We start from the raw sequence: 57,671 nt of genomic DNA, 5'->3' as shown, positions 1-57,671 counted from the left end.
TGGCGCTTGAATGCCTCGTAGGCCCGGAAGACGGGGTCGATCTCGTAATGCTGAATATCCTCATGCAAGACATAGAATTGCCAAGCCTCCATATAGGAAGCGCTGGACATCGATAGATACCCAAGCGACAATCGGTAGTTGTGCGGAGACGGGTGCCTGTGCAGCGTCTCATAAGCATCTGCCGCGTCCTGGCAGGCCTGATCCATTAATCCCCAAAAAATACTTTTGTCCCGTTGCCATTTCCTATCTCCCAATACGGACACCCCCTCCCCTTATTCTACCATATAACACCGCTCATGCGAACGTGCATTCTTACTGAATCCTAACAAAAAGCTCCCCCCTGCCGGAGGAAGCTGCTGTGCGGACCACGCCACACCTTACACGACTAACACGCCTTGCCGTTCCGCCAGTCCAATGGTGGCCTCGACCCCGGCTTGAAAAACGAGGAAGTCACTCTCTACGCCATCACTGAAGATGACGCCGTCCTCTGGCATCTGGGAGATGACCCGGAGGGGGCGGGCAGCATTGACTTGGCCGAAAACCAGTTCGGCCGCCGTTGTCCTGCTCGGGAAAGGCTCCCGTACGGCAAAATACAGCTGCTGTGCATCCCAGGCTGCGCGCGGGTCTGCGTCCTGCTCCTCGGTGCCGGCATAGAGCGTTGCCGGTTCTAATCGTGCCGGCTGTCCCGTGGCGCCGCGCATGACTCCGGCTGCGCCCGCCAGCACGCTCTTGAACCAGCCGGTGGAGCCGAGTCCTGTGGATACGATAATCCCGCTGGAAGACTGCCGCTCGGCACGTTCGCCCAGAGCCAATTCGTACCGGGCAGAGACGTGGCTCCGGCGACCGATGAACAGATCATTGACTGCGTATAGCGTCTGCCCGTCATTCAGCTCGGCCTTGGCCAGGGTCACGCTCTTGCAGGGCCGCTGGCCGCGCAGCACGTCTCCCAGAATCAGCCGCAGGTCGCCTGCCTGGAACGGCAGCAGTACACCGTCCCAGCGCAGCGGGTCCGGATTGACGCCGATGAGCGGCTGGCCGTCCAGATACTTCAACGTATTAGCCACCAATCCATCCTGCCCCAGCACGACCACCGTATCTTGCGGACCAAAGATGAAGCTGGGCAAAAAGGCGCGATCGATCACCTGCAGCCGACCGGCGGCCTGCAGCTCGACACTCACCCGCTCCAGCACCTCGCGGTACTGGCGGTCCTCCGCTTCATAATCGCCGAAGTCTGCTCCCAGCCGCTCGATGTAGAACCGGGCCTGCTGCACGGTATTGTAGCGGACAATGAGCTCCTGCAGCCGGGTCGGCCGGGTGACGAGGACGAGCTTACGCTCGGTGGCCGGACCGCTCATCGGCCGCTAGCGCCGCGTCCAGGCGCCCCTCCGCCAGGCGTCTGCCCCGAGAGCAGGCCTTGCAGCAGATCCGGCGAGATGTTGAGCTGGCCGATCCGCTCTGCCTTATCGGCCAGGTCCTGGAAGGCGATGGCGATCAGCTTGTCAGGGTTCATGCCCAGGTTGGACAAAGCCTGCAGGACGCCCGGCTCCACCCCATGGAGCGATCGCATGACAGCGCTGAGCTCATAGGCTTTGACGTCTGCCTGCGCCCGTTTGTTGGCCGCAGCCAGATCGATCAGTTGATGGCGGCTCTCCTCCATCGCCGTTTCGAATTGCAGCTGCTCCTCCTGCATCGTTTGCTCCTTGTGCCGGACCGCACGTTCGCTGTCGAGTTGCGCTTCGCGGATCTGACGCTTTTTGGCCTCGACTGCCATATCGGTGTTCAGCTCGTTCTCCTTCAGGCGCCGTTCTTGCTCGATTGAGGCATTCCGGCGGCGGTACAGCGCTTCATCCGCATGCTCCAGAATCTCCTCCCGGGCCTGGGCCTCCAGCGCACGCATCGTTTCCTTGTTCGGCAAAATCGCCAGCACCGCCACGCCCATCAGCTCAATCCCCAGCGCATCCAGCTCTTCGCTCGCCCGGACGTCCGTCTTGATTTGCTGCGCCAGCCGGTCGCTGGAGCGTACCGCTTCGCGCAGCGGCTTGCGCGATAGATCATGCTTGGCATGGACCTTGGCGAGATTGATGATGCGCTGGTTGAGCTTGATTGGATCATCAGAGAGATAGACCTGTCTTTTGAGATCATACGTATAGTTTAGAACCTCAGCAATCCGCCGATAATCCGCGATCCGGTACGTTAACTGGCCTTGCACCGTCACCGCCTGATAGTCCTCTGTCATCTCCTCGAACATGAAAGGCACATCAATGGAGGAGACCGGGACGACCACCACCGATGTTGTCGGCGCATAATAGTAGAAGGATAGACCGATGCCTTCCTTGACCACCTTGCCATTCTTCACCTTCATCACGTATTGCGTCGGCTGAAATTTGGCATAACGGATACCAAACATATGCGTTCCCTCGCTTTCGGTTTGATATTGTATAATTGATATTATCAAAAGAATACACCATCATTTTGTATATGTCAATACGACAATATTAAAATGGGCAATGGCGTGCGACCAGAGAAGAACGTTGGGTCGTCCTAGATTCACTTGCGCATGATAAGGGCAAGAGGTACATTGGAATGAGAAAGCATCCAAGCTGGAATTGGACAAGGGAGGAATCACCCGCATGACAAAAAGCAAAGAAAAGACAGCAGCCGAGTACTCACCTGAGCATCAGGAGACACTGATTGGCATATTGCAGGCACGTTTCGAGAAGCATATGGAGCGCCACAGGGGCCTGAATTGGGCGGATGTCCGCGCCAGATTGGAGGCTAACTCCGCCAAGCTGCGTACGCTCCATGAGATGGAAGCAACCGGCGGCGAACCGGATGTTGTCGGCGAGGACCCGGAGACGGGGGAGTACATCTTCTATGACTGCGTAGCCGAGAGCCCCAAAGGCCGCCGGAGCATTTGCTTCGACCAGGAAGCACTGGATTCGCGCAAGGAGCACAAGCCCAAGCACAGCGCAGTCGCCATGGCTGCTGAGATGGGGGTCGAACTGCTCACGGAGGAGCAGTACCGTCAGCTGCAAACCCTCGGCGAATTCGACAAGAAAACCTCCAGTTGGGTCCAAACACCGGATAATATCCGTAAGCTCGGCGGCGCCCTCTTCTGCGACCGTCGCTATGACACCGTCTTCGTCTATCACAACGGCGCAGAATCCTACTATGGCGCTCGCGGCTTCCGGGGTTCGTTGAGAGTTTAGTGTGGAGGGGCTATATGGTCTATAGCACGCCTCGGGTCTTCGGGGGTCGTCTATGGAGCTGCAAGATAAGCCACAAGATGAGCGGCACGGCAGGATTAGTGTCCAAATGAGTGGCACCACAAGGTGCTACTATGAAACTGGTAAACTGCCTGCCTTCCGCGAGCGGGGTCCGGTAGCATGACAGCGGTCGGACGACCGCGTAGACGCCCTGTGCTTTCGTAATAGCTCAAGCATACGTTAAGAAGCCAAGGTGAGTTTGCGTCGCAGCAAAGCACCTTGGCTTCTTTATGCAGCTGGTTTAGATTTGGAGTTTGTTTTGGCTTGGAGCTGGTTTTGGATTTGTGGTGCTCCTGCCCTTCGTTTCTTTCCACGCGCCACGCGCCACGCGCCGCGCGCAGCTCCCTGCCCGTTGCAGGGTCCGGAAGCATGACGGCAATCAAATGACCCCATGCGCATAGTGAATTCCGCGCTCTAACGAAACTACATCACGCTATTCCACCCAAATCGCCCACGTTGAAATTCTAACGAAACTGGGTAACGCTATCCCAACCAATTAGCGGATTTGAGGGCAAAAAATGAGCTCAATAAGAATTTGTAGATTCGTTAGAATCCGAAATAGCGGGTAAGCGGCCAAATAGCGTTATGTGGTTTCCTTAGATGCATTCTCTGCGGTTGCGAAACCTCAGGGCATCGATATCATGCCGCGTCAGAGGTCAAAGTCCATTTGGATAGGGTGGGCCGAGCAGCAACTTGGGGCCTCAGCTCACCTCTTCATGAAATTGCCCCGCATGCAGGCGGGCATAGAAGCCCTCTTGCGCCAGCAACTCCTCATGCGTACCACGCTCGATCACCTCGCCGCCGCGGATGACGAGGATTTGCGTGGCTTCACGGATGGTGCTGAGACGGTGGGCGATGACAAAGCTGGTGCGTCCCTTCATCAAGGTCGCCATCGCCTCCTGGATATGCATCTCGGTCCGGGTGTCGACGCTGCTCGTCGCCTCATCGAGGATGAGGATCGCCGGGTCCGCCAGAATGGCCCGAGCAATAGTCACGAGCTGTCGCTGGCCATGGCTCAGGTTGCCGCCCTCGGCGGACAGCACGGTGTCATAGCCATTCGGCAGCTTGCGGATGAAGGCATTCGCGCCGCCCAGCTCGGCTGCCCGCTGCACCTCTTCATCTGTGGCATCCAGTCGGCCATAGCGGATATTTTCGCGAATTGTATCCGAGAACAAATACCCGTCCTGCAGCACAATGCCGAGCTGACGACGCAGCCCCAGCTTGTCGAGCTGACGAATGTCCCGCCCATCCACCCGAATCTCGCCCTCCCGGATGTCGTAGAACCGCGTCAGCAGGTTGATAATCGTCGTCTTCCCCGCTCCCGTTGGCCCGACCAGAGCGATCATGTCGCCTGGCTTCGCTGAGAACGAGACGTTCCGCAGAATCGGATGGTCACCGTAACCGAACGAGACATTACGGAATTCCACTTGCCCTTGTACCGGGACAACCGCTGTTTCCGCCTCTTGCTCGCTTCCTTCGTACTCCCGCTCAGTATCCAGGATTTCGAATACGCGCTCCGCCCCCGCTACGCCGGCTTGAATCATATTGTACTGATTGGCCAGCTCATTGACGGGGCCGCTGAACTGCCGCGAGTACGTCAAGAAGCTGACGATAACCCCGATTGTTGTCCACTCATTCAGCGCCATCCAACCGCCAACCACCGCAATCAGGATGAAGTTGAAGTGGTTCATCATGTTCATCACCGGACCAATCGTCCCCGAGAGGATCTGCGCACGTGTACCCGAATCCCGCAGCTTGATGCTAATGTCCCGAAAATCCCTGGAGGCGCGGCGTTCGCGCCCCATTAGCTTGACGGCTTTTTGCCCGGATACCGTTTCCTCAATGAAGCCATTTAGTTGTCCGAGATGCTCCTGCTGCTCGCGAAAATAACGCTTAGTCCGCTTGGCGATCTGCTTGGTCAGCAGCATCACCACCGGAATGGTCACGACCGCCACCAGCGTCAGCCAGACGTTGAGAATGAGCATGAGCGTCAGCGAGCCGACCAGCATGACTACGCTGTTCATCAGCTGCACCAGACTCTGATTCAGCGTCGTTGACACATTGTCCATATCATTGGTCGTCCGGCTCATCAATTCCCCATGTGTGGTGCGGTCAAAAAAACGAAGCGGCAGCTGCTGCAGATGACCAAACAAATCGCCTCGCATTTCCCACACCGTCCGGCTCGCAACTCCGGCCATCACATAGGTCTGCAGCCAAGAGATCAGACTGCCCGCCCCATATACGCCAAGCAGCAACAGACAGAGCTGGGCCAGTCCATCCAGCCGTCTCTCCAGAATAAATACATCGATTGCCCGTCCCAGCAAATAGGGCCCCGTCAACGCGAGCGCTCCGCCGCACAGGACAAGGAGGCTAACCAGTAGCAAAGAGCGCCGCTGCCTGGCCAGATAACGCCAGATGCGCAGCAGTGTCGCGCCGGTCTGCTTGGCCCGGACCTTCTCCACCTGCTGGCGGGGGCCCCGGCCGAAGCCTAGCGCCGCCGGAGGGACGTCCGTTTTTTGGGTGCCGCTCGCCGGTTTATCGTGTGCCATGCGTGACCTCCTCCTCTCTGCCCTGCTGTGATCGATAGATTTCCTGATACACCGGGCTGCTTCGCAGCAGTTCCTCGTGTGTGCCGATGGCGTGAACTCCGCCCTGTTCCAATATAATAATCTGGTCGGCTTCGATGACCGAGGAAATCCGCTGAGCGATAACCAGCGTCGTACTGTGGCGCATTAATTCCCTCAGCGCTTGCTGTATGCGTGACTCGGTCTCCAGATCGACTGCACTCGTGCTGTCGTCCAAGATCAGGATAGCCGGGCGCAGCAGTAAGGCCCGCGCGATCGATAACCGCTGTTTTTGGCCTCCCGAGAGGTTGACGCCGCGTTGACCCAGCTGCGTGTCATAGCCTTCAGGCAGCCCGAGGATGAAGTCATGCGCTTGTGCCGCGCGCGCTGCGGCCTCGACCTGCTCTTGCGTTGCATCCGGCTGTCCATAGCGAATATTATCCCGGATGGTCCCCGTAAATAAGATCGCCTGCTGCAGCACCATGCCCACCTGCGAACGCAGCTCTGCCGCCGGAATCTGCCGCACATCCGTACCATCCAGCAGGACGCGGCCTTCCGTCGGATCATACAGCCTTGGAATCAGGCTGACCAGCGAGGACTTGCCAGCGCCGGTCGCTCCCATGATCCCGACCGTCTGACCCGGCCGAATCGCGAAGCTGAGGTCACGCAGTGCCGCCTCGCCGCCCGTTGCACCATAAGCCAGCGAGACCCCCTCGAAGACGATACCGCCGTCCTGTATGAAGCGTCGTCCGGTGGCAGCCGGGCTGACAATTGTCGGCTCTGCACCCAGCACCTCCTGAATGCGCACCGCTGAAGCGGCAGCCCGGGAGACAGCCACCAGCATCATCCCAACTGACAGCAGCGAGAAGAGCAGCTGGGTCAGGTAGTTAACGAAGGCGATCAGATCACCCACAGGCAGCGAGCCTTCCCGTGTCTGCGCACCGCCGAACCAGAGCACAGCCACAATACTGAAGTTCAGCACCAGCATCATGAGCGGCATGTTGATGGCAATCGTGCGGGCCGCCTTCAAGGCCACCTCCAGATGATCCTGATTGGCCCGGCCGAAGCGCAGCTTCTCGAATGCCGCGCGAACGAATGCCTTGACCACCCGGATGCCTGACAGATTCTCCTGCAGGACCGTATTCATCGCATCCAGCCGCTGCTGGACGATGCTGAAGATCGGAATCACCCGCCGACTGATCACGTAGAGAATAATCGCAATGATTGGAATAATAATGGCAAAAATCAACGCCAGCCGCGGACTAATAAGCAGCGCCATCACGATCGAGCCAATCGCTAGTCCGGGATCGCGGACCAGCATGCGCAGCGTCATTTGCACGAGGTTCTGCATCTGAACGACATCACCTGTTAGTCTCGTCACCAGCGAGCCCGAGGTAAAACGGTCCAGATTATCAAAGGAAAATGTCTGCACCTTATCAAACAAATTCACCCGCAGATCTGCCCCAAATCCCTGTGCCGCCCGGCTGGAATAGACCGTACAACCAATACCGCCAATCAAGCCTACAAAAGCTACCAGCGACATCCACAGGCCGGTTCGCCAAATATGATCGAGGTCGCCCATCATGACGCCTTCATTCACAATACTTGCCATGAGACGGGGCTGCAGCAAATCCATGCACACCTCCATCACCATCAGAAGTGGTGCCAGAATGACTGCGAGACGGTAAGGTTTGAGGAAGGAGCGTAATCGCCAAATCGACTTCATGATTCTTTTTCCTCCGACTCTTCTTGTTGGGCGCGGAAAGCCTCCAGGTCCGTACGCATCCGCTCCAACAGTTCGCGGAATAAGGCCTTCTCACTATCGCTGAACCGAGCGAAGCTATACTCCTCCAGCGATCCTAAAGCATCCTGCACAGCCGCCGCTGCCGTGCGGCCCTTCTCTGTCAGGAACACGCGCTGGACCCGCTGATCCCGGTCATCCGGCCGGCGCTCCAACAGCCCATTTTTCGCCATGCGATTGATCATCACCGTCAGCGTCGCCGGCTGCACATGCATATGGCCCGCCAGTTCCTTCTGACTCAGTCCATCCATACGCACCAAACGCAGCAGCAGCGGCGGTTGCCCGGGATAGACGTCAAAGGCACGAATCTGCAGATCGACATTATGCCGAAACAGCTTATGGGTTCGCACCATCAGGCGCGTCAACGATTCTTCTTCGTGTCGTGTCATGTAGGTCTCCTTTTATTTAGTCGACTAACTAAATTTACATTAATCGATCGTTGCAGTGCTGTCAATCAGGAATGTACCAAGGTGGTTGCCGTGTCGATTGCCTAGCTAACAGGAACAATTGGATGGATCAAGAGGCACAAAAATGTAAACACAAGTTTGGTGTGCTGGAATGGGTGAGGCACTAGTAGGGTGCATCTGGCAACCAGGGGGAGGATATCGGGGCTGCTAATGAGTGCAAGTAGTGTTGTGCTGGCGGGATGCAGGAGGAGGTGAGTCGGTGGCGGCAAGGAGGGTCGTTGGAGAGGTACATAAAAACGCAATTAGATAGAAAGTGTTTGTTAGCGGATACGCCGCCAGCGAGCCCCATTATGTTCGAAATTTCATATACATTGGGCAGATATGCGGCTGGCGAGCCCATTATTTTCGAAATTTCATATACATTGGGCAGATATGCGGCTGGCGCGCTCATTATATTCGAAATTTCATATACATTGGGCAGATATGCGGCTGGCGAGCCCATTATGTTCGAAATTTCATATACATTGAGCGATATCGCCGCCAGCGAGCCCCATTATGTTCGAAATTTCGTGTTCGCATAACCTGTCTGCCAACGACCTGAAGCCCGGTCTCGAAAGACCGGGCTTCAGCACAACATGGCTAGGAACGGGAGTACCGGAGGTAGTCGAAATCAGCGATGCCGCCGGGCTGCTGCGTGGCGTAGGTGAATAGTCCGAAGCGGTAGCCCATGAAATGGTCCAGCGTGTACTTCATCTGAAGCGGCTGGCCGATGGCCTGCCAGGTGTCGCCGTCACTTGAATAAAAGAAGCGGGCCTGGTCGATACTCTCCTCGAAATTGAAATGGATCCGCAGATGGATGCGCTCTCCCTCATAGGCCACCTGCTCCACCACGTCCTCGCCGCCGTCTCCCCGGTTCACGCCCATCTGGACCCAGCGCGCGCCGTCCTCACCGACCTTGACGCCGACGGTGCCGAACAGATTCTGCATCGCAACCAGTCCGGCATGATCTCCAGGCTGCAAGCCGGATAGCTCCAGCACTGTCTCGGCCGTACAGGCCGGACCTTCCGTGCGTTGCGTCAGCGTATTGCGGGCCTGCAGCACACTCTCCGCCAGCGCCCCCGTCTTGAGCCGCAGGTACCCCGGCCGCTCCGTCACCGACCACCGCTCCGGATCCGGATTATGATTCCACTGCCAGTTCAAGGCCAGCTGGTTCTGGCCATAGTCGAAGTCGTCGCTGATGACCAGCGGCTTCACAGCAGCGGTCCGCAGCGGCACCTCAAATTGCGTAGGCACCTTGCCTTCCTCGCCGAACACCGGCCAGCCCTCACGCCAGGTTACCGGGACGAGGCAAGGAATGCGGCCCACCGCATCGTGATCCTGGAACAGCATCGCGTACCATTCGCCTTCCGGCGTATCGAAGATGCCGCCCTGGGCGACACCTTTGTTATGGTAGCCCATATCATCATCCAGCACGACCTGATGCTCATACGGACCCAGGAGCTCCTTCGCACGATAGCACATCTGACGACGACGCCCATGACCGACACGCGGCCAATCGATGAAGAACAGATAATAATAGCCGTCGATCTTGTAGGCATGACAGCCTTCACATCGCAGACCAATGCCCTCGCGCTCTGTCTCGAACAACAGTTGGTCCACCCCATCCGGCTGGAGCGCCGTGGCGTCCGCCGTCAGCTCAGTAATTCGAATCCCGCCATTGCCATAGATGACATATACGCGGCCGTCGTCGAACAACAAACCCGGGTCGTGGCGCAACCCATCGATGACATGCCGCTCCCAATTGCTGCGCTCGATATCATCCGTCTTGAAGACATAGAATTTGCGCGTATCATTGGAGGAGAAGCAGACATAGAACATGCCTTCATGCTCGCGCAAACTGGCTGCCCAGGAGCCTTGGGCGTAGATGTGACGACCGCCAGTCAAGTTATGCCCGTCATTGTCCTCCAGTTGCTCGAACACATAACTGACGATTTCCCAATGGGCCAGATCCACCGATTTCATAATCGGACAGCCAGGCATGGAATGCATGCTCGTACTGACCATATAGTAGGCGTTGCCTGAACGGATTACATCGACATCCGGTACGTCCGACCACAGCACCGGGTTGTTCACGAACGTTGTACTCATCCTATGCGTACCTCCCGTATCATCTGGGTTATCCCTTCACAGTCACTTCAATCGCCACGTCAGCCAGCGCCGGATCCAGGTCCTTCTCTTCGGTCAGATCCAGCACGGGGTAGCCATCGATATCAAAATGCACCCGCCGAATACCGGAGCTCCGAGGGGCCTCGATCCCAGGTCTGGCGTGATAGACATTCCAGATCAGTCCCTGATCATCCTGCACATATGAGTTATGCCCCGGACCGTACTCGCCCGGAACGCTGCGGGAGGTCAGAATCGGATAATTGCCTTTGGTCCAGTTGTTCGGATCCAGCAGATCGGCACCCGGGTCCACGCTCAGCAGCCCTACACAATAAGTCGCATCGACCAGGGCACTGGAGAAGGTGACAAAAATCCGCTTGTCCGTCAGAATCACATAAGGTCCTTCATCGACAAAGGTCCGGTTATTCGCCCAGCCGTAGTCTGGTCTGGTCAGCAGAACCGGGTCGCTGGTCAGCCGCCAAGGCTGTCCGAGATCGGCCTCGGCGATGTAAATCCACGATCCCAGATCATGAGGGGACAACACCCGCTCCGCCCAGAGCACATATAATCGTCCCTCTCGCAGGATGATCGTCATGTCCAGCGTAATCCCGTTTTTGCACAGCGGCGTTCCGTCGCGCTTGACCACCAGCACTGGCCGCTCCCAGTCCGCCGCCACCATCGGATCTCCACCCGATCGCAGCTTCATGACGTGAGATTGAATATCCGCGAATTCCCCCGTGCTTCCCGCATGGAAGATGTACAGTTCCTCTCCAATGGCATGGAGCTCAGGCGCCCAGAGGAAAGCCTTCAGGTGATCATGCATCTCCGTATCCAGAATGACAGTCTCTTCTGCCTGTTCCAGCCCGGACATGTGGTCCGCCACCCGGATGCCCAGTGACTTGTTGCCGTTCTTGTCGTTGGTCGCGATAAAATAGTACCGCCCCTGCCACTTGAAAATGTTCGGATCGGCCCGGTGGGAGGCCATCGGAAACGCGTAGTGATCCTGACGGATGCGGCCCGTAACACGGTAGGTTCCTGCCCGCGACCAGTCGACCGCCTCGGTGTGCCAATCCACTGGCTTGGTGGCTGTTGTCCCATCACTGTAGACAGCCGTTGCCATGACAGCATCCAGCTCTTCCTTGGCTCCAGCCGCAACACTAGACGGCACCTCGTTGCGAACATTGACAGGCACCGATAGCTTGAGCGTCAATCGCTCGGCTACTTGCTGAGGCAGCGCCAGCGTATTGCGCGGGACGACACCTTCAATATCGGTCTTCGGGGACTCAATACTAAATGCCTCTGTTGCGTCCGGCCCCTCAGCGCCTTCCAGATTGCTGAGGTCTGCAACCAAGCTCGCATAGTAGTCTCCCGCTCCATCACGCCAGCGAACCACATAGCCCTCGCGCGCCTCGTCGTATTGGCAGATAACATCTTCAATATTTGCCGCATCCTGCAGCTTCAGCAGGCCAACCTCCTCATATTGAAGCAAATCCGACGTTACAAACAGCAGAACGGACCCGCTGCTTGTCGCATCCGGTCCGCCGTCGTGCTCGGTGCGCACAGCGACGACACCGTAGGTGCCGTCAGGCCGTGCGAACAAATAAGGATTTTTCAAACTCTTGGCTTGCAGTTGTCCATGTTCGTTCTCCGTCGCTTTGGCGAATAGGACACCGGAATTATGGTTCAGCGGACGATAATCCGTCCCATTTTCGCTATAGGCCAGGTGCATGCTGCAAGCCAGCTTCGGCGCATACACCGATTCATCCAACGGTTCGCGGGTATAGCACATTACATGATAGCTTGAAGACACAGCTTGGTTCGCATCCCTTCTTTGTCCGTCGTAATTCGAGTCTATCAACTGTTCTGTCTGCCATCAACCCGTCAATGGATAGCATTTTCGACTACCCTCTAGCCCTTCACGCCACCTACAACCATACCTTTGACAAAGTATTTCTGCAGGAACGGATAGACCATAATAATCGGCACGCTGGCTACAATCGTCATCGTGGCGCGGACCGAGGTCGGCGTTACCATCTGGGCACTCGATTGTGCATCGGCGAAGGCATCGGCTGAGCTGGTGGTCGTATTCGACGTGGACAACACCTTCATCAGCTCGTATTGCAAGGTACTGAGATTTTGCCGAGATGAATTGTACAGGAATACGTCAAACCAGGAATTCCATTGGAAGACCGCTACGAACAACGATACAGTAGCCAGAGCCGGTACCGTCAGCGGCAGTACAATGCGCGTAAAGGTGACGAAGTCGCCGGCACCGTCCATCTTGGCGGACTCCATAATGCCCTCGGGCAGGCCCTCAATGAAAGACCGGATAACGATCATATTAAAGACACCGATAATACCAGGAATAATGTACACCCAGAAGCTGTTCAGCATGCCCAGCTCTTTGATCAGCAGGTAGTTAGGGATCAGACCGCCGCTGAAGTACATGGTGAAAATGAAAGTGATGGAAACGAACTTCTTCAGCGCATATTCGGGACGGCTGATCGTGTAAGCCAGCATGGCTGTACAGAACACAGAGACAGCGGTTCCGATGATGGTACGCGCAGCTGAAATAAAGGTCGCGTGAAAAATGTTGGATTCACTGAATACATATTCGAAGTTTCTAAGCGTCCATTCCCGTGGCCAGATATAGATGTCGCCTCGGATCGTGTCATTTGCGTCATTAAAGGACAGGGCGAACATATTCAAAAACGGATACAACGTGACACATACAAGCAAAATCATGAAAATCACATTGCACACATCAAATATTTTGTCGCCGAGTGAAGACGTTCGAAAGGTGTTGGCTCTCGCCATGTACCTGACCTCCTTTGCTCTTAATAGAGTCTGCTTTCGCCCATGCGTTTGGCGAGATTATTGGCTGCAATGAGGAACATGAAGCTCACGACTGTTTTGAACATGCCAGCGGCAGTCGCCAAGCCGAAATTGTTCATCTGCATCCCGTATTTGAGAACGAATATGTCAAGGTTTTCCGAATATTCAACGTTCATGCCGTTACCGAGCAGGTATTGCGCTTCAAAACCGGACTCCAGAATATGGCCCAGGTTCATGATCAAGAGCAATACGATAACCGGCTTCATGCCCGGCAAGGTGATATGCCACATCCGCTGCAGCCGCGAGGCACCATCCATCTCAGCCGCTTCATACTGAGCGGGGTCGATAGAAGTGATAGCAGCCAAGTAGATAATCGTATTCCAGCCAACGTTTTTCCACACTTCGGTCACGCCAAGGATACCCCAGAAATACTCGCCAATGCCCAGCCACAAGATCGGCTGCTCAATCAGCGACATCCGCATGAGCATCACATTGACGATACCCTCGGGAGCAAGCGCGGTTTGGACAATATTGGCCGCGACTACCCAGGAGATAAAGTGCGGCAAGTAACTGATCGTCTGGACCGTGCGTTTGAAGTACATCCGGCGCAGCTCATTGAGCAAGAGCGCCAGTACGATGGCCGTACCAAAGCCAAGCACCAGATTAATTCCGCTCATGACGAGCGTATTGCGCAACACCAGGTAAAACTGCGGCTCCGAGAACAGGAACCGAAAGTTCTCTAGTCCAATCCAGGTCTGGTCAAACAGATCCCGGGCCAATCTGAATTTTTGAAAAGCAATGGTCCATCCCCACAGCGGAATGTATTTGAAAATAATCACCCAAAGGAGGAATGGCAATGACATCAACATGAGCATTTTTTGCTTGGATAACGTTTTGATTAAGGCTCTGAGGCGCGAATCGCCAGAGGTCGATTGTGTAATCTGTACTGTTTGTTTCTCCACCCGCTCCGTCTCCCTTCCGGCTTTCAGTCTTCTCTCTTGTGCATGGGTATAGAAGGGAAAAGCGAAGCGAGCCCACTTTTCCCCTTTTACATGTACCTTTATTTAATCTTGTTAAGAACCGAGTCTTACCATTTGCCGTCGACGCGCTCTTTTACTCGCTTGGTAACGAATGCCTCGAACCCAGCCGAATCCAGCTTGTTGAACTCTGCAATATACTCGTTCCAGACGGTTTCGAACTCAGCCTCTTTAGCAAATACCAAACGCGGGTAGTACTTCTGTTGCAGGTCGCCGGATCTTTGGCCGAACAGCTGCTCCGGTGAACCTTGCTCCTTCTCGATACTCCACGCCGGGTACCAAGGACGCTCGATAGGATCTGCGAAGAAGTCAGAGAAGGTTTCCGCCCCATAGGCTTCAAGCAATACCTTGTCACCTTCGGTATAATTGACCGCAGCAACCTCCGGTTGATTGAAGACACGATGCGCGTTGCCGTCTTCATAGACCGAGTTGTCGCCATAACGCGGCCATTCGTAGTCGAAGTACATCCAGCCGTATTGACGTTTGAACTCATTGTCGTTACGGTTAGCCAGCTGCTCCTCACTCATTACCATTCGGCCTTCTTCATTCACCGAATACGTCTCGCCTTCCTGCCCCCACATCACGAGCTTCTGGTTCTCATCGGTCAGCAGGTTATCCCAATACTTGATGATGCGTACCGGATCTTCAGCGTTTACGGTAATGCCCAAGCCGCGGTTATTGACAAAGGACGGCGGATCGATATAGGCATCTGTAGTGTTCTCGTCAAAGGTGATCGGCAAGGAAACATAGCGCAGATCATCGTTGCCAGCCGCTTTCAGGTTGTTCGTCGCATCACCGATCTGCCAGGCGTAGTTGACATAGCCCAGGACACGCCCGGAAGTCAGCTTGGCCAGATACTGGTCCTTGTTGGCTGTAAAGGTTTCTGGGTCGACCAGACCTTTGCTGTTCATCTTGTTCAGTGCAGCCAGCCATTGCTTCTCGTAGTCCGTACCCATGTACAGATTGGCTTCGTGCGTATCCAGGTCCACCAGCACATTCCCGTCGTTCGGGTAACCGGCCAGATGCATTGGTTGGTTGGTGATGGTGAAGAATTCGCCAGCCGTTCCTGCGAAGGTCAGGAAGCCGATTGTATCTCTGCCGTCTACTGTCGGGTATTTGGCTTCGTATTGCTCAATCAGGTCGAAGTATTGATCAAGCGTTTTCACTTCCGGATAACCGAACTCTTTGAGCACCCGGCGCTGAATCCAGAATGTACTCATGGCATCCGGGTCGCTGAGATAGCCATTTACATTAGCCGTATAAGGAAGAATGTAGATGTTGCCGTCCTCATGCGTAATTTTGTCCATATAGTCACCATACACACGCTTGATGTTCGGACCATGCTCCTCGATCAGATCATTGAGCGGAATGAAGGCGCCGGCATCCAGCAGCTTAGGCAGCTCGCCTACCGGGGAGATGACATCGGGATAGTCACCGCCAGCGATCATAACGCCGGATTTTGTACTGGCATCTCCTACGACGAACTCAATCTGCCAATCGACACCGGTTTGTTCCTGCAAAATCTTGCCGATAGTGGTGTCGCTTGCAAGAACGTCTTTGTTATTCCCGAATCCAAAGTAAGTAAAGGTAACCGGATCTGTGCTGACCTCTCCATTTGTGCCTCCGGTTTGAGGCGTGTTGCCTCCTGAATCATTCGAGCAGCCCGCCAGAAGGACCGTCGCAGCTGTCAGGACCGCCAGACCGGACGTCAGCCATTGTTTCTTGCGCATTGCCGTTTCCCCTTTCTATAGACCAGTTGTTAAGACACCCTCAGTATAAAAGAAAACGCTTCCCGGTGTTATATGTCAAAGTTTAGATCGGTCTTTGAATAATTAAGCTCTTCTAAAGTTTTACCAGTTGCCTGCAACGCGATCCTTCACCTTTGCCGTCACGAACGCTTCATAGCCTGCCGAATCCAGCTTATTGAACTCAGCTAGATACTCGTTCCAGATGGAATCGAAGTCCGATGCCTGGGCAAAGACAAGGCGAGGATAGAATTTAACCTGCAAATCTCCAACCCGCTGATTAAAGATCTGTTCCGGCGATCCTTGCTCTTTCTTGATACTCCATGCAGGATACCAAGGACGCTCTTGCGGCTCTGCAAACAATCCCGAGAACGTCTCAATGCCATACGCTTCCAGCAGCGCCTTATCTCCCTCCGTATAATTGACAGCTGCTACTTCAGGTTGACTGAGAGGTGAATATGCGTTGCCGTCCTCAAAGGTGGAGTTCGCTCCATACTTGGGCCAATCCATATCGAAGTACGCCCATCCATAAGTACGCTTGAATTCGTTGTCGTTCCGGTTCGCGATCTGTTCTTCTGTCATGACAAAACGACCATCTTCATTGACGGAATAGGTTACCCCTTCTTCCCCCCATTGCAGGAGCTTCTGATTCTCATCGGTCAGCAGATTGTCCCAGTATTGGACAATACGAGCGGGATCTTCAGCACTGACCGTAATGCCAACTCCGCGGTTGTTGACAAAGGATGGGGGATCAATATAAGCATCTCTCACACTCTCGTCAAATACGATCGGCAGCGCAACATAACGGAGATCATCATCTCCAGCTGCTTTTAGATTGTTCGTAGCGTCTCCTACCTGCCAGCCGTAATTGAAATATCCCAGGACACGGCCGGAGGTCAGCTTGGCTAGATACTGATCCTTATTGGCGGTGAAGGTCTCGGGATCCAGCAGCTGCTTGCGGCTCATTTCATTCAGAGCTGCAAGCCATTGCTTCTCATAATCGGAGGCGGCATACAGCTTGGCCTCATGGGTCTCCATGTCGACCATGACATTGCCCTCGTTAGGGTAGCCTGCCAGATGCATCGGTACATTAGCAATGGAGAAAAACTCACCTGTAGCGCCTGCTGAGGTAATGAAGCCAATGGTGTCTTTTCCATCGATGCTCGGATATTTTGCTTCATATTGCGCAATCAGATCAAAATATTGATCCAGCGTTTTCACTTCCGGATAGCCAAATTCCTTCAAGACGCGGCGCTGAATCCAGAACGCACCGCCCCCGATATCGGGTTCTGTTACATACTCATTGACATTTGCTGAAAACGGAAGAATATAGATGTTCCCGTCATCCTCCGTAAACTTGTCGAAGTGCTCTCCGTATACCCGCTTAATATTAGGGCCATATTCTTCGATTAAATCATTCAGCGGAATGAGCGATCCCGCATCCAACAGCTTGGGCAACTGCCCGACATCGTTGATCACATCGGGATAATCCCCTCCGGCAATCATAACCCCCGACTTGGTATTGGCATCTCCTACGACGAATTCCATCTGCCAATCCACGCCAGTCTGCTCCTGAAGAATTTTTCCAATCGTGGTTTCGCTGGCCAATACATCCTTGTTCGTACCGAAGCTGAAGTAGGAGAAGGTTACCGGGTCGGTACTGACCTCACCATTCGTTCCACCCGTCTCTGCATTGCTACCACCTGATTCATTGTTCGAGCAGCCTGCCAGCACAATTGTCCCGGCCAGCATAACCGCTACACTGGATCGAAGCCACTTCTTATTACGCATCATCTAATCCCCTTCCTGTAAAACGCTTTTGAAAACACTTTTATTGTAAAAGAAAGCGCTTTACAGTTTTATACGGGAAAGTTTAGATTGGTCTTTGAATATTTAAGAACTTGAGCCGTCCTCTAGTTTCTCCATTGGCAGCCGCAGCAGAATCCGTGTCCCGCCGCCGGGGTCGCTGGAAATTGTAAAGGTGAACGAGTCGCCGTAGCAAATTCTGAGCCGCGTCAGCACATTCTTCATGCCGATGGAATCGCCCATCGCCGTCTCCTCATCAAAGTAATGCTCTAGCTCCCGGATCTGCTCCCGGTTCATGCCTACACCGTTATCCGCAATAATGAATAGGATCTGTCCGCCCTCCTGGGCAATTTGAATGGTAATGTAGCCGATTCCCGGAATGTTCTCAATCCCATGAATACTCGCATTCTCTACGAATGGCAGGAAAGTCATCTTGGGAATTTCAATATCCAGAAGAGACTGATCGACCTCGATGTGGTACTCCAGCTTGCTGTCGAAGCGGTATTTCTGTATTTCCAGGAAGCTCTCCATCAGCTCCAGCTCTTCACGGATGGTAACAAAGCTTCGTTTCCATAGAATCGACTTGCGGAAGATCTTGGCCATATTCTGTATCGTTCGGGCCGTCTGTGATTCTCCCTTCATCAGACTACGCATCCGGATCGTCTCCAGCGCGTTGAATAGGAAGTGCGGGTTAATCTGACTGTGCAGCGCATGCAGCTGCGCTTGCCGCTGCCGGAGTGCAAGCTCCTTCTTTTGCAGCTCTGCCTCGTACACATCGTTGATAAGATGCTCGATCCGGTCACTCATTCGGTTGAATTCCACCGCCAGTTCCCCCACCTCATCTCGCTCCCGGTGGTAAGGAATCCGCTCGAAATTTTTGCCTTTGACCGACTTCATATGCCTCAGGATATTCTGAATTCGAGTGTGAATAGATCCCGAGATGATGGCGATGACGAGCGTTGGCACAAGAAAATTAATACCCGCGAACCACAGGATGAACTGGCCTGACTGCCTCACGTCATAGAGAATCTTCTCTTCGTCCAGCACGCCGTACACGGTCCAGTTACTTAAGTAGCGGTTATTCTGATACTGTTGTCCGATTACAATAGCTTTGTTCGGCAGCGTGATGTCATCTTGCATGATGGTCTGGTCCACCGATATCTGGGGGCTTGGCTGCCCTCCCGCCAGACGGCCATACCGTGCTTCGCCAGCCGGATTTAGCAGATAAATGTCGCCCTCGAAGCTGGACAGCTCCAGCAGCTGACGAATGTAGTTCATATTCAAATCAATCTTGAGCACGTGTTCGTAGGGCTGCACGCGAGAATCGGATAGCTTCTGAATGACACTGATGCTGTCGTGCGTGACATACAGATGCGGATACGTGTTATTGTGATTCTCAATCCGCCCGTACCACTCCTGGCTTCGCGCGCTGTCATCCAGCCTGATGATATGTCCTGAATCGAGAATGGACGGGTTGTCGCTCATGATGAGAACCGAACTGATCGTACGATACTCTTTGTCCGAACGATTAAACAAATGTGTAATCTCGTTAAGCGACTCAACGTAACGGTCGTACGTCAGATGATCTGTATTCAGGTGATTGGTAAGCAAACGGTCAATGGAGAACAGATAAGAAATACCAGCGGCGTCGTCAATGACGGCCCCCAACTCCGACTTCAATTGATGCATGGCCTGCTCGGCGTCTGACGTTTTCTGATTCTTGATGTTGTTCGTCGTGACGTTGTAGAACATCACATTGGTCAGCACAATGGGTATGAAAACGCACAAGATATAGATAACAGTTAGCTTGTGGCGCAGCTTCAAGTGGTGCAAGCGAACATTGAACACGGCCGGCAGCCTCCTTATTTTTTGCCGATCATCTTGTTGCGGTAGTCGGTCGGCGTCATTTGTTCCAGCTTCTCGAATTGGGTTGCGAAATAATCGGCGTTCTGAAATCCGACCAGCTCGGCGATCTCATACATGCGTTTCTTCGTCTGACGAAGCAGTCGCTTGGCTTCCTCAATCCGCAGCGAGAGCAGATATTCGTTGAAATAGACACCGTACTGCTTGCGAAACAGCTGGCCCAGATAGACCGGGTTCATATAAAAGTCGGCCGCAATCCCCTTCAAATAAATGTTCTCGCGGTAGTGAGTATCGATATACTTTTTGACCTTCTCGATGTTCCCTTCGCTCTTCTCCCCGCGCTTGTCCGCAATGTACGCCGAGGCTTCCCCGATAAAGGCCAGGAGCACACGTCGCAGCTGGGAAAGACTCCGATATCTATCCTGCCATTGAAAGACTTCATCGAAGAAGCGCAGCTCTTTCTCATCGCCTTCGAGCTGACGGATAATATTGATGACGGCAATCAGAACACGGCGAACCGTGTTGGTAACCGCGCCTGGAGCGAACTTTCTGTCCTGAATCATCTGGAAGATTGCCTCGGCAGCGGCCTCGTACGCCTCCCGTTCATTGGCCTCGATGCCGTAGATCAGCTTGGTATGCAGCTCTTCGTCCACATCAAAATAATACAGCGGCTTGCCCGACAGCTCCTCCGCCAGATAGACACCTTCTGATTCCGTTGCAAAACGGTAATTCAGGCTTTCTTCGGCACTGGCTGCCGAGAGCGCAATTTTCTTGAGGTGCGGGACCTGCTTGCCGATGAACAATGCGATGGCGATATCCAGTTCCTTTTGCAATCGGTTACGCAGTCTCGTGTAGGTATCCCGTTCATCCCCAGGCCGCTGGGCCAGCCAGGCTTCCGGCAGGATCAGCCCGTACTGATTGTACACGCGTACATGAACCAGAAGAAGCGATCCCTCGTGTTGGAATTCCTGTTGAAGCGCCGCCTGCAGCGCGGGCAAATAATCCACCTGCCGGTGCGGGAGCTCATCCTGCATCTCTGCGATGACGTAGGTGAAAGCCGAGGATAGCGGCAATTCCAACACCTGGGCAATCTGCTCCATCACCTGATCCCCAGGCTCTGTCTGCAGGAGGCTCTCGATGACGGTCTCCACAAGCGGCTTGTCCCGGGTAATGGATAACAACTGCTGCTGATTCAGCGTGTTGGCGACTTTCTTCAGCGTTGCTGTCAGCTCCTGCTCATCGACCGGCTTCAGAATATAGTCGGACACATTGTATCGGAATGCCTGCTGGGCGTAGGAGAAATCCGGGTGCCCACTCAGGATGATAAACATCGGCTGGTGCTCACCCTCCGCCTTCACTTGCCGGATCAGCTCCAGACCGTCCATCACAGGCATGCGTATATCGATGATGACCACATCCGGAGTAAGCTGCTGGATCAGGCCCAAGGCCTGCTCCCCATTCTCCGCCTCACCACAGATCTCATATTGCAGCGATGACCAATCCAATAGATTGATCAGGCCCTTACGTACATACATTTCATCGTCCACAATCAGCACCTTGTACATGGGGTTCCCTCCTGAAAAAGCTTAAGTATTCCGGACCTATTCTTACTATTGATTATATACGCCTAGGTCAAGCATACAAGCTCGATTCTTCTAGACACGATGTGACAAATAATACTTGCCAAATTTTAACCGCCCGCTATACTAGAGAATGTCGCGCAAGACGGAAGTCCGGTGAGAATCCGGCACGGTCCCGCCACTGTGATAAGCCTGTTCGTTGGGCTTCAGTCAGGTCGGTCTTAAGCGATGAATGCAACCTGTACCTTCGTGGTCAAAGGCAGGGTTAGTAGCGCATGTTTATTTTGTGTGCCCTATTATCCTGAGCCTTCTCCGATGCGGAGGAGGTTTTTTTACATTATCCTAGAGAAAAGAGGAACATGCAATGAAGAAGAACTGGGTATCCAGTTGGCTGGCACTCCTCCTGCTGGCCGTCACCACCCTGGGCGGACTGGGACAAGCCAGCGTCGCCTACGCCGAACCGGAGCAAGGGGCAGAAGCTCCTGAGGTTGTTGTGTTTGACAACAGCATTAATAAGACCCCTGCCGATATGATCGCTTGGGCGACGGGGTTTCGGGACTATATTCCAAATGAGTCACTAACGAACGTAAGTCTTGGATTCCGCACGCCTGAACGTGCCGTCGGCCCGCACAACGGGCAGCTTGTTGTGCTTGGTGACCTGGGCGAGATAACGCTGGAGTTTGAAGATGGCGGCATCGGGAATGGTCCGGGCGAAGACTTCGCCGTATTCGAGAATGGTTTTGGCAATCCGCAGCAGCCGGGCTGGGGCTTCCTCGAGCTGGCCTATGTAGAGGTCTCTACGGATGGCGAGAACTGGGCGCGCTTCGATTCGGAATCACTGACCGAAAATCCGGTCGGGGGCTTCTCGTATACTAACCAGAGCAACGTCAAAGGGCTGGCCGGTAAAGCGCTGAGTGGCTACGGCACCGGCTTCGACCTGGAAGCGCTGAAGCACAAGCCTGAGGTGAAAGCCGGGCTAGTTAAACTGAATGACATTCACTTCGTCAGAATTGTCGATATCATGGGCGACGGCGCACAGAAGGATAGCTACGGCAATCCCATCTACGATCCGCACCCGACCACCGGCTCGGCAGGCTTTGATCTGACCGGAATCGGCGTACTTAACAAGGCCTTCACGGTTACTTATAATGCGACAATCGAGGTTGTATCGCCGGACTTGGCGCATGAGGGACTACCGTTTACTGCTGCCCTGGAGGTTGAAGAAGGTGCGACCGCTTTTGAGGTGTTGTTAACAACGGTCGGTGAGGATGAGCTGGAATATCAGGTGTTCGAGGGACTTGGTGCCTTCGTCACCAGCATTTTTGGACTGTCAGCCACTTACCCAGACTGGTGGCAATTGTACGTGAATGACGAATTATCTGAAGTAGGAGCGAGCTCTTACCTCGTACAAGAAGGCGACGAGCTGCGATGGTCGCTGTACATTGAACCCAAAGAAACCGAACCGCCGGTTACACCAGAGCCTCCGGTTACGACGGAACCACCTGTAACTACAGAGCCTCCGGGGACGACAGAACCGCCTGGGACCACAGAGCCTCCGGGGACGACGGAACCGCCAGTGACTAATCCGTCGCCTGTCATTCCGTCGCAGCCTTCGCCGACCGATGAGGAACAGACTGAGGAAGCCGAGCAAGAAGGTTCTGTTGAGACACCAGAAGAAGAAGCACCGGTTACCCCGCAGCCTCCTGCTGTGGAAGCACCGCGCTTCGCGGATCAGACGCAAGCCTCCGCTTGGGCACAAGAAGCTATCTTGCGGGCAGCCGAGCTCGGCATCTTCGCTGGCAAGCCAGCCGGAGACGGCGTCGTGTTCGATCCCAAAGGAACCGCGACCCGCGCCGAGTTCACCAAGATCCTCGTCGCGCTGGCCTATGGTGATTCGGCTGCCGAGCCAGTCGTCGATTTCTCTGACGTATCCGTCACGGCATGGTATGCCGGATACGTAGCCAAGGCTAAGCAAGAGAGCCTGATCAACGGCTTCGCCGACGGCACCTTCCAGCCAGGAGCCGCCATCACACGCCAGGATGCGGCGGTCATCATCGCCCGAGCATTCAAGCTCGGTGCATCCGCTGCAGCACCAAGCTTTGGTGATGTGACTGCCGCTTACGCCGAAGACGCCATTCGCGCTGTCGCCGAAGCTGGTATCATGCAAGGCTACAATGGCAGTTTCCGCCCGCAGGATCAAATCACCCGCGAAGAGCTAGCGGTTGTGGCTGTCCGTGTGTACGATGCGTTTGTTGGGTTGAAGTAGAATAGGAAGAATAAAAGCAAGACGATGCTGGCTCGGTGCCGGCATCGTCTTTTTGTTCTAGCTGGTTCGCGTCAAAGTCACACTGGTGGGGCTATTTACTTCTAACGGCCACCACAGCCGCTATTTGGCCCAAATGTACTCATTCGAAATTCTAACGGCCATATAAACAGCTATTGCACTGTTCGGGGTCCATTTGGTGGGGATTTTGGTGAAATAGCTGCGCTGGTGGCCGTTAGAATCCCAGACCTCGCAAAAAGCCGGAAATAAGCGCACCTGTGGCCGTTAGAGGTGAAAACGCCTATCCCAACACCTCACTACTCTAACTTAGACCCTGCAATACGTTATTTTATGATTGCTTCGATTGGAACGACGATTTTACTTTTCATAAAGGCATGGACACGATATGATGAGTCGGGCTCCACCTCCACGTAACCCGGTGCTAAAGAAAATACTTCCCTCTCATCATCCATCGTCACGTAAATTCGATCGCTGTCGTTATAAACCGGTTCCCGATGGAGAATGACAATGTCCACCTTTTCAAAACCAGTAATAAAGGCATCCGAAAACGTATTATAAAATTGTAATGACGCTATTAAGCCTACAGAAATTCCGAAAAGATAGAGGCCCACAAAAAAAGCCTTCGTTAGGATTTTTGATTTCAGCTTTAGTTGTCTACGCACGGCATATGTAAGTTCAATAAGAAAAATATACCCCACCAGCAAGTGAATAATGAGCTTAAAACTTAATATACTTCGTTCATATTTACCATACGATAGAAAAACTATAGTGACCATGATCATGCTTATGGCGAAAACAATTAGTCTTAGGCCCTTTTTCGTTAGTCTCATTATTTTTCTTCCTTTATTAGCCCTGATGTACAGCCAAACGCACTAAAGACGATGCAGCCAGAATTCGCATCGCCTCCCTTATTCCTAGTTGGTGTTCGTCTCAACCACCATGGTTTTTGAGAAAATATCGCCCAAACGTTGTCTTTTTCGGTGGATCAGCATCGTCGCCGCACTAATCATAACGAAGTGATCCAGATACCGGAATACATTTCTCAAGAGAATGGGAACGACTCGAGAAGAGCTTGAGCTCGTGGAGATTACTTTCAACTTAAAGATCATCTTGCCAATGGTCTTACCCCAGATGAGTTCCATGATAAAACCATAAATCAACATGATTGTTACCAAAATAAATGCCATTACTAAAGCCGCGTAACGAATAGAGGCAATGGCTTGAAAGAACAAAAACGCAAATGAAACCACTACAAAGCCGCATAGGAAAGCATCTATCACAACTGCACCGACTCGCTTGAAATAATATGCCATCTTACCCCTCTTAACCTCTCATTAAAGGGTCTTTTGTACCCTTTCTTTGTAGGGTCAAGTATATCACCGCAACCAGAGATAGAGGAACACCCCAAAACAAATAATGGGTCATCAACATAGAAACAAACGGCAGCTTGAACTGAAGATTCATAAAAAAATTATTGAATTCGGAGAGATGGAGCCAGTAACAGATCAACACCAACCCGATGTACAACCCCCAAGCGCTGGCTCTCATTTTCTTTTTGAAATACAAATCGAGGAAAAGCAAAATGAATTCGAGGAAGAGAAGAATAAAAATGATCGACAGCAGTTGTCCTCCTTCTTCAATCACATAGGAAGGGATTTCCCAACCCGGACCATCTTGAATGACGGCAAGAAACTTGAAGGCTACCATTAAAAGTGCCAACAAATTAAGATAACGAAAATAAACTGCTATTCGTCCCATGGTGAGCCCCTCTTTAAAGACTATCTGTGTACTTGTGCACCCACACATCCACTAGTCTGTATTGATCATCAAAAGCGTAAAAAGCAACCACGTCAGTTCTAAAATAGTATTCTGTTGAATTCCAGTACCAGCCTAGATGCACACGTATTGATTTTTGGCCTATCACTTTAGTGGAAAATCCTGATGTATCTGACTATCCTCTCTCATAATCAACCCAATCAATCTCCCATTTTTCTTTATTTTCTATGTACTTTAGAACATCATTCATCTGCGTTCCTACAGGGTGTTCAGTCAAAAGGTCCTGCCTGATTATAGTATCTGATTTGGTTAGAGGACTGGTCCAATACCTCACTACCTCAAACAACACGATACTTAAAACGAGAACCATTATGACCAACATGACCTTTTTTAAGATGCTCATCAGAGCCCCTCCAAAGTTTCAAATCTCAACAGAAAATGGTATCAGCTTTCTCGCTATTTGTATAGAAATACTTGTTAAGAGAGACTCCCCAATCCAATGTGAAAATAAATCTTGTCAAACCAAAATCTAGCATTATACTAGATATTGTCGTTTGAGAGAGTTGAAACTCATAATAGAGGGGAAACGTGTACATGAAAAAATGGTTATCCGGATCGCTGGCTACGCTCTTGCTGGCCACCACACTCGGGGGAACAAGCATCGCATTTGCAGAAACAACTGAGTTGCAGGAATCAACAGAAACAGAAATGCTTACGGCCGAGATTCAGATCATTTCGCCGAATCTTGAGCATGAAGGACTTCCTTTTGTGACGACGGTTGAATTTGAGGAAGGTGCCAATGCCTTTGACTTATTGCTGGAAGCTGTCGGCGAAGATGAGTTGGAGTATACCGTCGATCCTGAATATGGCGTCTTCGTTGAAGGCATCTTAGGCTTGGATGGGACAGCCAGTGACTGGTGGATGTTCAATGTTAATGATGAATTCTCTATGGTCGGTGCGAGTTCCTATATTGTAGAAGACGGGGACGTGCTGGAATGGCTGTACCACGTAGATGGATTCGACGGATGGGAAGAGTTTGCATTTGCCGATCAGGACCTGATCGCAGAGTGGGCTCAGGAAGCCACGCAGTTGATGGGCGCACTTGGTCTCATTGAAGGCAAGCCATCCGGAGATGATTTCGTATTCGACCCGAAGGGTATCACCACACGTGCGGAATTCACCAAGATTCTGGTCTCGCTTCTCTTTTTTGAGACCGCTGAAACCCAGGCTGCCGGATTTACCGATGTGCCCGAGAATGCTTGGTACGCAAGCTATGTGAACATTGCCAAATCTGAGAATTTGATTGGCGGTTATGCCGACAACACATTCAAGCCGAACGCAGCCATTACTCGCCAGGATGCAGCGGTTATCATCGCCAGAGCCTTCGAGCTCAGTGCATCAGCATCAGCTCCAAGCTTCGGTGATGTGACAGCTACTTACGCGGTCGATGCCATTCGTGCTGTCGCCGAAGCTGGCATCATGCAGGGCTACAGTGGTTCGTTCCGTCCGCAGGACGCGATTACCCGCGAAGAGCTGGCGGTCGTAGCATTGCGATTGCTCGAGTATTGGGAAGAATAAGGAAAAAGACGATGTTGGCTAAGTGCCGGCATCGTCTTTTTTCGTCCTAGTTGGTATTCGTCTAGTCAAAGTCCCATCGTTGGAGCGAGTTACTTCTAACGGCCACCACAGCCGCTATTTGCTCCAAATGTACCCATTCGAATTTCTAACGGCCATATAAGCCTCTATTGCATGGATTTTGGTTCATTTGCTCGTGTTTTGAGTGAAATAGGTGCGCTGGTGGCCGTTAGAATCCCAGACCCCGCAAAAAGCAGGAAATAAGCGCACGTGTGGCCGTTAGAACGACAATTTGTCAGAACCACGTTAGAACCCGCCCGCCCAGTTAGTCAGACGGAACCGCGAGTGGCCGTTAGAGCATCAGCATCGTCATTCAAAACCGCGGATGGCTCCTTCTGCCCATCTGCTCTATTCTCTCCTTCTGTACTCCCGCAGGTTTCCTGTCTCGCAGACTCCCTCCCTCCATCACTCCCCCACCTCAACCGTATAACTTTGCAAACGCGCGGGTACAATGTTTGGGCTGTAAGGAAACCTGACGCCCTACTATACTACGGGTAAGGGTAGACGAAGGGGGTGGCGATCATCTTAACGGAACGCAATACGGCCTTGTTGGCCCTGCTCCAGGAGGCGCCGGATTATGTGCCGGTTCAGCATCTGATGCAGCAGCTGCATATCTCCAAGCGAACGGTCTATTACGACATGGATAAAATCAATCATTGGCTCCGTTCGCAGGAGCTGGAGCCGGTTCATTATGTCCGCGAACGAGGGTATCTGCTCCCTCCGTCTACCAAAACCAAGCTCCCGGCGATCGCCGGGAATGTCAACCGATCGGACTATTATCTCTCCCGTAAGGAACGCGCTGTCTGGACCGCGATGTATCTGATCAGCCGCACGGAGCCCGTGTTTCTGCACGATCTTCAGCAGCTGCTCGATGTCAGCCGTGGGACAGCGCACAAGGAATTGAAGCAGCTGGAATCCGAGCTCGCCGGCTTTGGGCTCCAGGTGCAGTACGACCGCAAACAGGGTTACACCGTAAGCGGCGAGGAATCGGCTAAACGACACGCGCTCTCTCACTATCTATCCTATGTTCTGCCGCACCTCGGCCAGAGCGCCTCCCCTGGCGCCATTCAGGAGATGTTCCACCACCACTTGACGGGCTCGCGATGGCCACTGCAGACGGTCGATCAGCTGGAGCGGATCTATGTAATGATTGACCGCCTGGAGGAGCGGGCTGAGATGGAGCTGACCGACGAAACGGTGCTCAGCCTTGCTTCCCGGCTTCTGCTATTCGCCCAGCGGCTCCGTGCGGGCGAGACCGTTCAACTGGACACGGATGAGAAGCAGACGCTGCGGAAGTCCAGCTTTTACGAACTCGCTGAGGAATTGGCGGCCCAGCTCGGCGAGCTGTTCGAGGTCGAGTTCCCCGAGGACGAGATCTGTTACCTCACGGTCCACCTGCTCGGGGCCCGCGTCAACCGGATGGAGGACCGGAAACCCGATGGTGAGGCGCAGCGCATTCGTCAGGCCACCTCCGATATGATTGATGCGTTTGAGCGTTTGGGGTGCGTCTATTTTCAGCATCGGGAGGCGATGGAGCAGCAGTTGTTCCAGCATGTGAAGCCCGCCTACTACCGAATCAAGTACGGTCTGCATCAGGACAATCCGGTGGCTGCCTCAGTCCGAGACAAGTACCCCGAGGTGTACAGGCTGACGGAAAAAGCTGCCGCACCGCTGCAAGCGTTGCTAAGTCAGCCCATTAGCGAAGGCGAGATGGCGTACCTGGCCATGCACTTCGGCGGCGGGCTCCGCCGTGAGGACGCGCAGCCGCAGCCGCGTAGCCAGGCGGTGATCGTCTGCGTGAACGGCCAATCCGCCTCGCGTATGCTGAAGCTTCAACTGGAGCAGCTCTTCCCCGCCATCGATTGGCTGGCCGTGCTCTCGCTGCGGGAGTTCGAGCGGTTCTCCCAGCCGGTCGACCTGATCTTCTCCACGGTGCCGTTGTCTGGCAGTACCGCGCCTGTGTTCGTGGTTTCGCCGATCTTGACGGATGCGGACAAGTCGGCGCTGCTCCAGCAGATCGGCCGGGTACAAGCACCGCAGCGAGCTGCCTTGCTGCCGCAGAACACGGCAGAGAGCATCCTGCAGTTAGTACGCAAGCACGCCGACATCCGCAATGAAGAGCTGTTATATGAAGAAATTAGCCGTTACCTGCTTCGCGCCCGGGGACCCGCCGAGACCCCGCGCCAGCTCTCACTGCCCAGCTTGCTCACCCGCGACCGAATCCGGCTATTGGAGAAGGTCGCCGACTGGCGGACGGCGATCCGGGAAGCTGCGCAGCCCTTGCTCGCTGCGGGTATCATTGAAACCCGCTACGTAGAAGCGATGATCCACAAGGTGGACGAGCACGGTCCCTACATTGTGCTGGCTCCGGGTGTAGCGATTGCTCATGCAAGGCCGGAGGATGGCGTGCTGCGCACCGGCTTTTCCATGCTCAAGCTCGCATCCCCTGTGGCCTTCGGGCAAGAAGCGCGTCATCAGGTGCACACCGTCTTCGTACTCGCCAGCGCCGATGGCGAATCCCATCTCAAGCCGCTCGCCCAGCTGTCTGTTCTGCTGAGAGAGCCGCATAAACTGACCATTTTGGAAAATACTAACGCAATTGAAGACATCCTGAGATTGATCGATCAGGCCGCTAGCGGTGAAGGTAACCGTCTGAAGGAAGGAGAATGACAATGAAATTTTTGGAACCGGGCTTAATCGCCCTGGACGTAGAGGCTGCCGACGGCGCCGCCGCCATCCGCGCAGCCGGACAACTGCTCGTCGATGCCGGGGCTGCCGAGTCCCGTTATATCGATGCGATGGTGGCTTCTTTTGAGGAAAAAGGCCCTTACTTCGTACTCGCACCACAGATTGCTCTGCCGCATGCGAAGCCCGAGGACGGCGTCAAGGAAGCCTCCGTGTCGCTGGTTAGACTACGAGAACCCGTCGTATTCGGCCATGCCAAAAACGATCCGGTGGCGCTCGTCTTCGCCCTCGGCGCATCCTCAAGCGAAGAGCATATTACGATGCTCCGCAAGCTAACGACCCTCTTGAATAACCCGGCACACGTGCAGCAGCTCAAAGACGCGCCAACGCCGGAAGCCATTGGACAGCTGCTCGAAGCTACAACTAATTAAATTTAGGAGGTTTTTACGATGAAAATCATTTGTGTATGCGGACTGGGACAGGGAACAAGCTTGATTCTACGGATGAATGTGGAGAATGTCCTGAAGGATCTGGGCGTGAGTGCGGATGTCGACCATATGGACGTTTCCAGCGCGTCTGGCACGCAAGCGGATTACATCATTACCAATAATGAGCTGGCGCAAAGTCTGCAAGGCCACGCGGCCAAAATTGTCATCGTGAACAACTATTTTGACCTGGAGGAGATCAAGTCCAGTCTGCAGGAAGTGCTGTAATTCGGCGCTTCTCCCTCTGCAGCAGGCTTGACCCGATTAGGCTTACCAAAAGGAGGAACCCTTCGTGGATGTGATTTTTTGGATAGCGACCAATATCTTCGGCACCCCGGCCATCTTGCTCGGCTTCATCGTATTGCTGGGCTTGCTGCTGCAGAAAAAATCGACCAGCCAGGTCATTAGCGGCACCTTCAAGGCGATCATCGGCTTTCTGATCATCGGTGCCGGTGCGGACGTCATCGTTGGCGCATTGACGGTATTTGAGCCGATGTGGCAGGAAGTCTTCGGGCTGGAGGCTTCGTCGCTGGGGCAGTTCATGGGACAGGAAGCCTTCAATTCGCGGTTCGGCAGCGCCGTGACGCTAGCCATGTTCGTCGGCTTCTTGATTAACGTGCTGCTAGCTCGCTTCACACGCTTCAAATATATCTATCTGACAGGCCATATGATGTTCTGGACCTCAACGATTTTCGCGGGTATTGCTGTGCATACAGCTGGCGGTGAAGCTTCGTTCTGGAAGCTGCTGATCCTGCTCTCCGTCATCCTGGGTCTGTACTGGACATTCCAGCCGGCAGTAACACAGCCCTACATGCGCAAAATTACGGGTAACAACAACATCGCACTCGGCCATACGTCCGCTTCCGTGGCTCTGCTGGGCGCGTGGCTCGGCAAGCTGTTCGGTAACAAAGAGAACGACTCGGAGAAAATCAAAGTGCCCAAGGGACTCGAGTTCCTGCGCGATCCCAACGTCATCACGGCGCTCAGCATGGGAACGCTGTTCCTGATTGGTGCCATTGTTATCTCCCTCAAAAATACACCGGCAGCTGCGGAATTGATCGCCTTATCTGGCGACCAAAACTTTATCATCTACTCCATCATCCAATCGCTGACGTTCGCGGGCGGGATCGCCATCGTACTGATGGGCGTGCGGATGTTCATTGGCGAGCTGGTACCCGCCTTCAACGGTATCGCCACCCGACTCGTACCTGGCGCCATCCCGGCGCTCGACTCGCCAGTCGTTTACCCGTATGCACCTAATGCGGTCATTCTGGGCTTCCTGGGTGCCTTCGGCGGTGCGATTCTCTGGTTGGTGGTACTCGGTGGTACCGTGTCCTACATTTTCGTGCCGACGATGATCGTGTTGTTCTTCCATGGTGCGACGGCCGGGGTGTTCGGTAACTCCACCGGCGGTGTTCGTGGCGCTCTCTTGGGCGGCTTTATTACGGCGACGGTTGTGGCCTGGGGCCAATTCGTCATGGTGCGCTTCCTGATCTCGTCGACGGTGCCGGATACGGCGATGTGGGCGGCGGATTCGGATATGTTCATTATTGGGCCTATAATACGGTTTTTGTCGCAGCTGTTGTTCTAGTTGAGGAAAATAGTGCTAATAGGGCGCTGCGAGAAGAGGGAGCTTCCGATCGCTGTTGTCTCCAGATTTCTTGAATTTTTGACCACGGATGTGGTTGAAATCCGGAGACAAAGGCGAGCGTTTCACTTCTCCAGCTTCCCTCTCCTCTCCGCTACTGCGCAATTTCCTCGTCAACAACGCAAGACAAAATACGCATATAGTGCGTGTTCAAAAAGATCACAATTCAGCACCGAGAAGGTTGCGAGAACCTGTAGAAGGAGGAGCGGAGTGTAGGCAAACCTACATGAGCACCGGACTTCAAGGGTGAACGCAAGATTCGATGTCGAGTTAGCTTTCTGATTCTCTTCGTGATCAATTGGGGACTTTTTGAACAGCCTCTAAAAGGATGGGAAGTAGGGAGGGAAAGACATGAGTTTTATACGTACACTAGATAAAGATATTGATCCTTCGGAGTTGGGGTTTACGTATTCGCATGAGCATATCGTATGTCGGCCGGCTTATTGGGCGGAGCGTAATGCGGATGATCTGCTGTTGGATGACCCGGCCAAGTCGGAGCTGGATGTGCGGGCGTTTCAATCGCATGGCGGTCAGGCGATCGTCGACGCGACGGCCGTGGATTACGGTCGTGATGTACCTGCGGTCTATCAGATTTCGCAGAATACCGGAATCAAGATCGTTGGTACTGCTGGCTTCAACAAGAGCTTCCTGTGGGATGCCCATATCAAGGATGAGCTGAAGCCGCTGCTCGGCAACTACCGGACGTATGCGGAGTGGATTGATGGCAGTACGGTGAATGAGCTGGCCGATTTCGTGATCCGTGAGGTCGAGGAAGGGCTGGAGGGGACGCCGTTCAAGGCCGGTCAAGTCAAGTTCGGCACCGGCTACAACCGGATCTCGCCGCTTGAGGTGAAGACGCTGCAGGCGGTGGCCCGCGCGCATCATGAAACCAAGGCTCCGGTCCACTCGCATACAGAAGTCGGTACGATGGGACTGGAGCAGCTGGAGCTACTGCGGCGTGAGAAGGTCGATCTGAATTATCTCAGTCTCGGCCATATGGACCGCAATCCCGACCCGTACTACCACGAGCAGATTGCCCGGACCGGTGCGTACCTTAGCTTTGACGGTATTGGCAAAATCAAGTATGCGCCAGAAAGTACACGGATTGAGTTGATTCTGTCACTGGTGCGCAAAGGCTACGAGGATCAGATCCTCGTCAGCGGAGACACCGCGCGTAAGACGTACTACAAATATTATGACCATGGGCTGGGGCTCGAATATATTATCGCCACCTGGGTGCCCCGCTTTATCGATGAAGCGAATCGGGCCGGGTTCGACGGCGAGAAGCTGATTGAGAAGTTTTTTGTCCATAATCCAGCCACCTGCTTCACGTTCAAACGCTAGAGAGGAGTGGTGAGGATGCAGTATGCGGAACAGACCAGTTACACTGTCGCTGCCGAGATTGAGCGCACCCGCTGTGCCATCCTGCCGGTTGGTGCGGTTGAAGCGCATGGCCCCCATCTCCCCCTCGATACGGACAATGTGCTGGCGGAGCGGCTGGCCGGACGACTGGCGGAGCTGACCGATAGTCTGGTGCTCCCTACTCTGCCGTATGGGCAGGTGTGGAGCCTGAAGAACTTTCCGGGTAGTGTGGGTGTGTCCAACCAGGCACTGATTCAGATGCTCTATGATATCGGCGAGAGTCTGCATCATCAGGGCTTCGGCATCTACGTGATGCTGAATGGCCATCTGGGCAATGCCGCCTGCATGAAGGATGCCGCCCGTATGCTCTACCGCGATTACCCGGCGCTCAAGGTCTACTACTTCTTCTACCCCGGCTCCAAGGAAGCGATCGCTGAGGTTCGCGAGACCCCATCGGCGCACGGGACGTACTTCCATGCCTGCGAGCTGGAGACGTCCTATATGCTGTATCTGGCCGAGGAGCATGTCGATATGAGCAAAGCAATTAGCGATATCCCGAACATCACGGTCGAGGATGACTGTACCCCCACCCCTTGGGAGCAGTTCACCTCTACCGCTGTCCTGGGGGACGCCACCCTCGCCACTCGCGAAAAAGGCGAACGGATCATCGAAGCCAGTCTGCGCACGATGACCGAGATTCTGCTGCGAGCCAAGTCGGTTTTGGCTGAAGGCAGCAAAGGCAAGGAGGATTCGCCACATGATTCATAAATATTTTGATGAAATTCGCACCATGCTGGATATCGTAGAAGCCTCTCAAACCGCGGCCATGGAGCAAGCAGCAGAACGTATCGCAGCCTCCATCATGCAGGGCGGCATCGTTCATCTGTTCGGCTGTGGTCACTCCCATATCCTGACGGAGGAAGTGTTCTACCGGGCTGGCGGACTGGTGCCGATCCGGCCGATCTTCGTCGAGAAGCTCATGCTGCATGAAGGCGCGGTTCGCTCCTCGGAGCTAGAACGCGAGAACGGTCTGGGCGCCACGTTCATGGAGGACCAGGATATTCGGGAGGACGAGGTGGTGATTGTGCTGTCGACCTCGGGACGCAATCCGGTCCCTGTCGATGTCGCTCAGATTGCCAAGTCCAAGGGCGCGATTACTGTCGGTATTACTTCGCTCGCCTATTCCAAGAGTCAGACGTCCCGTCATGTCGGCGGCAAGCATCTGTACAACAGCGTCGATATCGTCATTGACAATCATGCCACCCCCGGCGACGCCGTATTGCGGCATCCAGATGTGGCGGTGCCGTTCACGCCGACATCGACGGTAATCGGCGCGGCGATTATCAATGGCGTGTTCGCTCGTGCGATTGCCATCATGGCAGAGCGCGGCTATGAGCCGCCGGTCTTCCTGAGCGGCAATATCGATGGCGCCGACGCGCACAATCAAGCCTGCATTGAACACTATAAAGCGCGTATCCCGCTGCTGGCCTAACATCTATAGAGGAGGCATATGTGATGGTTTCGACAACCTTAACGATACAGAATGAGCAAGGCTTCCACGTTCGTCCCGCGCAATTGTTCGTGGAGAAAGCCGGGCAATACGATGCCGTCATCAAAGTGAAAAATGCCGCTGGCGATGAAGCCGACGGCAAAAGCATGCTGGAACTGATGACGCTCGGCCTGGCCAAAGGCGCGGAAGTGACGCTGGAGGCCGACGGCCCGGACAGTGAGCAAGCGCTCCGCGAGCTGACAGAACTGATTGAAAGCAAGTTTGGTGAAGGCTAATGGGTACGGAGCATGTGATCCGGGGCATCGGCGTCTCGCCGGGCATCCGGATCGGCCGGGCGATGGTGTATGCGCCAGGCGCAGGGACAGAAGCTGAGAGCGAAGCATCCGGCGAAGTGAACAGCGAGGCGGAGCTTGCCTTGCTCCAGCAGGCCAGGCAGCAGAGCGAAGCCCAGTTGCTGGAGCTGGCCGAGCGCACCCGGGAGACACTCGGCGAGGAGCAGGCCGGCATCCTGAGCGGCCAAGCGAAGTTCCTCGCCGATCCGGCCTTCTATCCGCCGATGGAGAAGAAGATTCGTGAGGAAGGCGCAAGCGCCCAGGCGGCGGTACGGGCGGTCGTGGAGCATACCGCTGGCCGCTTCGAGGCGTTGAACAACGCTTATATGCAGGAGCGCGCAGCAGATATCCGCGACCTGGGACAGCGGCTGCTCACCCATCTGTCTGGTGAAGGCGGCGGGATGCGGCTCAGTGATATTAAGGATGAGGTCATTCTGGTTGCCCACGATCTGGCACCATCCGATACCGTTCAATTGAACAAGCAGTACGTCCTCGCTTTTGTCACCCGTGCAGGCGGCAAAACCTCGCATACCGCCCTGCTCGCCCGTTCGCTGGGCATTGCTGCGGTGGTTGGCGCAGGTGAGCAAACAGCAGCAATCGCCGATGGGGATTGGCTAATTGTCGACGGAGCCGAAGGCGTCTGCATCATCCGGCCCGAAGAGACGACGCTGGCACAATATCGTCAGCGGCAAGAGGTCTCCGAGCACGAGGAACGCGAGCTCGAAGCGTACCGTTCGAGGCCGGCAGCGAGCCAGGACGGGGTTGCTGTAGAGATGGCTGCCAATATTGGCACGGTGCAGGAAGCCGAAGCGGCGGCCGAGCGACAAGCCGAAGGTATTGGCCTCTATCGGACCGAGTTCCTGTTCATGGATGCGAAGCGGCTGCCAACCGAAGAAGAGCAGGCCGAAGCCTACTGCACGGTTGCCCGGCAGATGGCTGGCAAGCCGGTCATTATCCGCACGCTCGACATCGGCGGTGACAAGGCGCTGCCCTATCTGCAGCTGCCCAAGGAAGAGAATCCGTTCCTTGGCTATCGTGCCATCCGCATCGGTCTGGACCGCAAGGAGCTGCTATTAACGCAATTGCGCGCTATTCTGCGGGCTAGTAGTGAAGGTCGACTCAAGATCATGTTCCCCATGATCTCTGGCCTGGCGGAGTGGCGACAAGCCAAGGCGCTCTATGAGCAGGCCCGGACGGAGCTCGAAGCCGAAGGCGTGGCCATCGCTGCTCCAGCGGAGCTGGAGGTCGGCATCATGGTCGAGATTCCTTCGGCTGCGCTGCAGGCTGACCGACTGGCCCGCGAGGTGGATTTTTTCAGCATTGGTACCAATGACCTGGTCCAGTACACGCTGGCGGTTGACCGGATGAATGAGCATGTCGCCTATCTCTATGACTACTTCCACCCGGCCGTGCTGCAGCTGATCCACCGGGTCATCGAGGCAGCCCATCACGCAGGCAAGTGGGCTGGGATGTGCGGTGGCATGGCAGGCGACCCGCTGGCTGCCCCGCTGCTGCTCGGCCTCGGCCTCGACGAGTGGAGCATGGATTCGGGCGCGATTGCGCGCATCAAGCAGGTCCTATCGCAGCTCGACAGCACCGAGTGCCGCAAGCTCGCGGAGGAGCTGCTTGAACTGGATACCCCTGACGAGGTGCGAGCCGCTTTGAGCCAACTCATGACAACAAGCAATGAGCAGATCCAACAGCAGTAAGAATCTAGTCCAGGCGGTACCGGCCACAGCCGGTGCCGTCTTTATTTGGCATAATTCACTCCTAGTTGGTACGCTTGATCCAGCAGTCTGCCATAATGATCGGGTTCCGCCTCCACGGTCCCGTACAGAAACTCAACCCTTGAATTACGAATGCCGCAGTAATCTGCAATGCCTACATTGAGCAGATGCTGGATCGTTTCGCCATAATTGCGCTTCTCCATCTGGGCTTCGGTGACACCAGCGAGACTCAGCCACAGAAGATGCTTATGATGAAGATGATTCGAGCCGTACGCAAACCCATTGTTAAGCACCCGGTCTACATACCCTTTCAGCATCGCTGGCAGATGCCACCACCACAACGGAAACACAAACGCCAACGCATCATGTTCCTTCAACCGCTGAATTTCTGTTTCGACAGCTGGCGAAAACGTCTGTTCCAAGGCCGCCATATCCGGCTCATCCACCCCCTGCAAGACCGGATCAAAACCAATCCCGTGCAAGTCCAATATTTCATAGCTGTGGCCAGCCTCAGTTAGCCCTTGAGCGAAACGTTCGGTTGCCTGGAAGGTCAGGGAATCTTTTCTCGGATGGGAGACAACGATTAATACATTCATGCATTTCACTACCTTTCTTACGGGTTGATGCTATTATAGACAGTAGGAAATGGATGCGGAAGTACGCACTTTGAAGTGCTATAGGGAGATCAAAGTACCCTGGGTACATGAATGTGCCCTGGTTATTTGAGCGATAAGGGAGGATTGGCAATGAAGGAAGACCTCAACCATCCGGTGCACAAAAAGTACCAAGTTGGCGTAGAGGCGGCTTTGGAGGTGATGGGCGGCAAGTGGAAGCCCCTCATTATCTACCATCTGATGACGGGACGGAAACGAACATCCGAGCTGCGGCGGCTAATTCCCGGCATTACCCAGAAAATGCTGACCACCCAGCTTCGGGGGCTGGAGAAGGACGAGATCATCACCCGAAAGGTATATCATGAGATTCCGCCGAGAGTGGAGTATGAGATCACCCCCTATGGCATGGGCCTCAAGCCCGCGCTGGATCACCTATGCTACTGGGGAGAAGAGCATCTGGACAAGGTCCACGGGGACCGCTCCAAGGTGCTGGAGCCTTTCGAGGACTGTTGATCGATAGAGCAGTGACTGGTTGCCGCTCGCCGAGATAGTCTTAAGATTGCACAAAAAAGCCCAACCACCCCCTTAGGAATGGCTGGGCATTACAAAAATAGAAAAGCAAAACCACTACGCCAGATTAATCGCCTTCAGCTTCTCCAGAGGTACCTTCGGCTGGCGGTCCTCGGTGAGCAGGCCGTTGACCTCCTGCTGGACGTCGCTCACCTGGGTATAGCAATAGCCGCAGATGTAGTCCGTATCCTTGATGGCCTGAGTGATCGATTGGAACCGCTCCAGGAACGCTTCCTCAGAATCCACTTGATTGCCATAGCCCCAGCCTTCCTCACTCGTGAAGGCGATGCCGCCGAATTCACTGATGATGATCGGCTGGCCGCGGTATTCATAGCCCGGCGCCATCGCGTATTTGGAATTCATATGCGAGATTTCGTTGCTGGTGATGGCATCCTTGTTATTCACGTATCGCTTCAAGAACGCTTCGCCCCGCTCTTCGTAATCATGCAAAGAGATAATGTCCGAAATCGTATGCTCCCAGCCGTCATTGACGATGACTGGCCGATGCGGGTCGATGGCTTTGGTCAGATAATAGATGCCTTCGGTGAACTGCTGCTGCCGGCGGTCATTGAAAATGTTGGCCACGCCCCACGACTCGTTGAACGGCACCCATGTGATGATGCTTGGGTGATTGTACTGCTGCTGCACCAGGTCCAGCCACTCTTCGGTAAACTGCCGCATGGCCCGGTCGTTGAATTCATAGGTTGCCGCAACCTCCGACCAGACGAGTACGCCTTTGACATCACACCAATAAAGGAAGCGCGGATCTTCGGTCTTCTGATGCTTGCGGACCCCATTGTAGCCCATCGCCAGAATGGCATCGATGTCTGCAATCAGCGCCTCCTCTGAAGGCGGGGTCAGATGACTGTCCTGCCAATAGCCTTGATCGAGAATTAACCGCTGATAGATCGGCGTGTTGTTCAGCAATACCTTGCCCTTCTGAATCGAGACCTTGCGCAATCCAAAATAAGAATGCACCTCGTCGACAAGCTTACCGCCGCTGCGCAGCGTAAATGTCACCTCGTACAGCTTGGGATTCTGCGAACTCCAGGATTCGACCCGCCAGGTCCGCTGGTCGCTGATCAGATCCACAGTCGCCGACAGCTCACGGCGATCGACCCGCACCGCAGTCTCCCGAATCAACTGGCCATCCAGGGTAATCCGTGTCGTCAGCTCTAGCTCTTGCGGCGTATCTCCGATAGCGACGTTATAATCGAAGTGTACCGCATTGGCATCGAGATCGGGCGTAATCTTGACCGTGCGAACATGCTCCGCCTCGACATACTCCAGCCACACACTCTGCCAGATCCCTGTCGTCTGCACATACCAGCAGCCGAAATTCTCCTCCCGCCAACGCTGCTTGCCCCGGGGCTGCGTACAGTCGTTGCTGTCCTCAACCTTGACGACAATCAGATTGTCGCCCCCTGCCTGCAGATACGGTGTTATGTCGAAGGAAAACGCCGCATAGCCCCCTGTATGGCTACCCACGAATGTGCCGTTGACCCATACCTTGGCCAGATAGTCTACCGCTTGAAAATGCAGTACTGTCTGTTTCCCCTGACCTTCTGCGGGAACTGTCACCCGACGCTGGTACCATACATAGGGATGAAAGGTAGGATCTTCGATCCCACTCGCCTTGGTCTCATAAGCAAAAGGCACCTGGATCTGAACCTCGGCCTCAAAGCCTTCCTGCCATTGCGCCGCTTCGCCCGCATTCTCATCATCAAATCGGAAATCCCATGCGCCATTCAAATTGGTCCACGCCTCACGAACAAACTGCGGACGGGGATAGTCTGCCCTGTAGTGGGTCAAGCTCACTAGCCTCACCTATCCTTTTCAATTGATTACAAGATATTCGTTTCAATAACCACATTTTAGGCTCAAATCTACCAGGTGTCAACGTTATATTACAAAATTAATGTATTTATAAACAAAAAATAAACCTTTAGCTACAAATGCACTGTAACTAAAGGTTTTCCTCCCTCTCCTCACTTCGGGTCCAATGCATAGTGCACCTTCAACAGAATCTCCTGTTCATGATCACCGAATTGGCGGCCAAACAGATTGAGGCCTCCCTTGTGCACAGCTTCCGGCTTGACACCGACTCGCAGCCGCAGGCTGGGGCGGCTCGACAGTTGAAGGTCATCCACCGTCACAGGAGAGAGGCGCTCCCCGTCAAGTGTCGCCTGCTGCTCATCCACCCGCCATTGCTTCAACTGGCCATACTGGGTCGCCCAGTCGCTCCACCACTCCGGGCTCAGCCTGCCGCGCCGGTCGCCGAAATCCCCGGGACTCGTCCACGTCCCCACCTCCTGGCCATTGATCCACAAGGTAATGTCCGAAGGCCAGTTATGGTCGTAGCTCGGCGCCTCGGAGCAGAGCTCCATAGATACCTCTACAGCCTGAATGCGCGCTTCTGGCGGCAGCGCCAGGGGAAGCAGGTACTCCAGGAAGCCGTCTCTTAGCCAGATCAACTGCGCACGGACATGCTTGGGATGATAGAAGCTAGACGGTTCGTCTTCCTGCACAAGCATACCCTCGCCGCTCGCCATACCGCAGGTTGGCGTGACCTCGCAATCACTGTAGTGACCGACAGGCATCTCAATCTCGTAGGTGGCCTGCTGCCCTCCGACGGGCTTGGCCCCGTTGCGAAGTGCAATATGGATGTCATCCCAATTCCGGGTACAGAGCTTCATGGCACCCCGGGATGCCGGCAGCAGCTCTGTGCGGATCAAGCCCGCGGCCTCCAGCACTTTGACATTATGAGCTACTGTCGATACGGGAAGTTGCAGTGCCTCTGCAATTTCTACTACATTCAGACTTCTGGTGCCCAGCAGCTCCAGCATATTCACTCGGGCCTTGGTAGACAGAGCATGTGCTACAGTCACCAGCCGGTCAGGATCGGTAATACTGAGATCCAGCATTCTATTCGTCGCCCTCCATGCTCATCATCTTAATTGAGAATGATTGTACAGGAAGTCTTGTTTTATTGCAATATTATTGTAATAGTCACATGCCTTACTCTACAATATGCATCAGTTCCTCCACAATATATTGCTTGGCTTCGCCCTGTTCACGTCCGCAGCCACCAGTAGGCACTGTTCCTGACACGCGTACGCGGGCTGTATAAGCACCTTCCACGGTCGCTGCACCTGGCTGCCGGTATTCGATGCGCACCTTGGCTGCAGTGGCATCCTCCATCGTGATGAACGATTGCTTGTCATAATTCAACCAGTCCCAGCCTTGCTCAATCAAAATCTCGCGTTCCGCCACTTGCTCCAGCGAACCGATGCCGCCCCAGCCCCGGCAGTGCCAGCCCAGTTCCCCTACAACCCCAGAGCGTTCCACCAGCCTAGCCAACTGACGGGGACCAAGCCGCGCCCAGTATCTTCCCTCCGGCATATCCAGGGCAGTCGGTGCATACCGGTGTCCCCCGAGGTGACTCGTCCGCCATGCGCGGAGAGGTGAATGCGGTCCCCCGGCATACCGATCTCTCAACTCCTTGTAGAGCGGATATCCGAATTTGCCGCAGCATACGTCTCGACTGCCATGTGTACAGACGAATAAATCTCTGGCTGCCTCGCCCGCATGATCACGATACTTGGCGTAGAGCTCGCTCTCCTCTACCTTGCTTTCATTCACAAGAGCGCTAACCAAGCCATACAGCTCATCTTCTGGAACCACATATTCCTGCTTCTCATAACGGCTCAGTGGTGCAGCCGGCCGCTGGAAGTGGATGACTCTGAGATATCCCATTCGGGTATCTGGTGTCTCCGGTGCAAATGCCAGAAAACGAAAACGGGCCCCTTGTTCTTCGGCTTCATGAAGGGCGTGCCTCAAGGCCTCGGGAAACAGTCGCGACTGCTCCACCTGATCCGCCCAAGGCAGCGCGACTTCAACGAATAAATACTGGGCATGCGAAGGCGCCGAGCCAATGGGGTCTTCCCCACAACCAGCGGAGACAACAGCACAATAAGCAGCATCCGGCGGCAAGTCATCATTCCACGTAAACTCGTTCGATTGGTTCATTCGTCATCCCTCCCTGGCATCTTCCAGTGTTTGTTTCATCCTTCTTCAGAGACCCGTTAGCTCTGGCCTCCTCTGCATCCCATCACTCGCCTCCTCTATACTTGTCCGCGCCTTGTGACCCTATAACACAGATAGCTCCTGAAGTGACGCGCGGCAGTCGTCCTCAAGGAGCGTAGTGATGTGTTCCTACAACCTAATAACCAAATCTTCAGGCAAGGACGCATGTCTTAGAGACATGGGTTTGGGAGTCTGTGTATCACCAGTTGCAGCACATAGCGACAGTCCCATCCTTTCCTCCAGCTGACCCTCCAATCGTCAGTAGCCTCGCAGCTGATTGCGTCGGATGGCATGCATCACGAACCGGTTAATCATTCAAGTCTTCGACGCGCATGAGATCCATTTCCCGCTCCAGCCTGTTATGCCGTCTGGTCCCTCCGTGTACAGCATAAACCATCAACAGCAATAACACCGTCGGCAGATTGTATAAGGCAAACACATACATTCCGTTCAGTACCTCAGCTACCTTGGCGTAACCCACCCTCTCCAATATAAACATGAACGATTGATTGGTCCAGGCATCCGGCAAATAAGCCACCCACCCTGGGAGAGCAAGGATCGCTAATAAGAATGTCGCTATAGGCAGGATGAAGCCAAGCCGTTTATGCTGCTTCAACAGGAATAGCTGCAGCAGCAAGATGCCTGTCATGCCCCCCGTCAGTCCAAGCCACTCCATGATGTTTTTCATCCTCTCTAGAGGTTCTTCGCTTTTCTAAACTCGGCATCTGTTTTTCTTGCTAAGCCGTCAGTTGAGACGCGGTACTCTCTCACCGCCTTTAATACAATTAAGTATAATTCTTAATAATGTTAATAGCCAGGCTGCGTTACAGCAAGATCTGTCTAAGCAATGAAAAAGCCGGACGAGAAAACATAACGTTTTCCGTCCAGCTTAAATTCGGATCATGTGATTTCCGTCTGCCACTAAGGCAGGATGATGCCGTTGCCCATCCGGAAGAAAGCAAGCGTCATATTGGCCGTATGCTGGCTCTCGGCTCCCAGCTTGATTAGATCAGAACCGGAGCCTTGACTTGCCGCGCCCGAGAACGCCAGCTGACCGTCCACATACAAATCGTAAGTATAGTTCGGGTGCACCACCATCCGGTAGGTGTGATATTGTGTCGTATCCAGCGTGAAGGATCGATCCGGATTCGTGGCTTTGTTCTGGACAGTCCCTTGTGTCCCGTAGGTCACATAGAAGGAGACCTGATAATTGGCGCTGCGGACTGTAACCTGATTTCTGGTGCCCGGCGCATTGGCCCGGACACGCGTCTCAAGGGTAAATGGTCCCACAGGCGCTTGGAACTGATTCTTCGTCAGGAAGAAGTAGGCGTTGCTCCCGGACGTCTGGGTGCTGACGATATGCAGCGTCGACGCATTTTGCTGAATCTGCCCGCCTGAGCCGGTCGTGCTCCAGCGGCTCAGTACATTCGTCATGGGGTCATCCATCAGGTTCCAAGGCGACTGATTAAGAAACTGGATTCCCGACACATGACTGTTTGTCTGGATATTGCCTTGCGCCAGGCTGGTGATCAGTTCCCCAGCGATATAGAGATCCTCGAATGTGACCCCCTCGATCTTATGTGCGGCAGAGAGTCCGTAGATGCGAGAGTGGGTATTGCCCGCGGTGAGGAAACGCACATTTTTCACTTCGACGTTGCGAACGTTGCCATTGCCGTAGCTGTCATTAATTACCCGCATTTCGATGGGATACGGCTCGTAGGATTTGTAGAGCAATTCCTCCACGTTGATATTGACGAAGTGGATATCCTCCATCAAGGCACTTCCCTGCTGGTGCATGATTGAGATGCCTCGGCTGGCCCGGACCACCTCAATATTCTGGAACCAGATATCGTACATATGGTCAAAAGCCTGGATACCCGCCTTGGTGCCCGCTGCCCGGGAGTACACAACGCCGCCATCAAACACAACATTATACATCGGCTGCGACGCCCCCCATGGGGTCATCATGCCATAAGGTCCGGAGGGCTTGACGCACAAGGCATCATCACCGGTGAAGACGAACGAATCGATCACTCTCACGTTGCGGCTCCCAGCAATATCAATCCCGTCGTTATGGTCATAGAACGGCGCATTGACGACCTTCACATTGTGCATATCCACGCCATCATTGTAGGCTGTGATGATCGTCCAGTACGTCGAATTGGTGACGATGACACCCTCCATCTCGAAGTCGTTCACGTTCGTCGTCAACACGGCATGGATCATGTTGGCGAAGTTATTGTCGTTGGTATGATTGCCTGCCAGCTGAATGCCATTGGCATCGATGACCCCCCGGCCGCTGATCCTGACATTGTCAGCACCTTCATCGACATGCACTTGCAGATAGACGGGTGTCTGATTGGAGGTGCGGGTGGAATACTGCACATAATCGGCAGGGTTGCCCGTTCCTCTAAGCACGGCGCCTCCCTCCAGATACAGATGGACATTTTCCTTCAAGTGCAACGTAGCAACCTTATACAAGCCTTGCGGGACGTATACGACGCCCCCGCCATTCTGAGAGGCATCATCAATGGCCCCCTGGATGGCACCAGTCGTCAGAGCGGCTCCGGTCGGATCGGCCAGATAAGGCGCACTGCTGACATTGTATACCCCTGCACCTTGCGACGCTGGAGCGTTCGTCTCCATCGGGTCCGCCATAATCAGGAGCTTCTCGTAGTTGTTGATCTGTAGAATCAGATACTCCGGTCCATCGATTGTAAAGGTCAGCGTGTTGCCCGATACCGTGCCTTGAATCCCATAGCTTTGTGGACTGATCGTATACTGCTGAATCGGCGCTGCCGCGCGTACCGTTATTTGCATCGGCCCGTCTTGGGAGTAATGTACGAAATGGGAATTAATGCTCGTGCCGAACCTCGTATGCTGGTAGACCTTGATTGGGTCACCATTCAGCTCGACATCAAAAATCTGGCTTTCGGGAAACACAGATGCCGGTAAATCGTAAGCTGTGTAGCTGCCGTTGGCTTGTACCTCGCCGTTCATGGTCAAGAGTCCGATAGCGAGACCTAGCATTGCCGTCATGAGCATGATCATTCGTTTAACCGCTTTCATTTTATTACCTCCTTTTATGAGTGGTTAACAGACCTCCCCTTTCGAAAGCTCATTATAGTCAAGGTCACGCCTTGGGGTAATGTGGTAAACAGATGATTAAGGGATACTATCCGATCCTCTTCGCTTCCGTTCCGCAGTATCCACGCTCGGATAAGGGCTGCAAAGCTACAAAAAAAATCACCACAGTAATGTGGTGACATCATCCGGCAGAAATAATGAATAGCTATTTCTTATCGACCTGCAGCAAGGAGATCTGCTTGAGCGTATAGGTGTCTTGGAGGCCATCCTCTTTCAGGACGTTAAGTTTAACCAGGCTAGCTACCTTGGCAGGGTCCGTTTTGGAGAGCATTCGCCAGACCTCGGGATCAGGCAGCGCCTCGTACAGCCGGGCATCGTCATACTCCTTGCGCTCCTGAAGTATAATTCTCACCCGGTATCCGCCGACATCCAGCTCGGTTCGCCCTTCTGCAGCACAGTGGGCCATAATCTCACTGCGCAGCTCTGACGCCTCCTGTTCAAGTTCCTTCACCTTTTGCTTTATTTGATAGTACCGGCTTATTTTCTTGTCCATATCGTTCACGCTCCTCCTCTCATATGTATGCGGAGGAGAAGCTAACTTATGTTAAAGCGCGTATAGCTGCAGCCGTCCTTGGACTTCTTCACTTCCAGGATGGCCGGAATCGCCTGCTTGAGTTCTTGCACGTGGGAGATAACGCCAATCATTCGCCCCGTCTGCTGCAGATCGACCAGCGTGTCGATCGCTTTGGTCAGTGATTCCTCGTCTAACGAGCCGAACCCTTCGTCGATGAACATCGTCTCGAGTGAGATGCCACCCTCGTAGGACTGGATGACGTCGGCCATGCCCAGCGCCAGACAGAGCGAGGCGTTGAACTTCTCGCCGCCGGACAGCGTCTTGACGTCTCGTAGCTGGCCCGTATAGTTGTCGAAAACGTCGAAGCCGAGTCCGCTCTGCCGTCCCCGCTTCTCCAACCGTGCGCTGCGCACGAGATAGAACTGTCCCCCTGAGATGCGGGAGAGCCGCTCGTTGGCATGGGCAATGATCTTCTCCAAGAATTCGACCTGCAGGTAGCGCTCGAACGACATCTTGCTCTCATTGTCACCGCGCACGACATCGTAGAGCTCCCGGACCAGCTGATACTCATCCTCAGCTTCTGCACATCGCTTGTCTGCCTCGATAATCTCGGCCTGCAGCGCCGTCCCCCGGGCATGCGTCTGCCGGATCTGACTCTCTTCGCCGCGCAGAGCTTCAAGTGCCTGCTCTTGTTCCCGCAGCTGCTGCTGGAGGGTGTCCAAGTCGAGCCGTTCCTTGGTCTCCAGAGCGGCGCTCGTCTCCTCCACCTGCCTGGCGACGCTCAGCACGGCAGCCTGATACGCCTCCTGCTCACGTTGCCACTGCTCACGCACGCTGTCCGGCTGCTTGGCTGCCCGGTAGTCCGCCTCCGAGCCAAAGCCACCCTCGGCCAGCGCCTGCTGGTAGCTGTGCCGTGCCCGCTCGCGAGCTTCGGCGGCCTCTGCACGCTGCCGCTCCGCATGGCTCAGGTCGGCTGCTGCCTGCACCCGTCGCTCGCTCGCCTGCTGATAGCGCTGCTGCGCCTGCTTCCACGCAGCCTCGAGCCGCTGCCGGGTCTGCTCCGTCTCGGCAATGCGGCGCTCCAACAGGGACAGCTGTCGCATCTCCTCCGGCAGCGCCGCCAGCTCCTGAGCTACCAGCGCCTGCTCTGTCGCGTGCGCCGAGGTCCGCTCATGCAGCTGCTGCTGGAGCTGCTCCAGCCCGCGCCGGGCCTCGCCCAGTCGGCCCTCCAGCGTCTCCAATGCCTGCTTGAGCGGCAGCAGACCAGCGTAATCCGCCTTGAGCGCCTTCTCCTCCTCGGCTAGCGCCTTGCCCTGCGAGACCAGGGCAGCATACGTCTCCCGCATGCCGTCCGTCGTGAAGCCCTGCTCGCGCAGCAGCACTTCTTTCTCCGTCAGCTGCTGGCGCGTCGCCTTGAGGTTGGCCTGTGCCTCCAGATAACGCTGGTCGGCGGCAGCTTTGGCCTTGCGGCTCAGCTCCAGATCCTCCTTGGTCGGGGCTTCCGCCGTGAGCACCGCCTTGCGCGGATGCTCCGCACTGCCGCATACCGGACAGGACTCGCCGTCATGGAGATGACTGGCAAGCCATCCCGCCTGCCCTTCCACCCAGCGTGTCTCCAGCGCTACATAGGCGTGGTCGGCCTGTTCGCCGGCCTTTTGCAGCTCACGGGCCGCCTGCGACTCCTGTTCCGCACGCTCGCTCAGCACGACGCAATCCCGCACCGTCTTGGCCTGCTCCCGCAGTGCCGCTACGCGCTCCGTCAGCTCAGGAAGCCGTATCGTACGCTGCTCCAGCGCCTTCACCTGCGAGGCCGTTTCCGTCCGCTCGGCTTCCAGGGCATCGCGCTGCCGCCGCGCCATCTCCGCGCGCTGCGAGAGCGTGCCGACCTCCGCAGCAAGCTCCGCTACACGCCGCTGCTTATGATCCAGCCCTTGCACAATCGGCAGGTAACCCTGCAGCCGGTCCAGCTCCCGCGCGGCCAGCTCTCGTGCCTCGGCCTGCGCTTCCTCCTGCTTGTACAGCTGCTCGGCCTCCGTGTGGACACGCTCGGCCTGGAGCAGCGCCTGCCTGGCCTGTTCCAGCTGTCCGTCCCGCCGCACCAGCGTCTCCACCGCCTCGGCATCCTGACGCTCATACACCTGCAGATGCACCGCCCGCTCTGCCAATGCGAGCTGCGACTTGATGTCCAGCATTGCCTGCTCCCGGCCCGCCAATTGCCGCTGCTCCTCCAGCTTGCGCTCTAGCAGTGCAAACTGTTCATTCAGGGCCTTGGCCTGATGAAACGCCTCCGCAGAGGCTTGATAAGCTTCCGTCTGTGCCTTCAACCGCTCCTGCAACTCCTGCTGCCCGGCCGCCGCATAAGCGAGCTCCACTGCCAAGGCCTCCAGCACTTGATGCGTGTTGTAGTGCTCCTGCTCGTTTAGCACCCGGTGCAGGTCGGAGCCTTCGCGGCCCGCCAGCGTGCCCTTGACCTGCCCGATATGGTACTCGCGCAGCCCGTTCAGCTCGTTGCAACGCTGCTGCATCGTCTTGCGCTGCTCGTTCAGACGGTCGGCCACCACCTTGTAGAGCCCCGTCTTGAAAATGCGGCGCAGAATCTCTTCCTTGTCCTCGGTCTCGGACGTCAGCAGCTTGCGGAACTCGCCTTGCGGCAGCATCACGATCTGGCTAAACTGGTCCTTGGTGAGGCCGATCAGCTCGCGCAGCCGCGCATCGACCTGGGAGACGATGAAGCGGTCCGTCAGCGGACGCTCCTCGCCACCGTCCAGCTCGTACAGCTCGTAACGCTCGCCCGTGGCGCCTTTGTTGCCCGCCTTCACATGGGAGAGCTGACGGAAGACGCGATACGCTCGTCCCTTGAGCTCAAATGTAAAATTTACAGACGTATGTAGGCCATCCTCTGCAAATTGGCTGCGCAGCATCCGGTTATCATTGCGGTCTTCGCCACTGGCATCGCCATAGAGCGCAAAACAGATCGCATCAAAGATCGACGTCTTGCCTGCCCCCGTGTTCCCCGAGACGACAAACAGCCGGTGATGCTGCAGCTCCGTAAAATCAATGGTTTCCCGGTCCTTATACGGACCGAACGCCGTCATGATCAGTTGTAACGGTCGCATCGCGCTCCCCCTCCTCCCTGTAAATCTGCTGCAGCGTCTTCACGAACAGCTGCTCCGTCTTCGGCGGCAGCTCCGTCCCCCGCACTTCCTCATAGAATGCCTTGAACAGCGACAATCCGTCCATCTTCGCGCGGCCGTCCACAGTTGCCGTCTCGCGGCTGATACCGGGCAATGCCAGCTTGCGTTCCACATGCATGGCATTGGGATAGACCGCGCGAATCCGCTCCATTGCCGACAGCACCAACGCCTCGTCGAGCAGCCGGACAAACACATAGTCCTCATTCACCGGATGCCGCTCAATCTCGGCGATCCGTCCCTCCACCGTGCGCATGTCGTGCAGCGGCGTCAGGAACCGCTTCTGGATAGCAGCATTCCCCGCGGCGTCGAGCTCCACGACGAGATAGCCCTTCTTGTGATGCTCCTCGGAAATCGAATACTTAAGCGGCGAGCCCGCATAGCGGATCCGCTCGTCCCCGACATGATGAGCCTGATGCAGATGGCCCAGCGCCGTATAGTGAAACGGCTTGAAATACGCGCTGTTCACATGCTCCGCCCCGCCGATCGCCAGCGGCCGCTCGGAGTCGCTCGTTCCTTCCTGTGGCTCGCCGCCTGGCGTGATGAAGGCATGCCCGATGAAGACGTGACGGGCGGCGGGATCCAATTCTGCTGTAATCGCGGTGGTTAGCGCCCGCATCGCGTCATCATGCGTCCGAATCTCCTCGTCGCCCAGCAGATGCCGCACCTTGCCCGGTTCGGCGTAGGGCACGAGGTGGAAATGTACCTCTCCCGCTTCGTCCGAGAGAATGATGGGCTGGATGGGCAGTGTCAGTTCCCCTGCAATATGTAAACCGGCCGCCCGCATGATGCGGCTGCCGAAGTCGAGCCGGCTGGGGCTGTCGTGGTTGCCTGCGACCGCGAGCACCGGGATGCCCAGCCGCAGGACCAACTGCTCCAGGGTCCGGTCCAGCAGCTGCACCGCTTCGGCTGGCGGCACCGCCCGGTCGTAGAGATCACCGGCAATGATGACCACATCTGGCCGCTCCTCCTCGATGTCCCGGAGCAGCTGCTCCAGGATAAACGCCTGATCGTCCGTCATATAGACGCCCTGGACCAGCTTGCCGAGATGCCAGTCCGCCGTATGTACGATTTTCATCGTGTCCCGTCCCTTCTATTCGCTCAATCTATGAACCTATTATAACAAACGTTCCCTGACAATAGGCTGCCAGAGAACATTTGTTTGGGATTAATTTTTGGAAAGAGAGCATGCAATGCTGAATGGTTGGACTGGTGGGGGCTTTGGCAGGGGGCGGCGTGCGGGAGTGAACTTGACGGCGGGAATGCGGGAAAGAGTGGGCGGAATTGCGAAGTCGGGATTGCGGGGCGGGGCTGGTTTGAGCGGATGAGATTGGCGGGGCGGAGGTGGGCGTGGCGACACTGGAACGAATTGCAGACAGCGAAGACTTCACTTGGAGCACCCACTAGCGGCGCGAAATCCCGCTCTAAGTACAAAAACTTTACTTACAGCACCCACTACGGCGCGAACCCCCTGCTCTAAGTATAGAAACTTTACTTGCAGACCCCCACTACGCCCCGAAACCCCGCTCTAAGTACAAAAACTTTACTTGCAGCACCCAACTGCGGCGCGTATCCCCACTCCAAGTACAAAAACTTTACTTGCAGCACCCACCACCGCGCGCAAACTCCACTCTTGGTGCCCCCACCGCCACCACCGCGCAGCTGGGCTTGTGCGGTTGGTTCCGATTGCCGCTGCAACGCAAAAAAGGCCGCCTGAGCGTCAGTCCTCACTGACCTCAAGCAGCCCTGCCATCTACTATTTTCTCCGCTCGTAGCTTCCAGCGCGTGGAGTCCGGCAGCACGATGGCGGTCGGACGACCACGTCCTCTGTTTTACTCCACCATCAGCCGGATCCGGTTGCCCGAAGGATCGGCGGTGACATACGCTTCGCCGTCCTGCTCCGCACTTGCCCCGAGCTCACGTACACGACCGACCGCCTGCTCCCGGGCCTCCTCACTTGGGTAAACCAGTTCATAGGAGCGGAGCCCCACACTCTGCTCGGGCGGCTGCGGCGCACCTACACCATTCCAGGTGTTCAGGCCGATATGGTGATGATACCCGCCTGTCGAGATGAACAATGCCTGGTTGCCGTAACGGGCCACCGCCTCAAAGCCCAGTCCCTGCGTGTAGAAACGCTCCGTGTCCTTCAACTCCGCGACGTGTAAGTGGATGTGTCCCATGATCGTGCCCGCTGGCAGACCATCCCACGGCGTGACCTCCGGCTCGCTGAGCAGATCTTCAAAATTTAGCGGATCCACCGCCATTGCCACCTCGCCGCCGGTCCACGTCCAGCCGGATGAATCGCGATCCCGGTAAATCTCGATGCCGTTGCCATCCGGGTCAGACAGGTACAACGCCTCGCTCACCGTATGGTCCGAGGAGCCCAGCCGCAAGCCGCTGGCCGCGTAATGGCGTACGAACCGCGCAAGGTCACTGCGGGTCGGCAAGAGCAGTGCGTAGTGATACAAACCGGTCGTGTGGCCAGCTTTCGGCTCGACTGGCGCCTCCAGCGTCAACAAAGCCGTCTTGCCGTCTGCTGTCAGACTGGCAGTGGTAGCCGTTTGCTCCAGAATCCGAAACCCGATCAGCTCCTGGTAGAATGCCAGCGAGCGCTGCAGATCCTGTACTTTGAGATTTACCTGCCTAACGTATGTCTGGGGCGAGCGATGAAAGTTCATATCTTCTCCTCCGATGGCTTGTAGTGTTGCATGTAATTTAACTCATGTGGCAACATCATGTCAAGTAACTTTATTTTTTATAGCGACTACTCAAAAAACTGACTCTGCCAACATATAAAATAACCATTCAGATTACCTTCCCAACAGGTTCAATTCTGCCCGTGGCGGATATTTTCTAACCTTAATTCAACCTTCACTCAACGAATGTTTACCAATTGCTGTGATGTATTCGGATGTATCCGCTCTCATGCTATACTGGAAGCAGCAATTACCGGAGGAGTGGAGCAGCCGTGCGTATGGCCAGATTACCCTTGTTCCCCAAGCTGTTCCTGACCTTCCTGGTACTCATCCTGCCGCTCGTCACCCTGAGCATGATCGTTAACGTGCGCAGCGAGCGCTTGGTTCGAGACCAGATAACGAGTGCAGCCCAAGACAAGCTGCGAGACTACCTGCATTCGCTTGAGGGCGACTTCGGGACACTGGTGACGCTGATGCAGCAGTATGTGCTCGATGATGACTTCAACAATTTGGCTTATTCCTCTGTTATTCTAACCGATGAACAGTTCACCTTCATGGTCAAAAGCGTGCAGCGCAAGCTGCTGATTCTCAAAAACATGAGTCCCTATGTCAGGGACGCCTTCGTGAATCTGCCTGCACTGGACCGAAAAATCTCAGCCGTCTCCTATAACGAGCTGCCGCCCGAGGAAGCAGCGGCGCTCAACACAATGGTTGACTTGTACGAGTCGCCGTTCACCCGCTATGACGGCAGGCTATGGCTTAGTCTGCCGGTCCCCAACAGCAACCCAGTCGGCCGCGGCTTCACCATTGCCTTGGAGCTGTCCAACGAAGCGCTGCTCGCTTCACTTGGTAGTCTGACCGTGAGCGGCGATGGCGGCGCCCTGCTGCACGACGGCGAGCTAGGCTGGCTGCTCGCCAGTGGCGATATGCCTAGTCCGCGCGAGCAGACGCTCGCTTTTCTACAATCCGGTGCGTCCGATGGCGAGCCCGCCCTCTATGCCGAAGGCAAGGAGCGGTATTATGCCTTTCACCAGACCTCGCCGGTACTTGGCCTCTCCCTGGCGATGTTTCTGGAGGAGAAAAGTCTGATTGGCCCCTTGCGCCAGTACGCTGCCTGGCTCTGGAGTCTCTCGATCGCTGCCGTAGCGCTCGTGCTGCTCTTCTCTTACCGGCTGTACCGGATGATTCATACGCCAATGAAACGGCTCGTCGGGGCGTTCCGTAGCCTGGAGAGCGGCAATCTGAACCAGCAGCTGAAGGCTGAGACCGGGGATGAATTCAACTATCTCTATCATCAATTCAACCGGACGGTGAACCGGCTCCGCGAGCTGATTGACGAGGTATACGTGCAGCGCTACCAGGTCAAGGCCGCCGAGCTAAAACAATTGCAATCGCAGATCAATCCGCATTTTCTCTATAATAGCTTCTTTAATCTGTACCGGCTGGCGAAGCTGCGAGACAATGATAAGGTGATTGCCTTCTCCTGGCATCTCGGCGATTATTACAAGTATGTCACCAAAAACGCCGACCAGGTCGAGCTGGAGCAGGAGGTGGCGTTCTGCCGTTCCTATGCGGCGATTCAGAGCATCCGGTTCGGTGATCATATCGTCATCCAGTTCGGCGACATTCCCGAACCGCTCCGCCGCCTGACTGTCCCCAAGCTGTTCTTGCAGCCGCTTATCGAAAATGCGTATCATCATGGGCTGGAGGATCGCGCAGACAAAGGATTGATCGATATCACCTTCAGCCGTCGTGAAACCTGTGCCATCATCACCGTCGAAGACAACGGGGAATCACTGGACGAGGCGGCCATTCAACAGATCCGTTCTTTGCTGGAAGAACCGGAGCGTCCGGTGGACAGCGAAGGGCTGCGTAATGTCCTTCAGCGTATCCGGCTGCACTATGGCGAGCAGGCTTCGCTAACGGCGGACCGCAGCCCACTGGGCGGCCTGCGCATCACCATGACTATACCTATCAAGGAGGCGTCGGTCTGATGTACCGGTTACTGATTGTCGATAACGAGCCGAATATCGTGCGCGGGCTCAAGCAATTATTTGCGGAGGAAGCGCCTTATGAGCTGGAGGTGTACGGTGCTTTGTCGGCTGAAGAGGCCTTGCGGCTCATGCAGGACACAAGAGTGGACATCGCACTGCTGGATATTCGCATGCCTGGCATGAATGGTCTGGAGCTGCAGGCCGAGATGGCCAAGCGGTGGCCCCGCTGTCGTGCTGTGTTTCTGTCCGGCTACGACGATTTTGCCTACATCCAGACAGCGATGAGAGGCGGCGGGACAGATTATGTGCTGAAGATGGACGGGGATGATGCCATACTCCAGGCCGTGGGCAAGGCGATTGCCCATCTGGAGCAGGACGACGAGCGCGAGGTACTGATGAAGCAGGCGCGCATGCAGTGGAATCAGTCGCTGGGCACCCGGCAGAATGAATATATCCGCGAGCTGATTCTCGGACTGAATACGGCGGGGCACAGCCGCTTCAAGGAGCTGCAGTTCCCGCTTGCCGCTGACCGCGCTGTATTGCTGCTGGTCGGCCGGATCGACAGCTTCGAGGAGGCACACACCGAATCGGACAAAGCCTTGCTCCGCTATGCGGTTCAGAACATTGCCGCCGAGCATTGGCAGGGCTATCCGTTGCTCTCTGCCCAGCCGGAACCTGCCCTGCTGATGACGTTGATTCAGCAAGCCGAAGACAGCACAGCCGCTTACGATGCGCAGCACTGGAACGACACCGTGCATGTCCGGCTGGAAGAGATACAGACGGCATGCCGGCGTTACTTGAAGCTTCCCGTATCATTTGCAGCCAGTGCCGGACCCATCCCTTGGTCCGAGCTGCCAGCCAAGCTCGCCGAGCTGAAGCAAATGCTGTTCTACGGCTTCGGTGCGGACGGGGAGACGCTGCTGACCGATGCCTTCAACCGCAATTTTGACGCCAAGTCGCTGCCTCAGACGGACGAGACCGTTGCCCGTCACAAGCTGCGGCGGCTGCTGTCTACCGAGCTGGGCATGGAGCAACGTCTGCTGGATGACTTCGATGAGCTCTCCCAGCTCTCCCGCCACACCATACGCAGCCCCCGCTTCCATGCCGAGCTATACCATGGCGTCTGCTATCTGCTTCTCTCCTCGGCCGAGAGTCCGGAGGGCGGGGCTGCAGCGCAAGAAGAGAAGCCGCAGCCGCGACTTCTCTCGCTGGAAGAGCATGACACTTGGGAGGATGCGCTCGCCTATCTGCGGACCGGGATCGTCCGGTTCATTGCATCGCGTGATCCGATGCACGGGGAAGGCGCCGACTATGTCGTGCTGAAGCTCAAGACCTTCATCGAGCACCATCTGCACGAGGATTTGTCGCTGGTGCGGCTTGCCGGAATCGTCTTTTTGAACCCGACCTACCTCTCCAGGCTGTTCAAGCAGCAGACTGGCCAGGGTGTATCAGAATATATCGCCGGTCTGCGGCTGGAGAAGTCCAAGACATTGCTCCGTTATTCACCGATTAAGATTCAGGAGATCGCCGGCAAGGTCGGCTTTGACTCGGCGACCTCCTTTGGCCGCTTCTTCAAGCGGGAATCCGGGCTCACACCCCAGGATTACCGCGATGCGGAGGCGGCTGGCCGCTCCTGAGAGTCCATGCCCCTGCCCCACTGCTTGTTCGGACGCGGTCCCATGTAGAGGATCAGCTCTCCGCCAGCGGCAACAGCATCATGCGGCAGTGCCGGGGTATCCCACGGGGTGCCGTTCAACTCGGCGGACTGGATATATTTGTTCTGCTCGGATACTCCCTCCGCTCGGATGAGGAAGCTGCCGCCGTGCTCGAGTGAAATGCGGACCTCCTCGAAGATCGGACTGCCGATGTCGTATTGCGGTTTGCCGGGACACACCGGATAGAAGCCCATCGCCGAGAACACATACCAAGCCGACATCGCGCCTGCATCTTCGTCGCCGCAGATGCCGAGCGGACTCGCCGTGTACCATAGCTTCATGATCTCGCGGAGCTTGCGCTGCGTTTTCCAGGGCGCGCCAGCGTAGTTGTACAGATAGGGGATGTGAAAGGCAGGCTCGTTGCCCTGACAATATTGACCCATCAGCCCGGTCGAGTCGGGAAATTGCCCCCAAAATTCGTACTTCGAGCCGCTGCATGTTGCAGCGAACAGCCCATCGAGCTTGGCCTCCAGTCCGGCGCGGCCGCCGAGCAGCTCAGCTAATCCTACGATGTCATGCTGTACATGAAACGTATAAATCCAAGCATTGCACTCCGCGAAGTAATCGCGGCCGCCCTGGCCGCCATCCCTCACGGGATCGAAGCCTTCGACCCATGCGCCGTCTGCGGTGCGCGGCGCCATGAAGCCGATTCGTGCATCGAATACATTGCGGTAGTACCTCGCTCTCTCCCTCAGCTCGGCAGCTTCCCCCTCTCGGCCCAACGCTTCAGCGAGCTGGGCGGCGCACCAGTCGTCGTAAGCATGCTCCAGCGTTACCGAGACCGCCTGTCTCCGTTCATAAGAGTCGACCTCAGGCACCCACTCCTGCGCCCCGCGTGGCAACGCAGGCAAGTAGCCGAGCTGCGCGTGTGCCCGATCCAGCTCAGTCAGTGGCCCGTTATCGGTCCATGGCAGCATTGTTGCCTCCAGCGCGTTGCGGCGTACCGCCTCGTAGGCCAGAGCCAGATCAAAGCTCCGCACGCCCTTGGCATACGTGTCTGCGAAGAAAGCAGCGGCATGATTACCGCTCATGAACGCACGGTCGCCAGCCAGATCCGGGAACTGGGGCAGCCAGCCAGACGCCTTATACATCCGCAGGTACGAAGCAATCATATCCGCTTGTCGCTGCGGCTCCAACAGCAGCTGGAGCGGATGCAAGCAGCGGTAGCTGTCCCACAGATTGTCCATCGTATAGTGGTCTTGCCCGTCATACTCATACACCTGATTGTCCAAGCCGCTATAATGCCTGCCGTCCGCCTCCGTTATATTCATCATCGGCAGCAGCGAGCGATAGAGCGCCGTATAGAAGACGGACCGCTGCTCTGGCGTGCCGCCGCGGATCGCAATCCGACCGAGCGCTTCGTTCCAGACCTCCCGCCCTTTGCGCTGCAGGGAAGCAAAGGTATGGCCGTCCAGCTCCTGCCGCAGGTGCCGCTCTGCCGAATCAGCGGACACGTAAGACAGACCTACCTTCAGTTCGACAGTCTCTCCTGCCAGCGCACCCAGTACGATGGCGCAGCCGGAATTCTCGGCGCTGTGCCACGGCTCAAGCTGCTGCCAGGGCCTGCCCAGCTCCAGATGAAGATAGCAAGGAACGCCGCGCTCCACACTATGGACGGCCAGCCGTCCCTCGCCCGGCTCAGCCAGCTTGGCACCAGCAGGCAGGCGGAGGTGGATGCGAGCCGAGGAGCAGGCAGGGAAGCCGATGCGAAAGATTGCCGACCTGCGTCCGGCAGCCGCCTCAAGCATGATCTCCTCATCCTCCAGCAGAACAGAATAACTGTATGGCGTCGCTGTCTCGTGGTCATGATCGTACATTGAAGCAAGTTCACGACGCGCCGTGCCTCTCTTGTGGGCGGTTGCCGTAAGAGACGCCATACAGAAACGGATGCCCTCCAGCAGCGGAGCCGTATAACGGTCATTGCTCCCCGTTACCTCCGGCCAGAGCTGAGCCATGCCGTGCGGCAGCTGGGCAAACGGCGTAGTAGAGGTAAGCAAATGACCAACGGAGCCGATATATGGATCCACCTCATCCACGGGAGTGCTGGCAGGAGCAGTTCCGGTGGCCAGCGCAATACAGCGGAACTCCCCGCCGTTATCTGCAGCATCCTGGGACTGAAGCGGCCGCACAGCGCAATAGAAATGATAGAGTACCCCCTCCCAGCAGACGACCGACGATTTATGCGCATGTGTCTCGTCCAGCTCGCCCTTGGCACCCTGCGCCAGCCATGGTTCGGGGAGGATGTCCCAATGCCTCAGATCCCGTGAGACAGCCAGCGCCCCCTGGGACCGGACACCATCGAAGCCGAAGCCAAAATTGACCCAATACCCGCTCCGGCTGTCATAACGGATGTACGGATCGCTGATGAACGCAGCATAGAACGAGTCGGGGTTCACGCTCATTACCGGATTCTCGTCATGTCTCGTCCAATGCCGGAGATCCTCCGACACGGCCAGCCCCGTCTCCTCCGTCCACGGCCATTCCGGGCGGTTCTTGGCATTGTAGAACATCAGGTATTTCCCTTCATGGGCGATAACGCAACATTTGTACAGGCCGCCCGCTTCCCAGTTGCCGCCGCCTTCGTAAGCAAAGATCGGCGCCTCCAGCCGGTGCCAATGCAGCAGCTGCTCATC

Annotated in this window: 45 protein-coding genes and 1 riboswitch (2 of these 46 only partly in view); of the genes, 15 read left to right on the top strand and 30 right to left on the bottom strand. The window is 55.4% G+C overall.

Annotation, left to right across the window (positions count from 1 at the left end):
- From F556_RS0123105 to F556_RS0123095, 3 genes are all read right to left on the bottom strand, one after another.
- A protein-coding gene (locus tag F556_RS0123105; RefSeq protein WP_020619373.1) for a hypothetical protein crosses the window boundary here: on the bottom strand, positions 1 to 206 show its 5' portion. It extends 115 nt beyond the left edge of the window; 206 of the gene's 321 nt are visible here — the first part of the coding sequence; it begins with the start codon at positions 204 to 206; its stop codon lies off the left edge, out of view.
- 171 nt (positions 207 to 377) lie between these two features.
- Positions 378 to 1,355 carry a diacylglycerol kinase catalytic domain-containing protein gene (locus F556_RS0123100; RefSeq protein WP_020619372.1) on the bottom strand — a complete coding sequence of 326 codons (978 nt, stop codon included), beginning with the start codon at positions 1,353 to 1,355 and terminating at the stop codon, positions 378 to 380.
- Positions 1,352 to 2,407: an SPFH domain-containing protein gene (locus F556_RS0123095; protein ID WP_020619371.1), complete on the bottom strand. Its 1,056-nt coding sequence runs from the start codon at positions 2,405 to 2,407 to the stop codon at positions 1,352 to 1,354. The genes F556_RS0123100 and F556_RS0123095 overlap by 4 nt, the downstream gene beginning before the upstream one ends.
- A 223-nt stretch (positions 2,408 to 2,630) precedes the next feature.
- Between F556_RS0123095 and F556_RS0123090 the strand changes: the two genes are divergently transcribed.
- A complete protein-coding gene (locus tag F556_RS0123090; RefSeq protein WP_020619370.1) occupies positions 2,631 to 3,209 on the top strand; it encodes a DUF4256 domain-containing protein in 579 nt (192 codons plus the stop codon).
- Between the two features lie 758 nt (positions 3,210 to 3,967).
- On the opposite strand, the gene F556_RS0123085 is transcribed toward F556_RS0123090, so the two are convergent.
- From F556_RS0123085 to F556_RS0123030, 11 genes are all read right to left on the bottom strand, one after another.
- Positions 3,968 to 5,815, bottom strand: coding sequence for an ABC transporter ATP-binding protein (locus tag F556_RS0123085; protein ID WP_020619369.1), 1,848 nt, complete (start codon positions 5,813 to 5,815; stop codon positions 3,968 to 3,970).
- The gene (locus F556_RS0123080) at positions 5,802 to 7,556 is read right to left on the bottom strand and encodes an ABC transporter ATP-binding protein (RefSeq protein ID WP_020619368.1); all 1,755 of its coding nucleotides are present in this window, start codon (positions 7,554 to 7,556) and stop codon (positions 5,802 to 5,804) included. The genes F556_RS0123085 and F556_RS0123080 overlap by 14 nt, the downstream gene beginning before the upstream one ends.
- On the bottom strand, positions 7,553 to 8,020 hold the full coding sequence (locus F556_RS0123075) for a MarR family winged helix-turn-helix transcriptional regulator (RefSeq protein ID WP_020619367.1): 468 nt from the start codon (positions 8,018 to 8,020) through the stop codon (positions 7,553 to 7,555). Before F556_RS0123075 ends, F556_RS0123080 begins: the two co-directional genes overlap by 4 nt.
- A 657-nt stretch (positions 8,021 to 8,677) precedes the next feature.
- A complete protein-coding gene (locus F556_RS0123065; protein WP_020619365.1) occupies positions 8,678 to 10,186 on the bottom strand; it encodes a glycoside hydrolase family 43 protein in 1,509 nt (502 codons plus the stop codon).
- Positions 10,187 to 10,214: 28 nt separating this feature from the next.
- Positions 10,215 to 11,990, bottom strand: a complete 1,776-nt coding sequence (locus F556_RS0123060) for a family 43 glycosylhydrolase (RefSeq protein ID WP_020619364.1) — start codon at positions 11,988 to 11,990, stop codon at positions 10,215 to 10,217.
- 119 nt (positions 11,991 to 12,109) lie between these two features.
- The gene (locus tag F556_RS0123055) at positions 12,110 to 13,018 is read right to left on the bottom strand and encodes a carbohydrate ABC transporter permease (protein WP_020619363.1); all 909 of its coding nucleotides are present in this window, start codon (positions 13,016 to 13,018) and stop codon (positions 12,110 to 12,112) included.
- Positions 13,019 to 13,038: 20 nt separating this feature from the next.
- A complete protein-coding gene (locus F556_RS0123050; RefSeq protein ID WP_020619362.1) occupies positions 13,039 to 13,998 on the bottom strand; it encodes an ABC transporter permease in 960 nt (319 codons plus the stop codon).
- A 125-nt stretch (positions 13,999 to 14,123) separates the two neighbouring features.
- Positions 14,124 to 15,803, bottom strand: coding sequence for an ABC transporter substrate-binding protein (locus tag F556_RS0123045; RefSeq protein WP_020619361.1), 1,680 nt, complete (start codon positions 15,801 to 15,803; stop codon positions 14,124 to 14,126).
- A gap of 120 nt (positions 15,804 to 15,923) precedes the next feature.
- Entirely contained in the window at positions 15,924 to 17,612 is a 1,689-nt protein-coding gene (locus tag F556_RS0123040) for an ABC transporter substrate-binding protein (RefSeq protein WP_020619360.1), read from the bottom strand.
- A gap of 99 nt (positions 17,613 to 17,711) precedes the next feature.
- Positions 17,712 to 19,472 carry a sensor histidine kinase gene (locus F556_RS0123035; RefSeq protein WP_020619359.1) on the bottom strand — a complete coding sequence of 587 codons (1,761 nt, stop codon included), beginning with the start codon at positions 19,470 to 19,472 and terminating at the stop codon, positions 17,712 to 17,714.
- A gap of 14 nt (positions 19,473 to 19,486) precedes the next feature.
- Positions 19,487 to 21,052, bottom strand: a complete 1,566-nt coding sequence (locus tag F556_RS0123030; RefSeq protein ID WP_020619358.1) for a response regulator transcription factor — start codon at positions 21,050 to 21,052, stop codon at positions 19,487 to 19,489.
- A gap of 135 nt (positions 21,053 to 21,187) precedes the next feature.
- Positions 21,188 to 21,338, top strand: a riboswitch (adenosylcobalamin (AdoCbl) riboswitch).
- Positions 21,339 to 21,431: 93 nt separating this feature from the next.
- On the opposite strand from F556_RS0123030, the gene F556_RS36585 reads away from it, so the two are divergent.
- The gene (locus F556_RS36585; RefSeq protein ID WP_020619357.1) at positions 21,432 to 23,333 is read left to right on the top strand and encodes an S-layer homology domain-containing protein; all 1,902 of its coding nucleotides are present in this window, start codon (positions 21,432 to 21,434) and stop codon (positions 23,331 to 23,333) included.
- A 341-nt stretch (positions 23,334 to 23,674) separates the two neighbouring features.
- Here F556_RS36585 and F556_RS0123015 read toward each other — a convergent pair whose 3' ends face one another.
- The 4 genes from F556_RS0123015 to F556_RS0123000 all read right to left on the bottom strand — a co-directional run bounded on the left by F556_RS0123015 (position 23,675) and on the right by F556_RS0123000 (position 25,530).
- On the bottom strand, positions 23,675 to 24,133 hold the full coding sequence (locus tag F556_RS0123015; RefSeq protein WP_211222632.1) for a hypothetical protein: 459 nt from the start codon (positions 24,131 to 24,133) through the stop codon (positions 23,675 to 23,677).
- 132 nt (positions 24,134 to 24,265) lie between these two features.
- A complete protein-coding gene (locus tag F556_RS0123010; RefSeq protein ID WP_020619355.1) occupies positions 24,266 to 24,664 on the bottom strand; it encodes an RDD family protein in 399 nt (132 codons plus the stop codon).
- A gap of 10 nt (positions 24,665 to 24,674) precedes the next feature.
- Positions 24,675 to 25,109, bottom strand: a complete 435-nt coding sequence (locus F556_RS0123005; protein ID WP_020619354.1) for a hypothetical protein — start codon at positions 25,107 to 25,109, stop codon at positions 24,675 to 24,677.
- 193 nt (positions 25,110 to 25,302) lie between these two features.
- On the bottom strand, positions 25,303 to 25,530 hold the full coding sequence (locus F556_RS0123000; protein ID WP_020619353.1) for a hypothetical protein: 228 nt from the start codon (positions 25,528 to 25,530) through the stop codon (positions 25,303 to 25,305).
- Positions 25,531 to 25,721: 191 nt separating this feature from the next.
- Here F556_RS0123000 and F556_RS36580 point away from each other — a divergent pair, with 191 nt between their 5' ends.
- The 10 genes from F556_RS36580 (at position 25,722) to ptsP (ending at position 36,493) form a co-directional block, all read left to right on the top strand.
- Positions 25,722 to 26,705, top strand: coding sequence for an S-layer homology domain-containing protein (locus F556_RS36580; RefSeq protein ID WP_020619352.1), 984 nt, complete (start codon positions 25,722 to 25,724; stop codon positions 26,703 to 26,705).
- A 570-nt stretch (positions 26,706 to 27,275) separates the two neighbouring features.
- Entirely contained in the window at positions 27,276 to 29,432 is a 2,157-nt protein-coding gene (locus F556_RS0122990) for a BglG family transcription antiterminator (RefSeq protein WP_020619351.1), read from the top strand.
- A gap of 2 nt (positions 29,433 to 29,434) precedes the next feature.
- Entirely contained in the window at positions 29,435 to 29,878 is a 444-nt protein-coding gene (locus tag F556_RS0122985) for a PTS sugar transporter subunit IIA (RefSeq protein WP_020619350.1), read from the top strand.
- Between the two features lie 18 nt (positions 29,879 to 29,896).
- A complete protein-coding gene (locus tag F556_RS0122980) occupies positions 29,897 to 30,160 on the top strand; it encodes a PTS sugar transporter subunit IIB (protein ID WP_020619349.1) in 264 nt (87 codons plus the stop codon).
- 64 nt (positions 30,161 to 30,224) lie between these two features.
- Positions 30,225 to 31,523 carry a PTS ascorbate transporter subunit IIC gene (locus F556_RS0122975; protein ID WP_020619348.1) on the top strand — a complete coding sequence of 433 codons (1,299 nt, stop codon included), beginning with the start codon at positions 30,225 to 30,227 and terminating at the stop codon, positions 31,521 to 31,523.
- A gap of 408 nt (positions 31,524 to 31,931) precedes the next feature.
- Complete coding sequence (locus tag F556_RS0122970) at positions 31,932 to 32,924, top strand: phosphotriesterase family protein (protein WP_020619347.1); 993 nt, start codon at positions 31,932 to 31,934, stop codon at positions 32,922 to 32,924.
- A gap of 15 nt (positions 32,925 to 32,939) precedes the next feature.
- A complete protein-coding gene (locus F556_RS0122965) occupies positions 32,940 to 33,710 on the top strand; it encodes a creatininase family protein (protein ID WP_020619346.1) in 771 nt (256 codons plus the stop codon).
- A complete protein-coding gene (locus F556_RS0122960) occupies positions 33,700 to 34,434 on the top strand; it encodes an SIS domain-containing protein (RefSeq protein WP_020619345.1) in 735 nt (244 codons plus the stop codon). Before F556_RS0122965 ends, F556_RS0122960 begins: the two co-directional genes overlap by 11 nt.
- A gap of 23 nt (positions 34,435 to 34,457) precedes the next feature.
- Positions 34,458 to 34,727: an HPr family phosphocarrier protein gene (locus F556_RS0122955; protein WP_020619344.1), complete on the top strand. Its 270-nt coding sequence runs from the start codon at positions 34,458 to 34,460 to the stop codon at positions 34,725 to 34,727.
- A complete protein-coding gene (ptsP, locus tag F556_RS0122950) occupies positions 34,727 to 36,493 on the top strand; it encodes a phosphoenolpyruvate--protein phosphotransferase (protein ID WP_020619343.1) in 1,767 nt (588 codons plus the stop codon). Before F556_RS0122955 ends, ptsP begins: the two co-directional genes overlap by 1 nt.
- Positions 36,494 to 36,534: 41 nt before the next feature.
- Here ptsP and F556_RS0122945 read toward each other — a convergent pair whose 3' ends face one another.
- Positions 36,535 to 37,107, bottom strand: a complete 573-nt coding sequence (locus F556_RS0122945; RefSeq protein ID WP_020619342.1) for an NAD(P)H oxidoreductase — start codon at positions 37,105 to 37,107, stop codon at positions 36,535 to 36,537.
- A 150-nt stretch (positions 37,108 to 37,257) separates the two neighbouring features.
- On the opposite strand from F556_RS0122945, the gene F556_RS0122940 reads away from it, so the two are divergent.
- Positions 37,258 to 37,638: a winged helix-turn-helix transcriptional regulator gene (locus F556_RS0122940; protein WP_020619341.1), complete on the top strand. Its 381-nt coding sequence runs from the start codon at positions 37,258 to 37,260 to the stop codon at positions 37,636 to 37,638.
- A gap of 114 nt (positions 37,639 to 37,752) precedes the next feature.
- On the opposite strand, the gene F556_RS0122935 is transcribed toward F556_RS0122940, so the two are convergent.
- The 10 genes from F556_RS0122935 to F556_RS0122885 all read right to left on the bottom strand — a co-directional run bounded on the left by F556_RS0122935 (position 37,753) and on the right by F556_RS0122885 (position 51,311).
- Positions 37,753 to 39,513, bottom strand: coding sequence for a glycoside hydrolase family 2 protein (locus F556_RS0122935; RefSeq protein WP_020619340.1), 1,761 nt, complete (start codon positions 39,511 to 39,513; stop codon positions 37,753 to 37,755).
- Between the two features lie 170 nt (positions 39,514 to 39,683).
- Positions 39,684 to 40,619 (bottom strand): ArsR/SmtB family transcription factor, encoded by a 936-nt coding sequence (locus F556_RS0122930; protein ID WP_020619339.1) that lies wholly within the window; start codon positions 40,617 to 40,619, stop codon positions 39,684 to 39,686.
- A 94-nt stretch (positions 40,620 to 40,713) separates the two neighbouring features.
- Positions 40,714 to 41,724 carry a ferredoxin family protein gene (locus tag F556_RS0122925; RefSeq protein WP_020619338.1) on the bottom strand — a complete coding sequence of 337 codons (1,011 nt, stop codon included), beginning with the start codon at positions 41,722 to 41,724 and terminating at the stop codon, positions 40,714 to 40,716.
- A gap of 364 nt (positions 41,725 to 42,088) precedes the next feature.
- Positions 42,089 to 42,469, bottom strand: coding sequence for a hypothetical protein (locus tag F556_RS0122920; RefSeq protein WP_157272903.1), 381 nt, complete (start codon positions 42,467 to 42,469; stop codon positions 42,089 to 42,091).
- Positions 42,470 to 42,702: 233 nt separating this feature from the next.
- Positions 42,703 to 44,850: a glycoside hydrolase family 28 protein gene (locus F556_RS0122915; RefSeq protein ID WP_020619336.1), complete on the bottom strand. Its 2,148-nt coding sequence runs from the start codon at positions 44,848 to 44,850 to the stop codon at positions 42,703 to 42,705.
- A 223-nt stretch (positions 44,851 to 45,073) separates the two neighbouring features.
- Positions 45,074 to 45,421 carry a hypothetical protein gene (locus F556_RS0122910; protein ID WP_020619335.1) on the bottom strand — a complete coding sequence of 116 codons (348 nt, stop codon included), beginning with the start codon at positions 45,419 to 45,421 and terminating at the stop codon, positions 45,074 to 45,076.
- 41 nt (positions 45,422 to 45,462) lie between these two features.
- On the bottom strand, positions 45,463 to 48,558 hold the full coding sequence (locus tag F556_RS0122905) for an AAA family ATPase (RefSeq protein ID WP_020619334.1): 3,096 nt from the start codon (positions 48,556 to 48,558) through the stop codon (positions 45,463 to 45,465).
- Positions 48,515 to 49,711, bottom strand: a complete 1,197-nt coding sequence (locus tag F556_RS0122900; RefSeq protein WP_020619333.1) for an exonuclease SbcCD subunit D — start codon at positions 49,709 to 49,711, stop codon at positions 48,515 to 48,517. Before F556_RS0122900 ends, F556_RS0122905 begins: the two co-directional genes overlap by 44 nt.
- 413 nt (positions 49,712 to 50,124) lie before the next feature.
- Positions 50,125 to 50,364 (bottom strand): hypothetical protein, encoded by a 240-nt coding sequence (locus F556_RS38625; protein WP_020619332.1) that lies wholly within the window; start codon positions 50,362 to 50,364, stop codon positions 50,125 to 50,127.
- Positions 50,365 to 50,465: 101 nt separating this feature from the next.
- Entirely contained in the window at positions 50,466 to 51,311 is an 846-nt protein-coding gene (locus F556_RS0122885; RefSeq protein ID WP_020619331.1) for a VOC family protein, read from the bottom strand.
- Positions 51,312 to 51,607: 296 nt separating this feature from the next.
- Here F556_RS0122885 and F556_RS0122880 point away from each other — a divergent pair, with 296 nt between their 5' ends.
- Entirely contained in the window at positions 51,608 to 53,323 is a 1,716-nt protein-coding gene (locus F556_RS0122880; RefSeq protein WP_020619330.1) for a sensor histidine kinase, read from the top strand.
- A complete protein-coding gene (locus F556_RS0122875) occupies positions 53,323 to 54,960 on the top strand; it encodes a response regulator (protein ID WP_020619329.1) in 1,638 nt (545 codons plus the stop codon). The genes F556_RS0122880 and F556_RS0122875 overlap by 1 nt, the downstream gene beginning before the upstream one ends.
- Here the strand turns inward: F556_RS0122875 and F556_RS34955 are convergent.
- On the bottom strand, positions 54,927 to 57,671 hold the 3' portion of the coding sequence (locus F556_RS34955) for a GH92 family glycosyl hydrolase (RefSeq protein WP_083938105.1). It continues 435 nt past the right edge of the window; only the last 2,745 of its 3,180 coding nucleotides appear in the window; its start codon lies beyond the right edge, outside the window; its stop codon occupies positions 54,927 to 54,929. The two genes, F556_RS0122875 and F556_RS34955, sit on opposite strands and share 34 nt — an antisense overlap.

It is taken from the genome of Paenibacillus daejeonensis DSM 15491 (genome assembly GCF_000378385.1).
Classification (GTDB): Bacteria; Bacillota; Bacilli; order Paenibacillales; family Paenibacillaceae; genus Paenibacillus_D; species Paenibacillus_D daejeonensis.
This window is presented reverse-complemented; position numbering and strand designations above follow the sequence as displayed.

Excerpts from the sequence above, each read along its gene's own strand:
- F556_RS0123100 (WP_020619372.1), bottom strand. The coding sequence starts at position 1,355 with ATGAGCGGTCCGGCCACCGAGCGTAAGCTCGTCCTCGTCACCCGGCCG.
- F556_RS0123095 (WP_020619371.1), bottom strand. The coding sequence starts at position 2,407 with ATGTTTGGTATCCGTTATGCCAAATTTCAGCCGACGCAATACGTGATG.
- F556_RS0123090 (WP_020619370.1), top strand. The coding sequence starts at position 2,631 with ATGACAAAAAGCAAAGAAAAGACAGCAGCCGAGTACTCACCTGAGCAT.
- F556_RS0123085 (WP_020619369.1), bottom strand. The coding sequence starts at position 5,815 with ATGGCACACGATAAACCGGCGAGCGGCACCCAAAAAACGGACGTCCCT.
- F556_RS0123080 (WP_020619368.1), bottom strand. The coding sequence starts at position 7,556 with ATGAAGTCGATTTGGCGATTACGCTCCTTCCTCAAACCTTACCGTCTC.
- F556_RS0123075 (WP_020619367.1), bottom strand. The coding sequence starts at position 8,020 with ATGACACGACACGAAGAAGAATCGTTGACGCGCCTGATGGTGCGAACC.
- F556_RS0123065 (WP_020619365.1), bottom strand. The coding sequence starts at position 10,186 with ATGAGTACAACGTTCGTGAACAACCCGGTGCTGTGGTCGGACGTACCG.
- F556_RS0123060 (WP_020619364.1), bottom strand. The coding sequence starts at position 11,990 with ATGTGCTATACCCGCGAACCGTTGGATGAATCGGTGTATGCGCCGAAG.
- F556_RS0123055 (WP_020619363.1), bottom strand. The coding sequence starts at position 13,018 with ATGGCGAGAGCCAACACCTTTCGAACGTCTTCACTCGGCGACAAAATA.
- F556_RS0123045 (WP_020619361.1), bottom strand. The coding sequence starts at position 15,803 with ATGCGCAAGAAACAATGGCTGACGTCCGGTCTGGCGGTCCTGACAGCT.
- F556_RS0123040 (WP_020619360.1), bottom strand. The coding sequence starts at position 17,612 with ATGATGCGTAATAAGAAGTGGCTTCGATCCAGTGTAGCGGTTATGCTG.
- F556_RS0123030 (WP_020619358.1), bottom strand. The coding sequence starts at position 21,052 with ATGTACAAGGTGCTGATTGTGGACGATGAAATGTATGTACGTAAGGGC.
- F556_RS36585 (WP_020619357.1), top strand. The coding sequence starts at position 21,432 with ATGAAGAAGAACTGGGTATCCAGTTGGCTGGCACTCCTCCTGCTGGCC.
- F556_RS0123015 (WP_211222632.1), bottom strand. The coding sequence starts at position 24,133 with ATGATCATGGTCACTATAGTTTTTCTATCGTATGGTAAATATGAACGA.
- F556_RS0123010 (WP_020619355.1), bottom strand. The coding sequence starts at position 24,664 with ATGGCATATTATTTCAAGCGAGTCGGTGCAGTTGTGATAGATGCTTTC.
- F556_RS0123005 (WP_020619354.1), bottom strand. The coding sequence starts at position 25,109 with ATGGGACGAATAGCAGTTTATTTTCGTTATCTTAATTTGTTGGCACTT.
- F556_RS0123000 (WP_020619353.1), bottom strand. The coding sequence starts at position 25,530 with ATGAGCATCTTAAAAAAGGTCATGTTGGTCATAATGGTTCTCGTTTTA.
- F556_RS36580 (WP_020619352.1), top strand. The coding sequence starts at position 25,722 with ATGAAAAAATGGTTATCCGGATCGCTGGCTACGCTCTTGCTGGCCACC.
- F556_RS0122985 (WP_020619350.1), top strand. The coding sequence starts at position 29,435 with ATGAAATTTTTGGAACCGGGCTTAATCGCCCTGGACGTAGAGGCTGCC.
- F556_RS0122980 (WP_020619349.1), top strand. The coding sequence starts at position 29,897 with ATGAAAATCATTTGTGTATGCGGACTGGGACAGGGAACAAGCTTGATT.
- F556_RS0122970 (WP_020619347.1), top strand. The coding sequence starts at position 31,932 with ATGAGTTTTATACGTACACTAGATAAAGATATTGATCCTTCGGAGTTG.
- F556_RS0122965 (WP_020619346.1), top strand. The coding sequence starts at position 32,940 with ATGCAGTATGCGGAACAGACCAGTTACACTGTCGCTGCCGAGATTGAG.
- F556_RS0122960 (WP_020619345.1), top strand. The coding sequence starts at position 33,700 with ATGATTCATAAATATTTTGATGAAATTCGCACCATGCTGGATATCGTA.
- F556_RS0122955 (WP_020619344.1), top strand. The coding sequence starts at position 34,458 with ATGGTTTCGACAACCTTAACGATACAGAATGAGCAAGGCTTCCACGTT.
- ptsP (WP_020619343.1), top strand. The coding sequence starts at position 34,727 with ATGGGTACGGAGCATGTGATCCGGGGCATCGGCGTCTCGCCGGGCATC.
- F556_RS0122945 (WP_020619342.1), bottom strand. The coding sequence starts at position 37,107 with ATGAATGTATTAATCGTTGTCTCCCATCCGAGAAAAGATTCCCTGACC.
- F556_RS0122940 (WP_020619341.1), top strand. The coding sequence starts at position 37,258 with ATGAAGGAAGACCTCAACCATCCGGTGCACAAAAAGTACCAAGTTGGC.
- F556_RS0122930 (WP_020619339.1), bottom strand. The coding sequence starts at position 40,619 with ATGCTGGATCTCAGTATTACCGATCCTGACCGGCTGGTGACTGTAGCA.
- F556_RS0122925 (WP_020619338.1), bottom strand. The coding sequence starts at position 41,724 with ATGAACCAATCGAACGAGTTTACGTGGAATGATGACTTGCCGCCGGAT.
- F556_RS0122920 (WP_157272903.1), bottom strand. The coding sequence starts at position 42,469 with ATGAAAAACATCATGGAGTGGCTTGGACTGACGGGGGGCATGACAGGC.
- F556_RS0122915 (WP_020619336.1), bottom strand. The coding sequence starts at position 44,850 with ATGAAAGCGGTTAAACGAATGATCATGCTCATGACGGCAATGCTAGGT.
- F556_RS0122910 (WP_020619335.1), bottom strand. The coding sequence starts at position 45,421 with ATGGACAAGAAAATAAGCCGGTACTATCAAATAAAGCAAAAGGTGAAG.
- F556_RS0122905 (WP_020619334.1), bottom strand. The coding sequence starts at position 48,558 with ATGCGACCGTTACAACTGATCATGACGGCGTTCGGTCCGTATAAGGAC.
- F556_RS0122900 (WP_020619333.1), bottom strand. The coding sequence starts at position 49,711 with ATGAAAATCGTACATACGGCGGACTGGCATCTCGGCAAGCTGGTCCAG.
- F556_RS0122885 (WP_020619331.1), bottom strand. The coding sequence starts at position 51,311 with ATGAACTTTCATCGCTCGCCCCAGACATACGTTAGGCAGGTAAATCTC.
- F556_RS0122880 (WP_020619330.1), top strand. The coding sequence starts at position 51,608 with ATGGCCAGATTACCCTTGTTCCCCAAGCTGTTCCTGACCTTCCTGGTA.
- F556_RS0122875 (WP_020619329.1), top strand. The coding sequence starts at position 53,323 with ATGTACCGGTTACTGATTGTCGATAACGAGCCGAATATCGTGCGCGGG.